The following is a 57080-nucleotide window of genomic DNA, read 5'->3' on the forward strand; positions in this document are numbered from 1 at the left end:
CGAACCACCCGGCGCGTCGCACTGACCGTCGAGGGTGCGACCTACTACGAGCGCTGCACGCGGTTGCTCGCCGATCTCGACGACGCCGAGACGCTGTTCGAAGAAGCCGGCGCGGCGCAGCGCGGCCTGATCCGCGTCGACCTGCCCGAGCGCTTCGCGCTGAACGAAGTGATTCCGGCGCTGCCGGATTTCCACGCACGCTATCCCGACCTGCGCGTCGTGCTGAGCACGTCCGACCGCTTCGTCGATCTCGTCGCCGACGGGATCGACTGCGCGGTGCGGGTCGGCGTGCTGTCCGACACGTCGCTCGTCGCGCGGCGCATCGGCGAGATGGCGCAGATCAATTGCGCGTCGCCCGGCTATCTCGCGCAATACGGCACGCCGCGCTCGCCGGACGATTTGCCCGACCACCTCGCGGTCGGCTATTTCTCGAACCGCACGGGCCGCGAGCTGGACTGGGAATATGCGGATATGGATTCGGGCGAGCTGCATAAGGTGAAGATGCGCAGCGTCGTCTCGGTCAACAGCTCGCAAGCGTATCTCGCATGCTGCGTCGCGGGCCTCGGGCTGATCCAGGCGCCGCGCGACGGGCTCGCGCCGCTCATCGAAGACGGTTCGCTGGTCGAGGTGCTGCCGGAATGGCATGCCCCGCCGCTGCCGGTGTCGGTCGTGTTTCCGCACGGCCGACATCTGGCGCCACGCGTGCGGACCTTCGTCGACTGGCTCGCGCAAACGCTCGGCGGCCCGCACCGGGCGGCATGACGACCGCCGCCGGGGCGATCAGGCCCCGGCCCGGTATCGCGCACTCAGAACTTGTGGCGGATCGCGGCGCGCACCGCGAACTGGTTCGACGACGACGACGGGCCGTCGGTGCCGACGACGTAACCGCCGTCGGCCGCGGTGCCCGTCTTGTCGCCGGCAACCTTCTGCCATGCGCCCTGCAGGTACACGTCGGTGCGCTTGGACAGGCTGTAGTCGGCCATCAGGCCGACCGTATGGTATTTCGGGCTGAGCGCGCCGGACGCCGCGTCGAACTTGCCGTCCGTGTACACGTACTGCGCGCCGAGGTAGAAATCGGGCGTGAGCTGGTACTTGCCGTTGATTTCGAAGTTCTGGAATTTCGTCGCGGTGAGCCCAAGGCCGGCGAACGTCGCCGCCGGCAGGTAAACGGTCGACACCGGGTTCTTCATATCGGCCTTCGTATACACGAAGCCGACCGTCGCCGGCCCGAACGTGTAGTTGATGCCGCCGCCGAAGATGCGCAGGCGGTCGGCGACGAAGTTCGCGTCGTCCGCCGCGATCGCGCCCGCGCTGCCGACGCCCGGGCTGTTCGCCTGCAGATACGCGGCCGCGACCTGCAACCCGGCCAGCGAATACTGCGCGCCGACGCTGTACTGCCGATTGGTCGAGAAGCCGGTGCTGTTGCTGAAGCTGTAGGTGCCGCCGAAGGTCAGCCCGTTCCAGTCGGGGCTCGCGTACTTGACCGTGTTGTTGACGCGGAACGAGTTGTCCGTGTTGTCGTTGTCGAACGGATGCGAGAACAGCGTGCCGCCCCAGTTGCCGTTCGCGGTCAGCGGCGCGAGATAGTCGACGACGGAGTCGTACTGGCGGCCAAACGTCAGCGTGCCGAAGCGCGACGCGCTCAACCCGACGAACGCCTGACGGCCGAACATCCGGCCGCCCTGGTTGAACCGGCCGTTGTTCACGTCGAAGCCGCTTTCCAGCGTGAAGATCGCCTTCAGCCCGCCGCCCAGGTCCTCGCTGCCTTTCAGGCCCCAGCGGCTGCCCTGCGCATAGCCGCTCGCAAGCTGGTAATCCGCTTTTCCGACCCCGTTCACGTTCACGTTGTTCGTGTAGTTGAAGCCTTCGTCGATCAGGCCGTACAGCGTGACGCTGTCCTGCGCGAAGGCCGGCGCGGCGAACGCTGCCAGCGCGGCGGCAAAAATGGCGTGCTTCTTCATGACGGATCTCCGGAGCCGGGTGCCGGGCAGGCCTTGCGCCCGGCGAATCGTTTGTCTGTTTATATGTAACTGGCCCGCAGGGCGGACAACGCGGTGTGCGGCCGCGAGGACAAAATGGTGTCACGTCGCAAACCAGCCGTCCATCGGGGACGTAGAGCCGGCATGCAAAGCGTTGCGCTCGTCCAACTGCCCGGCCCGCCTGCCTGCCCGACCGAGCTTGCCGGCCGCGGCTGACCGGCCCGCCATCCGCATAAACCCGGGCGATGTCGCATCGATGGCACAATGCGCATCCGTTCGTCATTTCTCCACGAAGTCATGCTTCACCCCGATTCACGCGCGGCAGCTGCCAGCCGCGCACGCGGCGCACGCCGGGAGGCGGCCCGATGACCGCCGCCGCCCGGCCCGGCCGCTACGCCGAGCTCGATTTCTTCCGCGGACTCGTGCTGCTCGTGATCGTCGTCGACCACATCGGCGGCAGCATCCTGTCGCGCGTGACGCTGCATGCGTACGCTCTGTGCGATGCGGCCGAGGTGTTCGTGTTCCTCGGCGGCTTCGCCACCGCCATCGCGTACAACGCGCTCGCCGAGCGCCACGACGAGGCCGCCGCGCGCCAGCGCTTCATCCGGCGCGCGTTCGAGATCTATCGCGCGTTTCTGGTGACGGCCGGCCTGATGCTGTTGATCACGGCCGTGCTAAACGCATTCTCGATCGACGGCCCGAACATGCCGACCAACGATCTCGACGGCCTGCTCCACAAGCCGCTCGCGGCGCTGCGCGACATCCTGCTGTTCCGCCGCCAGCCGTATCTCGCATCGGTGCTGCCGATGTACGCGTTCTTCGCGCTGCTCGTCCCGCTCGCGCTGCCGCTCGCGCGCACGCAACCGTGGTTGCTGCTCGCGTTCAGCGGATCGCTGTGGTACGCGGCGCCGCATGTCGCGCGCTTCCTGCCGACAGTCGAAGGCATGCCGTGGGACTTCAATCCGTTCGCGTGGCAATTCCTGTTCGTGTTCGGTGTGATCGCGCGCTGCCAGCCGGTGTACCAGACGCTCGCGCCGAAACCGCAGGGCTGGCTGCTCACGGCCGCGGCGCTCGCGATCGTCGCGGCTGGCGCGTACTACCGGCTGCGCGTCGAGCCGTTCCCGACCGATCCGTCGATCAAGCAGAACCTCGGCGCGCTGCGGCTCGGAAACTTCCTCGCGATCGCATGGCTCGCGGCCAAGCTCGTGCACCTCGGGTGGATGAAGAAAGTCGCACACGCGATGCCGTGGATCGGCACGATCGGCCGGCAGGGGCTGCTGTGCTTCGTCGCCGGCACCTGCATCTCGCTCGCGGTCGATTCGCTGCTGTACCAGGCGACCGAAGGCTATCTCGACGTGCCGCTCGGCCTGACCGCCGACGTCGTCGCGATCGGCTTGCTGTATCTCGTCGCGAAGCTCTATGCGCCGTTCGTGTCGCGACTGCCGTTCCCGCTCCGTTCGCGGCGATGACGCACCGCGCCATCACCCACCGCTGCTACGATAGCGGGCGCCCTACCTGAAACAATTCGCCATGCGCCGACTTGCCCTTCCGTTCGCCGTCGCCCTGCTCGCCAGCTCCGTCGCCACCGCCCATGCCACCCAGGGCGCGACCGCGACAACGCCTGCCTCGCCGTCGACGGTCCAGGCCGCCCCGTCGGTGCCGGCCGCGCAGGAAGCACCGGTCAATCCCGGCAGCAGCATCGTGCTGCGCTCGTTTCGTTCGGCGTCGCTGAAGCGCGACTGGTCCTATACGGTCTACCTGCCGCCCGGCTACAACCCGGAGGGCGCGCGCTATCCGGTGATGTACCTGCTGCACGGCAATGCCGGCAACGCGAACGACTGGATCACGCAGGGCCGGCTACAGGCCACGACCGACACGCTGATCGAACGCCACGAGATTCCGCCCGTCGTGATCGTGATGCCGCAAGGCGGCACCGACTGGTACGTCGATCGCAAGGAGAAGATGCAGAGTGCGTTTCTCAACGACCTGCTGCCGGAAGTCGAAGCGCACTTCGCGGTATCGAACCAGCGCGCGGGCCGCGCGATCGGCGGCGTGTCGATGGGCGGTTTCGGCGCGCTGCGTTTCTCGCTGCTCGAGCCGGGCCTGTTCTGCGGCGCGATGCTGCTCAGTCCCGCGATCTACGCGAACGAGCCGCCGCTCAATTCCGCCGCGCGCTACGTCGGCGTATTCGGCGACCGGCAGTTCGATCCGCGCGTGTGGCACGAGCTCAACTACCCGACGCTGATGCGCGGCTATTTCGCGCGCAACTGGCGCGTGCCGATGTTCATCGCGGCCGGTGACGACGACCTGACGATCCAGGCGGAATCGAGCGTGCTGTACACGCACCTGCGGCGCGCGCAGAACGCGGCCGAGTTGCGCATCGTCGGCGGCGGGCATACATGGGAAGTGTGGCGCGGATTGCTCGGCCAGGGCCTGAAATACGCGCTCGAATGCGTGAAGTGACGAAGCCCGGTCGCGCGCCTGACGCGTCACCCTTCACGTCATCCCGAGCTGCACTGCGCCGCGTCCTCCGGCGCGATGTGTGTGGCGGCGCACCGCCTGGTGCAACGCTCAGTTCCACGCATGGCGCGCCGGACGCACGCCATTCAGGTAGTAGTTGCCGACGAGGTGATATTTCCAGCGCACCGGATCGTGCAGCGTATGCGTGCGCGCGTTGCGCCAGTGGCGATCGAGATTGTGTTCGGCCAGCGTCGACTGCGTGCCTGCCAGCTCGAACAGCTTCTCGCCCGCGAGCAGCGCGATTTCCGTCGTCAGCACTTTCGCTTCGCCGACGGCGACCGATGCGCGCGCAACGTCGTCGTCCGTCACCGTGCCGCGTGCCCCGATCTCGTCCAGCGTGCGCGCCGCGCGTTCGAGCAGCGCTTCCGCCGCATGAAGCTGGATGTGCAGCCGGCCGATTTCGCGCACGATCAGCGGATCGTCGGTGGCCCGCTCAACACCGCTGTCGACCCACGGACGCGTGCGGGTGCGCACGAACGCCTCGGTATCGGCGATGGCCGCCTTCGCGATTCCTGCATCGATCGCCGCCTGGATGATCTGCGACAGCGGGCCGTTGAGCGTCGGCTCGTCCGATACGCGCTGTGCGGGCAGCACATGCGACGCCGGCACACGCACGCGATCGAGCACGACCGTGCCGCTCGCGGTCGTGCGCTGGCCGAAGCCCGACCAGTCGTCGATCACGGTGAGCCCGGGCGTCGGCTGCGGCACGTATGCGAGCCACGCCTGCTGCGCATCGTCGAGGCCGAGCACCGGCACGTAGTGCGCGAACAGCGCGCCCGTCGAATAGAACTTCGTGCCGTCGACGACATGGTCGTCGCCGTCACGGCGCACGCGCGTCTTCAGGTCGAGCACGTGCTTCGTACCCTTCTCCGAAAAGCCGTTGCCGAACCGCTTGCCGCTCAGGATCTCCGCGAAGAAATGACGCTTCTGCGCATCGGTGCCGACCAGCGCGATCACGTCGACCAGCCCGAAATGATTTTGCGGCAACTGCCCGAGCGACCCGTCGGCCGCTGCGACGATCTTGATCACCTCGGTAAGCGTCACATGCGACACGCCCGCGCCGCCGTAAGCCTTCGGCACCGTGATCGCCCACAACCCCGACTGCGAGAACCACTCGATCTCGTCGCGCGGCAACCGGCGCTCGCGATCGCGGGCGGACGCGCCTTGCGCGAGCCGCTGCGCCAGCGCATGCGCGGCCGCGATCGCCTGTGCGTCGTCGGCGATCACGCGGGCGACCTGCGGTTTCGCGTCGGCCGGCTGCTCGTGAATCGTGGCGTTCGTATCGGACATCGGGCTCTCCTGATGGATGACGAAAGCACTGAATCTAGCAGTGCATCGCGGGCCGGCAAACCGAGCGATTCTCGTAACGTTATTCCTTCGGATAACAAACGACACGATGCGGCACGGCGCTCGATTCCACGCCTCGACGTCGCAATCGACGCGTTGACGTCGAGACTTCCGCGCAGCCGCGCGTGTAATGCGTATCGACGATAACGATCTGCGAATCCGTTATTGGAACGCTCGCGTCACGCTTCCTATACTGGCTCTCCCGGTGCAAACGGCCCCGCCCTTCGAGGAACACGCATGACTTCGTCGCACGCAGACATCGATCTTTCCACCGGCACCGACTACGACGCACTCGCGAGCCGCTTCAGGCCGATCTTCGAGCGCATCGCCGACGGCACCGCCGAGCGCGACCGCCGCCGCGAACTGCCGCACGACGCGATCGGCTGGCTGAAGGACGCCGGCTTCGGCGCGATACGGCTGCCGGTGCGCAACGGCGGCGACGGCGCGTCGCTGCCGCAACTGTTCCAGCTGCTGACCGAGCTCGCCACGGCCGATTCCAATCTGCCGCAGGCGCTGCGCGGCCACTTTGCGTTCGTCGAGGACTGGCTGAACGCGCCGCCCGGGCCGCAGCGCAGCGCCTGGTTCGACCGTTTCGCGAACGGCCAGCTGGTCGGCAACGCGTGGTCGGAGGCCGGCGACGTTCCGCTCGGCCAGACCATCACGAAGGTGTCCGAGCAAAACGGCCGGCTCGTGCTGAACGGCCGCAAGTTCTACAGCACGGGCAGCCTGTTCGCCGACTGGATCGACGTATTCGCGCAGCGCGCGCACGACGGCAGCGACGTGATCGTCGCCGTCGCCACGGCACAGCCAGGCGTGATCCGCGAAGACGACTGGGACGGCTTCGGCCAGACCACGACCGGCAGCGGCACGACGCGCTTCGAGGATGCGGCGGTCGACGCCGACAACGTGATCGACTTCGCACGCCGCTTCAAGTATCAGACCGCGTTCTACCAGTTGTTCCACGTCGCGACGCTGGCCGGCATCGGCCATGCGATCGTGCGCGACGCCGGCGAACTCGTGCGCGGCCGCACGCGCGTGTACAGCCACGGCAACGCGGCGCGCGCCGGCGACGACGCGCAGCTCCAGCAGGTGATCGGCGAAATCGCATCGTGGGCGTATGCGGCCGACGCGCTCGCACAGCGCGCCGCGCAGCCGCTGCAACGCGCGTACGTCGCACGCTTCGGCGGCGACGACGAAGCCGAGCACGACGCGAACGTCGCGGCCGAAATCGAATCCGCGCAGAGCCAGCTCGTCGTGTCGGAACTCGTGCTGCGCGCGGCGACACGGCTGTTCGATGCGCTCGGCGCATCCGCGACGCGCAGCACGACCGCGCTCGACCGCCACTGGCGCAATGCGCGCACGGTATCGTCGCACAATCCGCTCGTCTACAAGGCGCGGATCGTCGGCGACTGGATCGTCAACGGACGCACGCCGCCGTTCGTCTGGCGCGTCGGCAACGGTGCAGGCGCCGGCACCGAAACGGGAGCGACCCGATGAGCAAGACCATTCGCTTCAACGCATTCGAGATGAATTGCGTCGGTCATCAGTCGCCGGGGCTGTGGGCGCATCCGCGCGACCGCTCGTGGCAGTACAAGGACCTCGACTACTGGACCGATCTCGCCCGCGTGCTCGAGCGCGGCATCTTCGACGCGATCTTCATCGCGGACGTGATCGGCTATTACGACGTCTACCGCGGCAGCAACTATCACGCGCTGCATCAAGCCGCGCAGATTCCGGTCAACGACCCGCTGCAACTCGCCGCGCCGATCTCGATGGCGACCGAACATCTCGGCATCGGCATCACCGCGTCGACGACGTTCGAGCACCCGTACACCTTCGCGCGCCGCCTGTCGACGGCCGACCATCACACCAAGGGCCGGCTCGCATGGAACATCGTCACGTCGTACCTGGAAAGCGGCGCGAGGAACGTCGGCGACGACGGACTGCGCACACATGACGATCGCTATGCGGTCGCGGCCGAATATGTCGAGGTGCTGTACAAGCTGTTCGAGGGGAGCTGGGAAGACGGCGCGGTCGTGCGCGATCGCGACGGCCGCGTCTTCACGCATCCCGAGAAGGTGCACGACATCGGCCACAAGGGCCGGTTCTTCGACGTGCCCGGCTATCACCTGTGCGAGCCGTCGCCGCAGCGCACGCCGGTGCTGTTCCAGGCCGGCGCGTCCGGCCCCGGCAAGGCGTTCGCCGCGCAGCACGCCGAATGCGTGTTCGTTGCCGCGCCCACCCGTGCGCAACTCGCGCGCCATGTCGCCGACGTGCGCGCACAGGCTGCGGCCGCGGGGCGCGACCCGCGCGACGTGCTGATCTACAACCTCGTGACGGTGATCGTCGACGAGACCGACGAGAAGGCACAGGCAAAGTTCGACGAATATCGCCGCTACGTGTCGTACGACGGTTCGCTCGTGTTCATGTCCGGCTGGACCGGCATCGACTTCGGCCAGTACGCGCCGACCGATCCCGTCAGGCGCGTCGAAACGAATGCGATCGTGTCGGCAGTCGAGCATCTGGCCGGTGGCGACACCGCGTGGACGATCGAGGAACTGGCCGCGTGGGGCGGTATCGGCGGGATGGGCCCCGTGTTCGTCGGCTCCGCGCAGACGGTCGCGGACATCCTGCAGGAATGGGTCGCCGAAACCGACGTCGACGGCTTCAATCTCGCGTACGCCGTGGCGCACGAAACGTTCGAGGACATCGTGCGTCACCTCGTGCCAGAGTTGCAGCGGCGCGGCGTCTACCCGACCGAATACGCGCCCGGCACGCTGCGCGAGAAGCTGTTCGGCGGCGCCGCGCGGTTGCCGGACGCTCATCCGGCCGCACGGTTTCGCGACATCGAGCAGGTCAAGCGCGGCGCCAAACAGGAGGCCGACTACGCATGAGCGCCATGCGGCCGCGTCGGTAACAAACGCTCGCGCGCGCCGGGCCAAGCGCGCAATGCGCGGCCCGTCAAAGCCACGTACCGCCCTGCCGCTCGTTCGGCTCGTCGGCGAGCGCGTCGAAATCGTGGATCCAGTCCAGGTGACGCAGCACGCTGTCGCGTTCGCCGAGCCGGGCATTGCGCGCCTGCGCGGCCGGCCCGTCGGGCAGATGCAGCACGTCGGCGGCCGTGATCGATGCGTACTGCACCTTGCGCGTGCGACCGCGCCGCAGCCGCTCGTACGCTTCCTGCGCCTCGCGCCAGTTGCCCGGTCCGGCCTTCGCCAGTTGCCCGGCCAGCACCACCGCATCCTCGATCGACTGGTTCGCGCCCTGCCCGTGATGCGGCACCAGCGCATGCGCGGCGTCGCCGATCAGCGTCACGCGCCCGCGGCTCCAGCGGCCGAGCGGCGGCCGGTGGAACAGCCCCCAGCGCTGGCTGATCGGCACCGCGGTGATCATCTGCACCACCGCCGGATGCCAGTCCTTGAACAGGCGCAACTGGTCGCCCTCTTCGGCCGGCATGACCCACTCGCGCGACGGCCACGGCGACGGATGACGCTCGACCAGCAGGAAATTCTGGTCGCCGTTGTCGCCGATCGGATAGTGCAGCAGGTGGCCGTGCGGTCCGATCCAGAACTGGATCGTCTCGGGGTCGGGCAGCAAGTCCATCCGCTCGGCCGGCACCACGCCGCGAAAGCCCGAGCAGCCCGAATACAGCACGTCGTCGTAGCCGAGCATCCAGCGCCGCGTGATTGAACGCGCGCCATCCGCGCCGATCACGAGATCGGCATCGGCACGCTTGCCATTGTCGAACGTCAGCGTCACGCGATCCGGATGCTGCACGAGATCGACCAGCCGATGGCCCAGATGAATCTGCTCGACACCGACGGCCTGCGACAGGATCGCCTGCAGATCCGCACGATGCACGCCCCAGTATGACCCGCCGAATTGCCGGCGGTAGTCGGGTTCGCCGCGATGATGACCGATGACCGCCCCGCTGCGCCCGTCGCGATAGACGAGCGCCGGGATTTCCGCGCATACCGCGTCGAAAGCCGAACGCAATCCCATTCGTTCGTAGAAGCGCGTCGCATTCGCCGACAGCGCAACGGCCGCCCCGACCTCGCGCAGCACGTCGGTCTGCTCGTACAGTTGCGCGTCGATGCCGCGCTCGCGCAACGCAAGCGCCAGGGTCAGGCCGCCGATGCCGGCGCCGACGATCGCGATGTTCAGATTGGTCTGCATGATGAAGGTGTCTCCGGGATTCAGATATTCAGTTATCGGGGCCGCAGCGCGCGTGACCTGTTCGGCGCGCCTGTCGAACACATGCGCCGTATCGGTATTTTCAGCAGCGGACTCTTATCCCGCAATAAAATGAAGGGAATCTTCTTCATCACTGAACGGAATGATCTGGAGCGCTGCGTCACCATGGAACTGAGCGAGATCGACCTCAATCTGCTGCTGCTTTTTCAGCGGCTGATGCAGGAGCGGCGCGTGTCGAGCGTCGCCGAGCAGATGAACATGAGCCAGCCGGGCGTGAGCAATGCGCTCGCGAAGCTGCGCCGCCGGCTCGGCGATCCGCTGTTCGTGCGCGGGCCCGGCGGCGTGGTCCCGACGCCGTTCGCGTTGCGCCTGGCCGAGCCGGTTGCGCAGGCGCTGTCGACGCTGCATGCGGCGCTCAATCCGGAGACGGGATTCGATCCGTTGCGCGCGTCGCGCACGATGACGATCGGGATGACCGATATCGGCGAAGTCGTGTTCCTGCCCGCGTTGCTCGAACATCTGTCGAAAGCGGCGCCGGGCATCGCGCTCAATACGGTGCGCAACACGAGCGTGAACCTCGGCGACGAAATGGCCGACGGTCGCGTCGATCTCGCGATCGGGCTGCTGCCGCAACTGCAAGGCGGGTTCTATCAGCGCCGGCTGTTCGATCAGCGGTACGTGTGCTTGTTCCGCCGCGGGCATCCGCTCGCGGACGCGCCATTGACGGTCGACGCATGGCGGGAAGCCGAGCATCTGGTCGTGGTGTCGGCCTGCACCGGCCACGGGCAGGTCGACGAATGGCTGAAGCGGCGGCGCGTCAAGCGCCGCGTGCGGCTCACGGTGCCGCATTTCATGAGCGTCGGCTATATCCTGCAACGCACCGACCTGATCGCGACCGTGCCCGAGCATCTCGCGCTGCAACTCGCCGCGCCGTTTTCGCTGAGCTGGCGAGCGTTGCCCGTCACACTGCCGGGTGCGCCGATTCATATGCTGTGGCATACGCGCGTGAATCAGGACGAAGGCAACCGGTGGTTGCGCGATGTCGTGGTCAGCCTGTTCTCGGAAGCCGAAACACGCGGACGAAAGCCTGCGCCGGCGCGCAGGCAATAGCGGCCCCCGCCGCGAACCCGCGGTGCGCGGTACGATGTCGCTTCAACCGGCGCGCGGCGATGCCATCGCACCCTTGCCGCCTCTTTCGTCACCCAACCCGCAGGGAATCAAGTCATGTCTGTTTCGCAGAAATTCGCAGCCGTCACGGGCGCCGGATCCGGCATCGGTCGTGCTGCGGCGATCGCACTCGCCGGCGCGGGATTTACCGTCGCGCTGATCGGACGCCGCGAAGAATCGTTGCGTGAAACGAAAGAGGCGATCGTCGCCGCTCACGGCGATGCGCACGTATTTCCGGCCGACGTCACCGACGAAGCATCGGTCGATCACGCGTTCGCGCAGATCGCGCAGCAGTTCGGCCGGCTCGACGTGCTCTTCAACAACGCCGGCCGCAACGCACCGGCCGTTGCACTCGACGAATACGCATTCGACGTGTGGAACGCCGTCGTCGCTACGAACCTGACGGGCGTCTTCCTGTGCGCACGGGCTGCGTGGCGCGTGATGAAAGCGCAAATACCGCAGGGTGGCCGGATCATCAACAACGGTTCGATCTCGGCCTATACACCGCGCCCGAACACGATCGCGTACACGGCCACCAAGCACGCGGTAGCCGGCATCACCAAGTCGCTCGCACTCGACGGCCGCGCATACAACATCGCGTGTGGCCAGATCGACATCGGCAACGCGGCGACGTCGCTGACGGACCGGATGACGGACGGCGTGCTGCAGGCCGACGGACGCATGGCGCCCGAGGCACGGATGGACGTCACGCACGTGGCAAACGCGGTCGTTCAAATGGCGAATCTTCCGCTGGACACGAACATCCTGAACATGACGATCATGGCGACGACGATGCCGTTCGTCGGGCGTGGATAAGCGGGACCCCGGGAATTCGACCGGGCGGTGCCGGGCGCCGCATGTTCCGTCACGCCCTCTTCGTCTTCTTGCCCATCGACGGCGGCTTGACGATGACGAACTGACGGCGCTCCTTGCCCCGGATCCAGAGCGGCGCGTTACCGCGCCCGCTCCACTTCCGGCGCTCGCCGGATCGCGATGGCGCGCCGGCAGGACTTCGACCGGCTCCGCGATGGAGCCGGATCGCGCGTGAAGCAACGGCAAGCCCGTGACGCCACACATCGCACGATGTCCCCGGCGGCTTGCCCGAATGACACGCGCCCTTGATGGCCGCTACTCAGCGTTCGTGGTAGATCGCGAGCCATACGGTCGGCTCCTCCGGATGCGTCCACGCGACGCGATGCCGGCAATGCGGTTCGATCAGCACGTAGTCGCCGGGACGCATGTCGTACAGCGCCTGATCGCCTTCGAATTCGAGCGCGGCCGCGCCGGACAGCAACGCAACCCATTCGGCGCGCGGGTCGTCGTACCAGAACCCGTCGGGACTCGCATGCCCCATCGACACGATTCGCTCGATGTTCAGGCGCGCGCCGGCCACGAGTACGTCGACCTGCTCGTCGTCGCTTCGGGTCCGTTCGATGCTGAACAGGTTGCCGGTTTGAAGCTGCATGATTCGACCTCGCATCGCCCTTCGCGTGAAGGCGGTTGACGTCCACTCCAACGCGGCGGCCGTCGCCGGGGTGAGCGTGTTTTGCGGGTATCGGCTTGGCGCGCACGCAAAGACCGGCCATCGAAACGTCCGACGAAACGTGGCTGACAACCAAACCGCCTTGACAAGTTGCGCATCGCAACTAATATTGCTTGCGGGCCGCAACTTTTCCGGGCTGATCATGGACCTCATCGATATTCCCGCCAAGACCCGCGACGCAACAATCCTGGAGCTTCGCGATTTTTCCCGAAAACTGGTCCGTGAACTGGGCTTCATGCGCACGACATTGGCCGACAGCGACCTCGCGCCGTCGGCCGTTCACGCCGTGCTCGAAATCGGAATGGCGCCCGGCATCAGCGCAAAGGATCTCGGCAATATCCTGCGGCTCGACAAATCGAATACGAGCCGACAGCTTGCCCGGCTGGAGGCGGCCGGCTTCGTGACGCGCCGCATCTCGCCCGACGATGCGCGCGCGACCGAGTTGTACCTGAGCGCCGACGGGCAAAAGCTCCGGGAGAAAATCGACCGGTTTGCGACCCGCCAGGTGTCGAATGCGCTGCGTCGCATGGTGCCGGCGGACCAGCAAAACCTGATCCGCTCGCTCGCGCTTTATAGCGACGCGCTGGCGCAGGACAACGTAGCCAAGCCGTCCGTCGCGAAGCAAAACGCCGTGCAGATCCTCGACGGCTATCAGCCCGGCTGCATCGGCGACATAGCGAGCCTTCACGCGCGGTTCTATTCGGAACACTGGGGATTCGGCGCGTTCTTCGAAAAGAAGGTTGCGACCGAACTCGCCGAATTTGCGGGCGCGCTTCCGGCCGAGGGCAAGGCGCTCTGGCTCTGCACGGAAAATGGCCGCACGCTCGCCTCTCTCGCCATCGACGGAGACAAGGTATCGGGCATCGCGCACTTGCGCTGGTTCATCGTCGACGATGCGTTGCGCGGCGCCGGCATCGGGCGGCAGCTCATGACGCTTGCCATGCAGTTCGTCGACGATCGGCAGTTCGACGAGACGTATCTCTGGACATTCAAGGGACTCGATTCGGCACGTCACCTGTATGAATCGTTCGGCTTTGCGCTGACCAGCGAATCGGCAGGCTCGCAATGGGGAACCGAGGTCGTCGAGCAACGCTTCAGCCGGCGAAAATCCGGCGGCTAGCGTTCGGCCCCGCACTGCCCTTCAACGGCAACCCGCCCACCTCGAATGAACCCGCCTGCCACGATGCCACTCCCGCTCGTCTTCCTGCCGGCCATGCCATGCGACGCACGGATGTATGCCGCGCAGGTCGACGGGCTGTGCGATCTTGTGTCGCCGTCGGTGCACGTGCTTTCGTACCCGACCTTCGCGGAAAGCGCCGAGCACCTGCTGTCTGTCACGGAAGGGCCGTTGATCCTCGCAGGCACCGCGTATGGCGGCTGCCTGGCACTCGAAGTGCTCGCCAGGATGCCCGATCGCGTTCGCGGCCTCTGGTTGATGAATTGTCAGCCCGGCGCCCATCCGGATCCGGCGTCGGCGCGCGCCACGAGTCGCAGAATCCGTTCCGGCGAGCATGAACGCGTTCTCGCCGAATTCGCCGAGAACGCCATCCCCGCAGACGACATCGCGGCAAGAACAGCATTCGTGCAGATGGCGCGCGATGCCGGCGCCGACGTGTTCGCACGGCAATCCGACGCAACGTCGACACGCATGGATCGCTGGCCTACGCTCGCATCGACCCGGATCCCGACGTTACTCGTCTGGGGCAGCGCCGACCGTTTCGTTCCCGTCGACGTGGGCCGCCACATCGCCGCATCGATGCCGCATGCCCGTTTCGAACCGATCGACGGGTGCGGCCATTTTCCGACCCTGGAGCGCCCGTTGCCATGCACTACGATCGCGCGCCAATGGTTGATCGAATCCGGCCTGACGCCCTTCTCCACGCGTTGACGCATCGATCCGCGCACGCCGCCGCTCTGCTCGCGGGCACGACGACGCGCCGACCGCGAGCGCTTTCTGCCGCGCTCATGCCGCCTGTCACGCCGCCGCCTCGTCGTCGATGTCGCGCGCCGTCGGTTCATGACGCACGATCAGCAGAAACACGATCGGCGTGACCGCGCTGATCGCCACGACCCAGAACATGTCCGTGCCGAGCCGGGCCTGCAGGATCGGCAGCACGAACAGCGCAAGCGCCTGCCCGATACCGCACAGCGAACGCCCGAAGCCGACCCCGGTGCCGCGGATCGCCGCCGGGTACGACAGCGTCGGATAGATCATCATCTGCGCGCCCGGTCCGAAGCCTTCGGCAAACAACCACGTGCCGAGCATCAGCAGCACGACGCCGATCGCGACCGCGCCGTGCGGATGTCCGGCCAGCGCGAGTGCAACGAGCGCGACGAACTGCAGCGCGAACCCCGCGATCGCGACGTGGCGCGACGGATAGCGATACGCAAGACGCATGCCGAGCAAGCCCCCGGTAAACGCGAACAGGACGTTCAGCGCGAGCGACGCGGCGATCGTCTCGAACACGCCCGCGCCGAGAAACTGCGACAGGATCGACGGCAGGAAGAACGCGATCGCCGTGTATTCGAACGGAATGCACAGGTTCATCACGCTGGCGACGATCGTGCGGCCCAGATACGGACGCTGGAACAGCACGCGAATCCGTACGGGCGGCTGGCTCGGCGCGCGCGGCGCATCGTCTGCTTCGTGTGCGTGAATCCCGTACGACTCGCGAAGGATGCGCGCCGCATTGGCGAGGTCGCCCTGATTCGCCGCCCACAGCGGCGATTCGTTCATGAAGCGATTGCGCACCAGGATGATGACCAGTGCGGGCACCGCGCCAAAGATCAGCGACGCGCGCCACAGCCAGCCCGCATGCTCGGCCGGCAGCAGGAAATACAGCCCGAAGATCAGCAGGAAACAGACCGACGACGCCACGTACCACATAGGGCACCACGCAGCGAGCCGCGACGCCTTGTTGCCGCGGCCGTTGAACTTCGAGAATTCCGCGAGAAACGCCATCGCAACCGGCAGGTCGATGCCGACGCCGAGCCCCATCACGAAGCGCGCACCGATCAGCACCCACACGTTCGGCGCGAGTCCGGCCGCGATCGCCGCGATCACGAAAAACAGCATGTCGGCCATGAACACCTGATAGCGGCCGATCTTGTCGGTGAGCCAGCCGCCGATCAGGCTGCCGAAGATCGTGCCAATCATGATCGCCGCCCCGACCAGCCCGGTCAGTGCGGGCGTCAGGCCGAACTCGCGCGCGACGTCGTCGATGCCGTAGGACAGCGTCGTCAGGTCGTATGCATCGAGAAACACGCCGCCGAGCGCGAGCAGCACGATCATTCGCGCATGGCTGACGGAGCTGTCCGTCGTATTGATCAGGCGCGCCACGTCGCTCGCGGAGCGGATGGGCGCGGAAACCGGCGTGATAGCGGCATTCAGATCGATCGAACTCATCGCATTCCCTTGTTTCGCCGGATACCCGGCGATGTCCACATGGAGACAGGAACCCGACACGCACGCGTCGCCGGGTTCCGGAAGCGAAGATTCTGTTCTTGCGATCCGGTTATCCCAACCGATATAAATCGATAAATTATTCGGTGTACGTCATAACGTTGCTGCCCGCGCGCGTCGACCGGTCACGCACATGTGCGTCGCGACCTGCGTCACGCCACTGCGCGAAAGGCGGCCACCCTGTTCCGCCCGTTCGCCTTCGCGTAGTACAGCGCCTCATCGGCGGCCTTGATCACGGCTTCGGCTTGCGCATCGTGCTCGGGCGTCCAGCTCGCGAGGCCGATACTGGCGGTGACGTGCCCATATTCGCTGCCGGCGTGCTCGAGCGGCAACCCGTCGATCGCAGCGCGAATCCGCTCGGCAATCTGGGCGGCGCCCGTCTCGGAGGTATCCGGGAGCAGCACGACGAATTCCTCGCCGCCGTAGCGGGCCGCGGTATCGGCCGGCCGGCGGATGTTGTCGCCGATACAGCGTGCGACCGCTGCCAGCGCGTCGTCGCCCGCCTGGTGGCCGTAGGTATCGTTATAGGCCTTGAAGCGGTCGACATCGACGAACAGCAACGAGAAAACCGACCGCGCCCGCCGCGCACGACGCCATTCGCGCTCCAGCACTTCCGCGAAGCTGCGGCGATTGTTCAGGCCGGTGAGGCCATCGGTGCGCGCGAGCAGCACGAGTTCCGACTCGGCACGCATGCGGCGCCGCAATTGCGTGCCGAGCATGACGGACACCGCGATGAACGCGGCGCCGAACGTCGCCACCAGCGCGCCGATCGTGGTGGCCCGGTGCCGCCACGCCGCATAGATATCCGGCTCCGCTTCCGCGACCATGATCATCAGCGGCAGCTTCGACAAGTGCCTGAAGTAGTAGAGGCGACGCACACCGTCGAGCGACGAGGTTTCCGAAAACACCCCCTCCCGCGCGGCCCGGAACCGCTGGAAAGTCGCGGCCTGGCTGATGTCGCGGCCGATGGTGTGGACGTCGTACGGCTGGCGCATCACCATCACGCCGTCGTTGCCGATCAGCGAGATCGAGCCGTGCTGTCCGAGCGACAGGCCGGCAAACAGTTGATGGAAATATTCGAGATTGACCGTGATGAGCACGATGCCGGCAAACGAGCCGTCCGGGCTCGAGATCCGCCGCGTGAGCCCGACGCTGAGCGCGCCCCCTCGCAGGCGCGACGGGAACGGGTCGCTGACGTAGAGGCCGACATTCGGATCGTCGCGGTGGACGGTGAAGTACTTGCGATCGGAGAAATTGCCTCGGCGCGGCACGTCGTTGGCCGAATCGAGGACGATGTTGCCACCGGCATCGAGTACCAGCACCGAGCCGAGAAATTGCGCGGTCATCGCGTTGTCGAACAGCACGGCGCGCCGCAAGCCTGGCGGCGCATTCATCACGTCGGGGCGTCGCAGCCCCCCGATGACCGCCTGCAACGACAGGTCGTAGAGTTCGAAGTTGCGCTGGATGTCCCGCTCGGCGATCAGGCCGAGATTGCGGGAGGTTTCTCTCGCCCGCTCGAGCGCGTCGTTGCGGCTCTGGAACAGTTGCAGCACGCACAGACCCATCAGCGCACACGCAACCACGATGCCGACCACGACGATGGTATAAGGAGCCGCCGACCTGGATTGCATGTGTCTCCTCGATGACCAAGCTTGTATGCAGCCGCACGACGCGATTACTGCATACTAAAAAACGGATGGTGGCATATCAAGCGGGAGCAACGCGCCGGTCATGGCACGACATGGGTGTGACGATGCCGGGTCGGTTCACCTCCAGCCGTCAAATATCCGCATCCGGAATCCTCGCCGACTGAATTACGACCAGCGTATCCCCCGCCTCGATCCGGCACGGCGGATCCTCATAAAACGAAAGAATCTTCCCGCAACGATCGAGCCCGACCACGATCGCGCCCGGCACGACGTTCGTCATGCAGCCGATCTCGTGCGGTAATGCCTCGCGCTCAAGCAGCGTCGCGCGCCCGCGCGTCGACAGCATGTCGTTCACGAACGGCACGATGTACCGGCTATGCACCGCGTCCGCGAGCAGCAGCGCGCCGATCTTCGTCGACGATACGATCACGTCGGCGCCGGCCTGGCGCAATTGCCGCTGATACAGGTTCTCCTGGATGCGCACGACGATCTTCGTCTCGGGCGCGATGCTGCGCACCGACAGCGTCAGCAGGATCGCGGTCGGATCGTCGGTCACCGAGATGATCACGGCCTTCGCCGCGCGCACCTGTGCCTGCTGCAGCAGATCCTCGTGCGCCGGATCGCCGAGCAGCCCGGTCACGCCGAGCGACGTCGCGGCCTCGAGTGCCTGCTGCTGCGCATCGATCACGATGATCGTCGACGGATCGACGCCGCTTTCGAGCAGCTCGCGCACGGCGATCGATCCCGACAGGCCGTAACCGCACACGACGATGTGATCGGACAGTTGCTTCTGCAAGCGTTTCATGCGTAATTCCTCGACGACGCGCTGGATCACGAACTGATAGGCCGTGCCCAGGAAGATGAACCAGATGCCGATACGGATCGGCACGATGAAGAACGCGTCGAGCAGACGCGCGCGCGCCGTGACCGGCACGATGTCGCCGTAACCCACCGTCGCGACCGTGACCATCGTGAAGTACACGAGATCGGCGACGTTCATCGGCGTGCTCTTGGTGGAATCGCGCAGGCCGTCGCGATCGAGATACAGCACGAGGAACGCGAGCATGCACAGCAGCACCACCGCGCCGAGGCGGAACAGCAGCGTACGCCGCGGCGACGTCGCGGGACGGGTGAACAGCGTGCGCGTGCGCGGCGCCTGCCACGGGTCACGGGCACGACGCAGACGCAAGCGCAACGAGCGGCGCTGGGAAGGCGTTGCCAACGAGGATTCTCCTGAACGATGCGGGCTCGATTCTACGACGGGAACATGCGGGCGCTGGCGTTACAGCATGCTGCGCGGCCGCACCATCGTGCCGTCGACGAATCGCTGCGCACGGAACGCCGACAGGTCGAGCGACGGTGCGCCGGTATCGACCCATTCGGCCAGCAGCCGGCCGACGATCGGCCCCATCGCGAAGCCATGTCCGCAGAAGCCGGTCGCGATCGCGAGCCCGGACGGCGTGCCGGGCGCATCGATCACCGGAATGCCGTCGGGCAGCACGTCGATCAGGCCGGCCCACGCCTCGACGATCTGCGCATCCTTCAGCGCGGGGAAGATCGCCTTGAGTTTCGCGAGCGCGCGCGGCGCATGCGCGCGATTCGGCTGAGGCTGCGGATCGCGCGGCTCGATCGGGTCGACCCGGCCGCCGATGCGCGCGCAGACATCACGCCATGCCGCCGCATTCAGATGCAGCCGGAATTTCTCGCGCTGCGACCAGAACGCCGGCCAGAACAGGCTCAATCCGCGTAAGTGGCCAAGCGTCATGTCGACGTCGACCTGCATATCGTCGGCGAGATTGATCGCGCCGTTCTTGCGTTGCCGGATGCCGAGGCCATGCCCCCAGATCGTCGACGCGGACACGTCGGGCAGCACGTTGGTGCGCATGCAGGTGCCGCGCACGGCCTGCTGCGGCAGGCGGATGCCGACGCCGTCGAGCAGCCGGAAGCTGGTCGCGCCGGCCGCGCAGATCACCCGCCGCGTGCGGATCGTGCCGCGCTCGGTCACGACGCCGACGACCGCGCCGCCGGCCGTCTCGATCGCGGTCACGCCGCAGCCTTCGAAGAAACGCGCGCCGGCTTCGGTCGCGCGCGCCGCGAACGCGGCGGCCACGCGACGCGGCTCGGCCTGCCCGTCGGTCGCGGTGTACAGCCCGCCAAGCGTGCGCGCCTGCGTCGACAGGCCGTTCACGCGTGCGTCGATTTCCGCACGCGTGAGCGTACGCGTGTCGAGCCCGTGCTCGCGCGCGACGGCGAGCCATGCCTGGAACGATGACCAGTCGTCTTCGTTGTCGGCCATATACAGGCAGCCGCCCTGCCGCCATTCGAGGTCGAAGCCGAGCGCCTGCTCGAGCCCTTCCCAGATCCGCATGCCGGCCATCATCAGCGGCACTTCGGCGGACTCGCGGCCCTGCTGGCGCACGAAACCCCATGCGCGGGTCGATTGCTGGCCGGCGATGCGCGACTTGTCGAGCACGACGGCCTTCAGGCCACGCAGCCCGAGGTAGTACGCGGCCGCGCAGCCCATGATGCCGGCCCCGGCGATCACGATGTCGGCTTCGGCCGGAAACGCCGTATCGGCGTGGCTCAATGCATCATGCAGCGGATAGGTTGTCGTCATTGTTTTCTGTTGGCGTCGATACGCCCGGCGCATGCATCGACATATGCGATGACGGGCGCCGGGTGATGCTGTTCTGCCCCGGATTTTCGCGGAAAACGTCCGAACGGGTCGGCGAGCGATCGAGTCCGCGCTGTCGCGCCCCCGGCACCCGCATGCGACGGCGTCATTCTTGCCAGCCGGCCGTCCCCATTTTTTCGCCTTGACGGGACTATCTTACCGCGCGACAAACTGTACATCCATACAGTATCGCTGCAGTAGAAATGGGCCTCCCCTCATTCGCTCCCCCCGACGCTGAACGACCCGACCGAATGGCGAACGACGTGCGGCACCTGTGCCCGGCGCCACGGCAATTGACGTCCCGCGTCCCCGATGGATCGCGCCGGATCCGCGTGCTCGCCCCGGACATGCCCGTGCACGGCTCCGAGCTTTGACGGCTCGGCTATCTGCTCGAAAAGAAGATCGAGCGTGCGCTGCCCGAGCCTGCGGAACCGGGCACGCTGCCGTGCGTGATTCCGGAATAATCGAATCGGCGAATGCCGGCGGCAATGCCGCGCGTTTCCCCGCACACGCTTTCGCCATCGTCACGATGCTTACGAGACGATTCCTGAATCGCGCCCGCCCTCGACGACACGCATCGACACCCAAATCGGTACATGCATCGGTTCGTTATCCGATACATCTGAACGTCATCGGAACGTAACTCTCACCGACATACCATCGCTGTCGATTCGAGCGACGCATGCGATTTCTTTTGTCGCGCTCGGGAACGGATCGTGCTCCCTGAACGAAGAATTGGAACTCATTTATTTTCTTTGACGGATTGCATATTACCGGTGCATATTCGCGTCGATCTATTGGCCAGTACTTCTAAAAATATAAAAAACAGGCTGTTCGCCATGTAACGATGACCTTACGTTGCCTCGCCAACCGATACTTGATCGAAGGGGTAGAAATGATGCCGTTGTCCCAGGATGTGAGCATCAAAAAAACAGTTGCCGTATCGAAAGCATCCACGCCGTCACCCGTTTTCTGGAAGTCGGACCCGCTGGTCGCGACACCGCCGCCGGAACCGAAGTCGGCAACGCCCGATCTGCGCGACTTCTTCGCCGCGGCTGCGCTGCAGGGGTTGCTGTCACGCGACGCCGGCCGCAACGTGTCGACGATCGCCGACTACGAATCCAAACGCGCGGTCAGCGCCTATCGATTCGCCGACGAAATGTTGAAGGCGCGATGAACGGGCATGCCCGCCGGACCGGATCGGTCCACGCTGGCTCGTCGTCCCCCGGCTTTCGTCATCGCAAGCACCGCCCGCGCGAGGCGCAGGCGAAGCGGCAGAAGCAGCGAGGGGCGAGAAAACGGCGGGCGCAGGTCTGCGCCGGGACTCCCCCGGTACGGCCGCAATCAATCAGTATGAGTAACGCGTATGCGTGCCGGCCGCGCGATCGAACGGTTGCAGCCTCGCAAGCCGTTCGACCGACATCGTGACGACTTCGAGAACATGCCGGGCGATTTCGTCGTGCCCCATGCCGGCATGAATGTACTGCTCGATGCTCATCGTGCGGGGCGGATAGTTGCCCGCTTCGTCGTCGACGATGTGAATCCTGGCTGATCGACTCTCGAGCGACAACACGACCTGGACAGTTTTACCGTGAACGACGGTCTGCATGCACAAGGTGGACATTCGCAGTCTCCAGTTGCGTTACCTCGAAACGATCGGCACCTCACAACGTGAGGCATCAATCTACAAATTTCTCTCGGCATTGGCAACTCTTGCGCATGAATTTGGATCGGCCGCCTGCCATTACCGGCTGGACGCGCCATCTTTCACGCCGCAAGCCATCGGCCGGGAAACCGGTATCGCCGCATCACGCAGGCGCGAACGCACGCGACCGCCACGCCACGCGCTGGCGCGTCGGTCGTTTCGCTTGCTTCAGATGAATGGGGACGCCAGCGGATCAACGGACGCCGTCTCGCCGGTCGATCCGGCACCCGCATTGCGCGGGTATCCGGTGCGCTACGCGTAGCGGCTCAGCCACTCTTCGGAGAATTTTTGCGCATAGGTGACGGCTTCGGCTTCAGTGTCGAATTCGCCCAGATTGCGGAACGCCGCCTCGCGGCTGAAACCCAGCTTCGTGACCTCGACCTGGGCGGCGTACTTGCCGTCCGCCGTCACGCGCGGTTCGCAGTTCATCTCGTAGCCGCGCATCACAAATTTCTTCTGCATCGGTTCAACGCATCTTTTTTAAGACAGGCAATCGTAGCATGTGAGCGCCGTAGGTTCGGGTTCGCCGATAAATGTATCTACGCCGGTTTCACTAGAGGAAACCATCCACTCCGCCGAATGTCCTGTGCAGAATTGTCGACTGCGAGGGTCACGATGCCGCCATCGTGTCGCGACGACACGCCCACGTCTGGTGCATCGCGTCCCCGCCGCGGTGCATTACGCGCCAAGCCACGTGGAATATGCGCGCGGCAAGCCGGGATCCGCGCTTGCAGGTTTTCAACGTCTCTTTTGCGCTCGCGCAACAACCGCGATCAAGCGTAACGTCAAGACACACCTTTCACACAAACGCACTTTTCACCGCATGGAATAACCGCCGTTTTGCGGTAAAGTTATCTTTTCCGCGCGTGGCCGGTCGGCTCGCCACTGGACGTCGTCAAGACTGTCCGCCGAGACTGCCGCAAGGCGTCATTCTGAGTGTCACGATCCGTTCCCGTAGCATGACCACTGAAGCAATCACCACGGATTCCCTCGCGGTTGCCGAGCGCGTGCGCGAGCTGATGAGCCGTAACGGCATCGGCAAGCGCCAGCAGACGACCGAGCTGTGCCGCATCCTCGACCTGAGCTTTTCGCAGGGCCACCGCAAGCTGCGTGGCAGCAGTCCCTGGACCCTCGCGCAGATCAAGAAAGTCGCCGAAGCTTACGGCGAGCCCGCCGCCCAACTGTTCGGCGCACAGGCGCTCGACCCCGGCATGGTCGGCGCCTATTCGCAGGAGGCGGTCCTGTATGCCGGCGTCGCCGAAATTCCGTGCACCGCATGGATCGGCGCACCGCTCGAAGCCGGTGCACGCCCCGAATTCGTCGCGTACGAACAGAACGGCCGCTGGCGCGTGCTGCGCCATACCGGCGTGCTGTACCAGAACGCGTACGACGTGCACAAGATCGAGATCTATCCGCGCCGCGCCGAGAGCGACAAGCTCGTCGTCGCAGTGATCGATCCCGATCGCGTCAGCTCGACCGAGCTGTGCCGTTATCTCGAACGGCAGGGTTTCGCGACCGCCGCGTTCGACGGCCTCGCGCCGTTCGTCGACGCACTGCAGGGCCAGGCATTTGACGCCGTCGTCACCGAATGGCTGTTCGACGACAGCACCGCCGCGACCGCGATCAAGGCCGTGCGCGCGTCCGACAATCCGGGCGCACCGATCTTCGTACTGACGGGCGACCTGCTGACAGGCCGTGCGAGCGAAGCCGACATCAGCGAAGTGATCCGCGCATTCGACGTCGTCTGCTACGAAAAACCCGCACGCATGGCAATCCTCAGCGCCGATCTCGCAAAACGGCTCGCGCGCGGATAGTTCGCGGCCTTCCGCTGCAACCGTCCCTCTTCCGAACGGCCAACGTCCGTGCTGCGCGGCGGTCGTGAACAGGTTCCTCAGTACAATAGCCGAACCTGTTCACGCCCTTATCGGCATCCGCCGCCCGAGCTCATGGCCCGCCTCATTCCCGACGACTGGAAAAGCCTCGCCGCCACCGGCGCGGCCGAACGCGAGCGCGAAACGCTCGCGGCCCTCGAACACGCGCTGCCGGACAGCTACACCGTCTATCACGGCGTGCACTGGACGCGTGCGGATCAGGGCTTTTCGGTGTTCGGCGAAGCGGCGTTCGTCGTCGTGAGCCCGGCCGGCCGCGTGCTGCTGATCGAGCAGAAGGCCGGTTTCCTGCGCGAAACGCCGAAGGGGCTCGTGAAGGTCTACCTGCAGAAGGAGCGCAACGTCCCGATCCAGCTCGCGCGGACGCAGGAAACGCTGCACCGGCGCCTGACCGCCGCGCTCGGCGCGGGCGTCTATGGCGTCGAGGCGCTGCTGTACTGCCCCGACTACTCGATCCGTGAAACGGCAATCGCCGGCGTCGCGGCCGACCGCATCGTCGACGCGTCGCGCAAGGCGCAGCTCGCGCAGGTGATCCTGCAGATCCTGCCGGAACACGACGCGCCGTTGCCGAACGCATCGAAGCTGCATCATTTCCTCGCCGACGAGCTGGCGCTCACGCCCGACACCAGCGCGCTCGTCGGGCAGGCCGGCACGCTCGTCACGCGACTGTCCGGCGGGCTTGCCGCATGGGCGCGCCAGCTCGAATTCACGCCGTTCCGGCTGCGCGTGACGGGCACCGCGGGTTCAGGCAAGACGCAGCTTGCGGTGCAGGCGATGCGCGACGCGGTCGCTGCCGACAAGCGGGTGCTCTATGTGTGTTTCAACCGGCCGCTCGCCGACTACATCGCACGCATCGCGCCGGCCGGCGCGAAGATCGCGAACTACCATCAGCTGTGCGACTGGGTCGCGCGCGACGGCGGCTATACGCCCGACTTCACCGTGCCCGGCGCGTTCGAGCGACTCGAGGCGCGCTTCGCGGAAGCACCGATTCCGGAACACTGGCGCTTCGACGTCCTGATCGTCGACGAGGGGCAGGATTTCCATGCGCCGTGGGCAGCCGCACTGGAGCGCCTGCTCACGCCGGACGGCGCATGGTGGTGGCTCGAAGATCCGCTGCAGAACCTCTACCTGCGCGAGCCCGTCGCGCTGCCCGGCTGGGTCACGCTGAAGGCGCTGACGAACTATCGCAGCCCGCGCGATCTGCTCGAATTCGTACGCGACGTCGTCGGCCGCGTCGAGCCGCTTGCGGCCGAACTGCACTCGGGCAGCCCGTTCGACGGTTCCGATCCGTCGGTTTCGTCATACGGGGAAGATGGCGCATCGGGCAACGCGCTCGCCGAAGCCTGCATCGACGCGACCAAGCGCGCGATCACTCATGCGCTGTCGCTCGGTTTTCGCAAGCAGGACATCGCGGTGCTGTCGTATCGCGGCCGCGAAAGCTCGGTGCTCGCGTCGCTCGACCAGCTTGGCCCGCACCGGATCAAGCACTTCACGGGCAAGTACGACCTGTTCGGCAACCCCGAATATCGCGAAGGCGACGTGCTGCTCGATTCGATCTACCGCTTCAAGGGACAGTCCGCGCCGTGCGTGATCCTCACCGAGATCGACTTCGAAACGCTCGATGCGCGTGCGGCTCGCAAGCTGTTCGTCGGTGCGACACGCGCGACGATGAAACTGCTGCTCGTCGCGTCGTCGCGGGCGGCCGTGCAGCTCGCGGCGAGCTGATACCGCCATCGGTGGGCCGCCGGCACGCGTTGCACTGGCCGCACCGCCCTTCGCGTGACGCGAAACGCGAAACGCGCCACTACCCGACTCAGCCCGTCGGCACAGTTGTCGATATTGTTTTCCGGCCCGCGCCCTTGAAGTTCCGCTCATTGCCGTCCGCTCCACACATCAGCGGGTTTGCTCACTTACGATCTGCCATCAGGATGCCACCGTGTGCCAGTCTTCTCACCCGGATCATCCAGGACAACATGGACTGAATTCCACCGTGAAATGAGTCGGGCGACGAGTCGGGCGACGCCCCCGAACAACCACGCTGCCGCCCGCCCCGCCATCACTCAAGCCACCTGAAACGCCCCCACCGCCCGACGCAGCCCGTCCGCCTGTTCCTCGAGCGACGCCGCAGCCGCTGCCGCCTGCTCGACCAGCGCTGCGTTCTGCTGCGACACCTGATCCATCTGCGACACCGCGCGGTTCACCTGTTCGATCCCGTCGCGCTGCTCGTTCGACGCGGCGGCGATCTCGGTCATGATGCCCGTCACGCGGCCGATCGCCTGCTGGATGTCCTGCATCGTGTCACCGGCCACGCCGACGAGCCGCGAGCCCATCGCCACGCGCTCCACCGATTCGCCGATCAGCGTGCGGATTTCCTTCGCCGCGGATGCCGAACGCTGCGCAAGCGTGCGCACCTCGCCCGCGACCACCGCGAAGCCGCGGCCCTGCTCGCCCGCACGCGCGGCTTCAACCGCCGCATTCAGCGCGAGGATATTGGTCTGGAATGCGATGCCCTCGATCGTGCCGATGATGTCGGCAACCTTCTGCGAACTCCGGTCGATCTCGTTCATCGTGCCGATCACTTCGCCGACGACCGTCGCGCCGCGCGTCGCGATCTCGCTCGCGTCGTCCGCGCAGGCCTGCGCTTCGACCGCATGATCGGCGTTCTGCTTCACGGTCGCCGTCAGTTGCTCCATGCTCGCGGCCGTTTCCTGCAGTGCCGCGGCCTGTTCCTCGGTGCGCTGCGACAGATCGGTGTTGCCCGCCGCGATCTGGTGCGTCGCGGTCGAAATGGCCTCGGAGCCCTGGGTCACCTGACGCACGGTATCGGCGAGGCTGCGCTGCATGCCGGTCACGCCCCTGACCAGCTCGGCCATTTCGTCGCGCGACGACCAGCGCACTTCCGACGTCAGATCGCCTTCCGACAGGCGGCGGAAATGCGACAGCAGCCGGTTCACCGGCTGCGTTATCGCGAAGTGCAGGCCGACCGCGCAACCCAGGCACGCGGCAAGGCCGAACGCGATGCCGGCGATCGCACCCGCGCGCATCCAGCCGTAATACATCTGCGCGGTGTCGTAGACCTCCTTGCCGCGCTCGGCCTGATACGCATCGAGCGCGTCGGTTGCCTGCGTAAGCGCGACCGACAGCGACGGCGCGACCGTCATCAACAAGCGGTCTGCCTCGTCACGCCGCCCGTCGCGGATCGCGTCGATCAGCGGCTTCAACGCCTGCCCGATCAGCGCCTGGCGCGCGGTATCGAGCCGGCCGGCAAGCGCCCCCTCGTCGCCCTCGTGCGGCAGCGCCGCGTATGTGCGCCACGCGGCGTCGGCCTTCCCGAGATAGCTCTCGGCCTTCTTGACGAGATCGGGCACTTCCGGCGCGTCCGGATGCAGCAGCACGCGATCGAGCGTCGTACGCACGATCGTCAGGTTCAGGCTCGCGGCCGACAGCGCGGTCTTCGCGGCCAGTTGCTGCGTATAGGCCTTGTCGAGCGCGCGGTTCGAACTCTGCATGCCGACGAGGCCGATCAGCCCCGACACGACGAGCAGCACGGCGACGAGACCGAGCGTGGAGAAAATCCGCGTACGGATGGAGAAACGGGAAAACAGGGCGTTCAGGTTCATGACGGCACGTGAGCGATAAAAAAGAGGGCGGCAATCGGTCCGCGGCACTCTGGATTACGGTTTGCCTGCAAAAAACTTGAGTCCGCTCCCCTCTCCTCGTGATCCCGATCAAATTTCCTCGCGGCAACCTTCTGTTACCGATGCAACAAATTAAGCTCCGGCAGAAATTGACCAGTCAATGATTTCTCTCTATATTTCGGTCAATTCCCTGCCATGGCAGATATTTCGATGAGAACCAATACCCTTGTTGCTCCGCCGGCCGCCGAAGCGGCCCGCCACGACGCGCCGACCGGGCTGATCATCGCCGCGCTGCTGCTCGTGATGCTGCTGTCCGCGCTCGACCAGACGATCGTGTCGACCGCGCTGCCGACGATCGTCGGCGAGCTCGGCGGCCTCGATCAGTTGTCGTGGGTCGTCACCGCCTACCTGCTTGCGTCGACGATCGTGCTGCCGCCGTACGGCAAGCTCGGCGACCTGTACGGCCGCAAGATCGTCTTGCAGGCCGCCATCGTCCTGTTTCTCGCGGGCTCCGCGCTGTGCGGCATCGCGCAGGACATGACGCAGCTGATCGTGCTGCGCGCGCTGCAGGGGCTCGGCGGCGGCGGGCTGATGGTGGTCACGATGGCCGCGATCGGCGACCTGGTGCCGCCCGATCGCCGCGCGCGCTATCAGGGGATGTTCGGCGGCGTGTACGGCCTTGCTACGATCATCGGGCCGCTGCTCGGCGGCTTCCTGGTCGAACACCTGTCGTGGCGCTGGATCTTCACGATCAATCTGCCGCTCGGCTTTCTCGCGCTCGCGGTGATCGGCATCGCATTCCGGCCGCACACGGCGCACGTGAAGCACCGGATCGACTACATGGGCGCCGCGTTCCTCGCCACCGCGCTCACCTGCGTGATCCTGTTCACGAGCGAAGGCGGTTCGCTGCTGCCGTGGTCGTCTCCGCAACTGTGGATGACGCTGGTGCTCGGCCTGGTCGCGGTCGGCGGCTTCATCTATGAGGAACGCCTCGCGGCCGAGCCGATCATGCCGCTCGATCTGTTCCGTCAGCGCACATTCGTGCTGATGGGCCTGATCGGTTTCGTGGTCGGCATCGCGCTGTTCGGCTCGGTCACGTTCATTCCGCTGTATCTGCAGGTCGTGAAGGGCTCGACGCCGTCGCAGGCCGGGATGCAACTGCTACCGATGATGGGCGGGATGCTCGCGATGTCGGTGATCAGCGGCCGGCTGATCTCGCGGCTCGGCACGTATCGCCCGTTTCCGATCGCGGGGACGCTGCTCGGCGGCGTCGCGATGGCGCTGCTGTCGACGCTGTCGCTCGATACGCCGCTGCACACGATGTACGCATACATGGCGCTGCTCGGAATCGGGCTCGGCATGGTGATGCCGGTGCTGACGCTCGCCGTGCAGAACACGGTCGAATTCCGCCACATGGGCGTCGCGACGTCGGGCGTCACGCTGTTCCGCTCGATCGGCGGCTCGATCGGCGTCGCCGCATTCGGCGCGCTGTTCTCGCACGGGCTCGAGTCGCGGGTGATGCAGGCGCTGCCGGCCGGCACGGAGCTGCCGCCCGCGCTCGGCCCGGCCGCCGTGCACCAGTTGCCGGATGCCGTGCGCGATGCGTACCTGCAGGCGTTCGCCGGGTCGCTGCACGTGGTGTATCTCGCGGCGGCAGCCGTGATAGCGATCGCGTTCGTGCTCGCGTGGTTCGTCGAAAGCGCGCCGCTGCGCACGCATCATTGATGCGGCGTGGAGGCTGCGTCGCCGCGGCCTCCATCGAAACCGCGACGCGCGGCGCCCGCCGCGCCACCCGCCGTCACGGCACCAGCACCACCGCCCCCGTCGTCTCGCGCGACGCCAGCATCCGATGCGCATCGGCTGCCTGCTCCAACGGCAGCCGCACGCCGATCTCCACGTGCATCCCGCCCGCGAGCCGTTCGAGCGTCGCGCGTGCCGCTTCCCGATACCCCGCAACGTCGCGCGCGATGAAGCCGAGCACGCTCGGCCGCGCGAGCGCGATCGAGCGGGCCGGACCGAGTTCGTCGAGATCGATCGTCTGCCGCGCGCCGATCGCGGCAACCTGCCCGATGCTCGCGACCATTCCGAATGGCCGCACCGCGCCAAGCGTGCGCGTCAGCACATCGCCGCCAATCCCGTCGATCGCATAGTCGACGCCCGCGCCGCCGCCGAACGCGCGCGCCGCCGCGACGAAATCCTCCTCGCGATAGTCGATCACCGCGTCGGCGCCATGCGCGCGCACCAGCGCCGCCTTCGCGGCCGAACCGACCGTGCCGATCACCCGTGCGCCAAGCGAGCGCACCCACTGCGTCGCCAGCAACCCGACGCCGCCGGCCGCCGCATGCACGAGCACGGTATCGCCGGCGCCGACCTGCCGCACACGGTGCAGCAGCATGTAGACGGTGATCCCTTTCAGCAGCGCGGCGGCGGCCGCGTCGTCGCTCACGCCGTCGGGCACGGCTACCGCGCGTTCGGCAGGCAGCGTGCGCACGCTCGCGTAGCTGCCGGTCGGCAATCCCGCATACGCGACCCGCTGCCCCGCAACGAGGTCCGTCACGCCGGGCCCGACCGCGTCGACCACGCCGGCCGCTTCGACACCGAGCGCATCCGGCAGCGCCGGCAGTGGGTGCGCGCCCTCCCGGAAATAGATGTCGACGAAATTCACGCCGACGGCGGTCTGGCGAATCCGGACCTCGCCGGCGCCCGGCAACCCCACGGGTGCATCGACGCGGCGCAGGACGCCGGCATCGCCATAGCGGTCGATCCCGATCCGGGTGGCAGTAACAGTCTGGGTCATGACGTTCCTCGCAATCGAATGAAGTGACACGATCATCCCATCGTGCATAATCGATCGGAATTCCCGTTTCACGCCCATCTACCGTGCAAAATTCGACCGATCCAGATCCCGTTGCGGCATCTCCATTGCCGATGAGCTGGGACGACTTGCGCTATTTCCTCGCGGTGATGCGCGGCGGCAGCCTGTCAGCCGCCGCGCGGGCGCTGCAGGTCCAGCACTCGACGGTCGCCCGGCGCATCGACGCGCTGGAGTCCGCGCTCGACATCCGGCTGTTCGACCGATTGCCGCGCGGCTGGCCGCCGACCGACGAAGGACTGCATCTCGCCGAGCATGCCGCGCGCGTCGAAACCGACGTGCATGCGTTCGCGCGCGCCGCGCAGGGCGCGGCGACGCTCGACGGCGTCGTGCGCGTGTCGGCGTCGCCGGTGTTCGCGAGTCACTTCCTCGCACCGCGGCTCGCCCGTGCGCAGCGTGCATGGCCGGCGCTGCGGATCGACCTGATGGGCGAGATGCACGCGGCGAACCTGTACGCGCGCGAAGCGGACCTCGCGGTGCGCCTGTCGCGGCCAAGCGAGCCAGGGCTGGCCGCTCGCCGGCTCGGCACGATGCGCTTCGCGCTGTGTGCATCGCCTGAATGGGCAGCCGCACCGCCCGACACATGGGCGTTTCTCGGCTACGACGATGCGCTCGCGCAAATGCCGCAGCAGCAGTGGCTCGAACGCTTCGCGGCTGGCCGCCGATTCGCGTTCATCGCGAACGATCTGGCCGCGTTGCATCGCGCGTGCATGGCCGGCGCGGGCATCGCGTTGCTGCCGCGGTTTCTCGTCGACGATCCGCCGATGCAGACCGCAGCGGATGCGGATACGAACATGGGCGCACCGGCCGCCCCCGCTGCGTCAGCGTCGGTGCCCGCTCCGCTCGTCGAGCTGACCGTCGCGCCGCGCTGTGACGTCGAGCGCGAGATCTGGCTGGTCGTCCACACGGACGTACGCCGGTCGCCGCGCGTGCAACGCGTCGCCGACGCGATCGCGGATGCGGTTCGCACGGCGGACGGCCATTTGTAACCTGCAGGCGGCCCGCCACCTTTACCGCTCGGCCCGGCGACCGGCATAGTAGCGGTTTCGTCCGCCCGCTCCGTCACCATGTCCGCCACCATGTCCGCCGCCCCTGCTCCCGCCTGCGTCGTCCGCGACGCGACCGATGCCGATCTCGACACCATTCACGCGATCTACGCGCACCACGTACGCCACAGCGTCGCGTCGTTCGAGGAGATCCCGCCCGGCGTCGACGAATTGCGCGCACGCCGCGACGCGGTGCTGCGTCACGGGCTGCCGTATCTCGTCGCCGAATGCGACGGCCGCGTGGCCGGCTACGCGTATGCGACGCCGTACCGCCCGCGCAGCGCATACCGTTACACGATCGAGGATTCGATCTACATCGACGATACGATGCGCGGGCGCGGCGTCGGCCGCGCGCTGCTCGCGGCGCTGATCGCGCGTTGCGAGGCCGGCCCGTGGCGGCAGATGATCGCGGTGATCGCCGACGGCGGCACCGGCGGCTCGACGTCGCTGCACCGCGCGTTCGGTTTCGAGCCGGCAGGCGTGCTGAAGGCGGTCGGTTTCAAGCACGGCCGCTGGATCGATTCCGCGCTGATGCAGCGCACGCTCGGCGACGGCTCGCGGTCGCTCCCCGCCTCGCCCGAGCCTGTCGCGTCGCGCTAGAATGGGCCGCATGTCAAAACAGACTCCAACCCATACCGACGAGGCCGCTGCGGATGCCCGCAACGAGTACACGGTCGACGAGCTCGCGCGCGTGTCCGACACGACCGTGCGCAACGTCCGTGCCTACCAGGATCGCGGGCTGCTCGCGCCGCCGGAAAAGCGCGGGCGCGTCGGCATCTACGACGACACGCACGTCGCTCGGCTGAAGCTGATCAACCATCTGCTCGCGCGCGGCTACACGCTGTCGAACATCCAGGATCTGATCATGGCGATCGACGAGGGTCACGACCTGCGTTCGATCCTCGGCCTGGAAAACGCGATCGGCGGCCGCTGGTCGCACGAGTTGCCGAAAACCTATTCGCTCGCCGCGCTCGCGCAGATGTTCGGCCCGCAGACGGCATCGCAACTGTCGCGCGTGACCGAGCTCGGGCTGCTCGAACGCCGCGGCCTGTCGTTCGTCGCGAAGAGCCCCGCGCTGCTCGAAGCGGCGGCCGCGATGACGAAGGAAGGCATCCCGCCACGCGAACTGCTCGACGTGATCAGCCTCGCGCGGCCGCACTTCGACGCGATCGCGCGCCTGCTCGTCGATCTCGTCGTGAAGCGGCTCGACCGCTATGACGAAGGCACGCTGCCGCCGGTCAATGACGTGCCCGCACTCGTCGATGCGATCTGGCGGCTGCGCCCGCTCGCGGCCGTGTTCGTCGAAGGCGAGACGAACCGTGCGCTCGAAACTGCGGCAAGCGCTTATCTCGGTGGCCGTGTCGCGACGATTCTCGACAAGAAGCTGAGCGACGAGGCCGCGCGACAGTCCGGCACGCCTTCGCCGAAAGACGGCGAAGGCTGAACGCGGGCAGGCCACACCGCGTTCGCGAGCGCCGCGAAGTCAAGCACGCGCAGCGCTCGGGGAAACAGCCGGCGGCATGCCATGCCCGCCGGCTGTTTCATTTTTCGATCCCGCCGCGCACTAGAAGGGTTCGCCGGTTTTCACCCGCCCGTTGTTCCGGATAATGGCCTGCAGCCGCGCCCGCGACGGCGCATCCGTCCACCGCAGACAACAACAAACCGGAGACACCCGCCTTGATCGCCACGCTTCCCGCCACCTATCGCCGGCTCTGGCCGCTCGCCGTCGCCGCCGCGTTGCTGTACGGACTGTCGCTCGCGGCCGCCCCCTATCCCGGCCAGGCGGCCGCGAAGGCGGCAATGGGCATCCTGCTGCTCGCGGCCGGCGGCACCTGCGCCGCACCGCGCGAACGCACGTGGCTGTGCGCGGCGCTCGCGACGGCCGTGCTCGGCGACGTGCTGCTCGCGCTGCCCGACTGGCCGCTGTCGTTCGTGCTCGGTCTCGGCGCCTTCCTGCTCACGCATCTGTGCTACTGCGCGATCTTCCTGCGCTGGCGCGCGCGGCCGCACGGCTGGCGCGTCGTCGCGCTGATCGCGCTGTGGATCGCCGCGCCGGCGTTCTACGCCGCGTTCCTGCCGCACCTGGGCGAACTGCTCGCGCCGGTCGCCGTCTACATGCTCGTGCTGTGCGCGATGGCAAGCTTCGCGTTCGCGGCCCGCACGCGCGGCCCGCTGGTCGCTGTCGGCAGCCTGATCTTCGTCGGTTCCGACACGCTGATCGGCGTCGGCCGCTTCCTCGGCGGCTTTCCCGGCATCGACTACCTGGTCTGGGGGCTCTACGCGCTCGCGCAGGTCACGATCGTGGCAGGGGTTTTCCATGAGACGGCCGCCCGCTCGATCCGTCCCTGATTGTGTTTCAAACAGGCCGCCGCATGCAGGCGGCCTCGTCCACTTCGTCACACGCCCTGCCGACGGCCATTTCCGCGCATCCCGCGATGCGGAAACCGAACCGTTCCAAACCCCGCTCAGCTTTTTCCCGCGCGGCTTCCGGCCCTTAGAGCGCCGCTTCTAGCCTCTTGCGGTTTCCAGGCTCACCCACTATCGTTACATCAAACAATGTAACATTCAGAAATGAGCCAAATCGGAGACACCCGGATGAATGCTCGCACGTTGCCTTTCGGCCCGCCCGGCCATGACGGCCCGGACGAAACCACCGACATCGCCATCATCGGCACCGGCTTCGCCGGTCTCGGAATGGCCATTCGCCTGCGGCAAACAGGCGTCACCGACTTTGTCGTCCTCGAAAAGGCGGCGTCGGTCGGCGGCACCTGGCGCGACAATCATTACCCCGGGTGTGCATGCGACGTGCAATCGCACGTCTATTCGTTCTCGTTCGCGCCGAACCCGCGCTGGACGCGCATGTTCGCGCCGCAGCCGGAAATCCGCGCGTATCTGGAAGACTGCGTGCAGCGCTTCGGCGTCGGCCCGCACCTGCGCCTGAATCACGAGCTGCAGCGCGCCGAATACGACGAAGCTGCGCAGCGCTGGCGCCTCACGTTCGCGAACGGCAAGCGGCTGTCGGCGCGCGTGCTGGTGTCGGGGATGGGCGGCCTGTCGCGCGCCGCGCTGCCGGCGATTCCCGGCGTCGAAACCTTCCAGGGCCGCGCGTTCCATTCGCAGCAGTGGGATCACGACTACGCGCTCGAAGGCAAGCGCGTCGCGGTGATCGGCACCGGCGCGAGCGCGATCCAGTTCGTGCCGCAGATCGCGCCGCGCGTGAAGGAGCTCGCGCTGTTCCAGCGCACGCCGCCGTGGATCATGCCGAAACCCGACCGCAACCTGAGCGCCTTCGAGAAGTGGCTGTTCCGTACGCTGCCGTTCACGCAGAAGGCCGTGCGCAGCGGCATCTACTGGATGCTCGAATCGCGCGTGCTCGGCTTCGCGATCCATCCGGGGCTGATGAAGAACGTGCAGAAGCTCGCGCTGCGCCACATCCGCAAGCAGATTCCCGATCCGGAGCTGCGCCAGGCCGTCACGCCGGACTACACGCTCGGCTGCAAGCGCGTGCTGATCTCGAACGACTACTACCCGGCGCTGTCGCGCAAGAACGTCGACGTGATCACGACCGGCATCGACCACATCGAAGCCGATGCGGTCGTGACGACCGACGGCAAGCGCCATGAAGTCGACTGCCTGATCTACGGCACGGGCTTCCAGGTCGCCGACCCGTACCCGCGCGGCGCGATCATCGGCCGCGGCGGCCTCGACATCGTCGATGCGTGGCGCGACGGCGCGCACGCGTATCTCGGCACGACGCTGCCGGGCTACCCGAACTTCTTCATGATCGTCGGCCCGAACACGGGCCTCGGCCACAACTCGATGGTGTTCATGATCGAGTCGCAGATCGAATACATCCTCGGCGCGCTGCAGGCGATGCGCCGCGAGCGCGCGGATGCGATCGAGGTGCGCCCGCTCGTCGAGGCGCAGTTCAACAGCGATCTGCAAGGCAAGCTGAAGAAGGCGATCTGGTCGACCGGCGGCTGCAAGAGCTGGTATCTCGATCCGCGCACCGGCAAGAACACGACGCTGTGGCCCGGCTTCACCTGGCGCTTCCGCCAGGCGACAGCGCACTTCTCGATCGCCGATTACCACGCGTATCGCGCGCCGCAAAACGACACGAGCGCGCGGCCCGTCGCCACGCCCGCCGCTTCCGCTTCCATCGAAGCGGCCTGAGTCAGACAAGGAGCCACCGACATGAGAGATTTCGCCAACAAGGTCGCTGCGATCACGGGCGGGGGCTCGGGCATGGGCCGCTCGCTCGCGGTCCAACTCGCGCAGGCCGGCTGCCACGTGTCGCTCGCCGACAAGAACGGCGTAGGCCTCGCCGAAACCGAGCGGATCGTCCGCGCGATCGCACCGAAGGTGCGCGTCTCGACGCGCGTGCTCGACGTCGGCGACCGCGACGCGATGTTCGCGTGGGCCGACGAAACCGCGAAGGAACACGGCAAGGTCAACCTCGTGTTCAACAACGCGGGCGTCGCGCTGTCGAGCACGATCGACGGCATGGAATACAGCGATCTCGAGTGGATCATGAACATCAACTTCTGGGGCGTCGTGCACGGCACGAAAGCATTCCTGCCGCACCTGAAGGCGACCGGCGACGGCCACGTGATCAACACGTCGAGCATCTTCGGGATCTTCGCGCAGCCGGGGATGAGCGGCTACAACGCGACCAAGTACGCGGTGCGCGGCTTCACCGAATCGCTGCGCCAGGAGCTCGACATGCAGCGCTGCGGCGTGTCGGCCACCTGCGTGCATCCGGGCGGCATCCGCACCAACATCGCGCAGTCGAGCCGCATCGCGAAGAACATGATCGGCTTCATGATCGAGAGCGAGCAGCAAGGCAAGGACGACTTCGAAAAGTTCTTCATCACGACGCCGGACGACGCGGCGCGCACGATCCTCGCCGGCGTGCGCAGGAACAAGCGCCGCGTGCTGATCGGCCGCGACGCGAAGGCCGCCGACTGGATGGTGCGCGTGCTGCCGGCCGCGTATCAGGCGCTCGTCGTGCTGAAGTCGCGCCGCGAAGCCGCGAAGGCCCGCCGCGCGGCCGCCCGCTACGGCGTGCCGGCGGCCGCCCCGCTTCACGCCACCTACAACAACGCAGGCAATCAGGGAGGAGAACAATCATGACGACACCGCACATGATGCCCGTGCGACGCGACATCCGGTTCGCGCTGCCGCCCGAACACGCAAAGGACTGGCACGTCCAGGGCGTGCCGGTCACGCACTTCATGAACGCGCTGTCGCTGCTGTTCCCGGCCGGCGAGCGCTTCTTCATGGACTCGGTGCGCAACTATCGCGACCGCATCGAGGATCCGGAACTGAAGAAGCAGGTGCTCGGCTTCATCGGTCAGGAAGCGATGCACACGCGCGAGCACATCGAGTACAACGACCTGCTGCAATCGTCCGGCCTGCCCGCGCACAAACTCGACAAGCGGCTGTGGACGATCCTCGGCTTCTTCAAGAAGGTGCTGCCGCACTCGATGCAGCTCGCGATCACGATCGCGCTCGAGCACTACACCGCGATTCTCGCGAACCAGCTGCTGTCGGGCCACGAGCACCGGATCGACGGGTCGGTCGAAGGCTATCAGCAGATGTGGATGTGGCACGCGATGGAGGAAACCGAGCACAAGGCGGTGTCGTATGACGTATGGAACGCCGTGATGAAGCCGGGCATCGGCAGCTACCTGCTGCGCACCACCACGATGCTGCTGACCACCGTGATGTTCTGGACGATCGTGTTCGACTTCCACGTGCGCCTGATGCTGTCGCATCGTCGCAGGCACGGCAGGTTCGGCGGCATGTGGCGTCTCGTGAAGTACCTGTACAGCCCGAAGACCGGCGTGTTCCCGAGCATCGCGGGCGAATGGCTCGACTATTTCCGTCCGGGCTTCCATCCGTGGGACCACGACAACCACCAGTATCTGCAGGGCCTCGACACGCTGCTCGCGAACATCGATGCAACCAATGCGCGCTATGCGGCGCAGGCCGCACCGCGTCGCGTGCCGCTGCATCCGGTTCCGCAGGCATGACGCCATGGCGCGCGCACACGAGATGCTGACCGTCCGCTCGGGCGACGTGAAACTCGCCGTCTACGTCAGCGGCCCGCGTCGCGCGCCGCCGCTGATCCTGGTGCACGGCTACCCCGATTCGGCGGCCGTGTGGGCGCCGATCCGCGCACGGCTCGCGAAGCGCTATCGCGTGATCGCGTACGACGTGCGCGGCGCCGGTGCGTCCGATGCGCCGCGCCGCCGGGCGGACTACGCGCTCGCCCGGCTCGCGGACGACCTGCGAGCCGTCGCCGACGCGACCTGCGGCGGCCGGCCGTTCCATCTGGTCGGCCACGACTGGGGCTCGATCCAGTGCTGGGAGGCCGTGACCGACCCGGCGTTTCGCGGCCGGATCGCGTCGTACACGTCGATCTCCGGCCCGTGCCTCGATCACGTGTTCCGCGCGAAGATGCGGCTCAAGCAGAGTCTGAAATCGTGGTACATCGCGTTCTTTCATCTGCCGGTCGTGCCGTCGCTGGTCTGGCGGCTCGGCGGCGCCGCGCTGTGGCCGCGCTGGCTGCAGCTCACCGAACGCGTGCGGCCCGAGCGCGATCCTTCACAGCTGAAAAATGCGCTGAACGGGCTGAAACTCTATCGCGCGAACTTCCTCGCGCGGGCAAGCAAGCCGCGCGAACGGCATGCGCAAGCGCCCGTGCAGATTCTCGTGCCGGTGCGCGATCGCTATGTGACACCGGAGATGTCGCTCAATCTCGATCGCTGGCTCGGTGAGCATGTGCGCGAGGAAATCGACGGTGCGCACTGGATCGTGCTGCGCAATCCCGATCTGATCGCGTCGCGGATCGATCGGTTCGCGGCGGCGCAGGAAAGGCCGGCGGCCGCGACGACAGCGGCCGCGACGGTTCAGCGCACCGTCGGCAGGCGCTTGAACAGCGTTTCGTAGTCGATCACGAGCCCGTCGGCGTCGATGTCCATTTCCGCGGTGAAATCCCGGAAGATCCCTTCATAGCGATAGCGCCGGCCGGGCTCGATGCACGCATAGGCCTGCTTGACCGGCTTCACGGCCAGGTCCGGCGTCGAGATGTATGCGACGTCGATCGGCCGCCGCTCGCCGCGCGCGAGGCCGAGGCGGCCGATCGGCAGCGAATTCGTGAACGGCGTGGCCGCGATGTCGATGTCGACGCAGCCGTCCAGTTCCGGCAGCGCACGGCCTGCGCCGTCGCGCCAGCGCCCCGCCCCGTCGCCGCGCAGTTCGAGCGTGCCGCCGCCCATCACCCTGAGCACCGCGTAAGTCACCCGCCACCGCGGATCGCACTCGACCCGGTACGCCAGCCCGTACGCGCGGCCGTACCGCTGGCCGACCACCGCGCTTTCGACGACGATGCCGCCGTCGCTCCGCTCGAACGTCAGGTGTTCGATCCCGTCGCCCTCGAGCGACGCCCAGCGCACTTCCCGCATCGTTCCGTCTCCTGGTTACCGCACGTCCGGGCATCGTCACACAAATCCTGGCTATCCGGAATGCCACCGTCGACGAGTCCAGCACGCGTCATTTGTGTTCGACATCGATGTCCGGCCCCTCAAACGCCGGTCGGATAGGCTCCGTGCCAGCGGCTCGGCGCCTCGCGTCGCTGCCTCGAATTCGCCAGGCCCCGCCAGCATCGGCGTCACATCCTCGAACGCCGGGGCAATGTAATGCACGATGTTTTCGCGCATCGTAGCCTGCCCCACGAAGACAGGTGAACGCCGCACCCCAAGCCAAACGCATCGTGGCCCAGAATGCCTGGCTTGCAGCGTATGCAGGCTTGACGCGCTTAGTGGAGCGTCAATACGGCCGCGGTATTGCGCGATGACGTACGCAAACCACTGGATGCGGTCCGCCTGATCCACCTCTTTCTCGATGAGAAAGCTGGCACGCGACTCCTTGAAGGTCAGCCAACTGGCTGTCCGCATCAGGATGTATGACCCGAAGGCGCGATCCGACTCGCTCAATGCCGCGCTCAAATCAAAGTCCGGTCCAACGACGGCAAACAGGCGGGCAAAAAACTCGAAGTGAAGCTCTTCATACTTCAGTCCGAACTCAAAATGCCCCACTTCAGGGCGCCCGCCGCAAATCCCGACTATCCAGAATTCCCTATTCCGGTGCATGGGATTGTGTCCTATGCTCGCGGCTCGTCCTGTTCCGCCGCCACCATGCCTACCGCCCGCTCCGCTTCGCCGTCGATCGATCTGCGCATCCTGCTGCGCAGCATCGGACAGATCGTACTGCAGGCGAACGCGTTCACGGGCGCGATGCTGATCGCCGCCCTCGCGCTGACCGACTTGCGGCTCGCCTGCGCGGCACTGGTCGGCGCGGCTGCCGCGAACCTGGTCGCGGTGCTGACCGGCGCACCGCGCCGCGACGTCGAACAGGGGCTGCACGGCTTCAACGGCGCGCTGGCCGCGCTGGTGGTCGCGCTATTCGCCCCGGCCTCGCTCGCGACACTCGCGCTGGTGCCGCTCGCCGCGATCGGCGCCGGGCTCGTGCAGCGCGCGATCCGCACGCCGCTCGCGAAATGGCGGCAATGTCCGTATTCGAGCCCGTGCCTCGTCGCCACCGCGCTGTGGCTGCCGTTTGTCGCGGCGCAGCATGCGGGCGCGGTGCCTGCCGCTACCGCTCCGACGCTCGAATCGTTCGCCTCCGCACTGCTGTCGGGCGTCGCACAAACCACGTTTGCGCAAGGCGCATGGGCCGGCGCCCTGATCGCCGCCGGCATCGCCGCCGCATCGCGACGCGCGGCCGCGCTCGCACTGGCCGGCGCGATCGTGTCGACCGTGCTGCTGGTCGCGCTCGGCGCGAGCGGCGCCACGTTCGCCGACGGCCTGCTAGGCTTCAACGGCGCGCTCGCCGCACTCGCGCTGATGTCGCGCGGCACCCGCGCGGCGCTGGCGGCCGCCGCGCTGGCCGCGCTGATCCAGTGGTTCGCGATGCAGGCTGGCATCGTCGCGCTCACCGCGCCGTTCGCGCTCGCGTCGTGGATCACGGTGGCCGTCGCGCGCCGCTTTACCCTCGGAGAACCCGATGTCGTCATTCGCACACCGTCCTGATGCCGTGAAACCCGGCGGTCCGATCTCGGACGCCGAGCGCCGGCTGCGCGTCGATCTCGCCGCCGCCTATCGCCTCGTCGCGCTGAACGGCTGGGACGACCTGATCTACACGCACCTTTCCGCGACGGTGCCGGGCGAGCCCGGCCATTTCCTGATCAACCCGTTCGGTCTCACGTTCGACGAAGTGTGTGCGTCGAATCTCGTGAAGATCGACCTGGCGGGCAACCGGATCGGCGACAGCGAACACGCGGTCAACGTGACGGGCTTCGCGCTGCACGCGGCCGTGCACGCCGCGCGGCCGGACGCCGTCTGCGTGATGCATCTGCACAATACCGCCGGCATCGCGGTATCGATCCAGCGCGACGGGCTACTGCCCGCGTCGCAGCACGCGCTGAGGTTTCATGGCGACCTCGCGTACCACGACTACGAAGCGCTCGCGTTCTCGCCGGCCGAAGGCGCGCGACTGACCGCGAGCCTCGGCGCGAAATCCGCGATGCTGCTGCGCAATCACGGTACGCTGACGGTCGGCCGCACGGTCGCCGAGGCTTACGTGCTGATGGATACGCTGATCAAGGCCTGCGACATCCAGGTGCGTGCGCAGGCAGGCGGCGGGCCGCTGGTGCTGCCCGAACCCGCTGTCGCCGACCGCACGGCCGAGCAGTTGCGCGACGGCGGCGCGATCGAAGGCGCACTGGAATGGCCTGCGCTGCTGCGCCGTCTCGACCGGATCGACCGGTCGTATCGCGACTGACCGGCCGCCGTCGCCACTATCCCGACGAATCGTTCACCCCCAACCATCGGAGCATTCAGTCATGCCGACTTTCAATATCCAGTTGTTCGAAGGCCGCACGGTCGAGCAGAAGCGCGCATTCGTCGAAGCGATCACGCGCGTCACGTGCGAGACGCTCGGCTGCGACCCGGGCTCGGTCGACATCATTCTTGCCGACGTGAAGAAGGAGAACTGGGCGACGGCCGGGAAGCTGTGGAGCAACGAGCGCTGATACCGATAGCAAGCGAATGACGGTCGGGCAATCGTCAAGCGGTGTGCGCCCGACCGTCGAGTTGTGGTGAGTGCGCCGGCGCTCCAGCCCTCATCTTCTCGCAACACATACTGCAACTGCTTGATATCTCAATATATTGGCATTGTCAGCCATTCTTTCATCAATTAGTTTTCCTGATCGTAACGACATCGACTACCACCTCTTTTCAAAAAATAAACCCACGTCACGAAAACAGCTACCTCAGCTTCCGACAAAATCTAGCCAGCGAGTCGCCGTCTTTTGGTGTCAATGCCAGCGATGAAACCCGGCAAGCAGGACCATGCCGACATTCAACTTATCATCGCAGGTGAAAACCATGGCGTTCAGAAGCTGCTTTTCCGCTCTGTTGCTTTCGTTGATGTCCCTCTCGCACGCCAGTCTCGGCAGCCCGTTGCAGGCGGGATCCGGCACGGCAACCAACCCTCCTTCCAGCCAGGTGTGGGAAGCCGTTGAAAACGGCACTGACTACAAAATCATTAAGGTTTCAGACGAGCGTTTTTTAATCGCCTACGGAAACAATAACAATATTTCAGGATACATCTCCTACGACCAGCGTAACGGCCCGATCGGTACGGAGTATGTGCCGTGGGCGTCAATTTCGTCCGACGTCACGATCGGAATTCAAGGGACAAGCAGTCAATCAATCGGTGTCATGCTAAGCATCGACGGCGAAACCACGAGCTTTGTCGCGAGGCCCTACCGGCCCCGTCATAAGGTAAGAGACCGAATCCGCCCAGGGAAATGGTCCGCAATAGTTTCCGGTACTTCGATGCAAATCCTGATCGCTCCAAACCTCGTGGACGTGTCCATCGATATTGGCAAATGCAGGCTGAACGGAAAGATAAAGTCGTCCACTCAGGATAAGACCACTCGTTTGACGTTATCACCGGCAACGATGTCCTGCCCGACGACGATCGGACATGCATTTGACGCCGCGTTGCTATTTTCGGAAGATCTTGCTGTCGTCTACACGACGGAACGAGAGTCGATAAACTTCATCTTCGTCGGTCCCGAGGCCGGCGAGAACGACCTCAACACGACACCACAGCCCCGGCATACCTCCTCCTGCACACACTGGCGAGCAATGTGCCGGGAAAAATGTTCTGCAACGCCTTTGCCCACCGGCAACTTCGGATTCAAGTTCTGGAACTGCGTCAACAGTTGCAACGCGTTGGCGGGATGCTAAAAGGGCGACCCAATGATCTCTGACAAACAAATCGCAAGTGCCCTGAACGACATGGTCTTGCAAATGGGAGCCGAACTGGATCGCTCCCTGCTGACCGTCAAGGCGTCGTGTCCGGATTCGGAATTCGTCGCCTATCGCGAATTCGTGTCGCAGGTGTTGGCCACGATGCTGATCGACTTCATGAACCCGCTCTATGCGCGGCACCCCGACCTGAAGCCGCCGGGTCTGGCTTAATATCCTCCCGCGCAACGCCGCGAACAGGCGTTGCGCCCAGCGCTTCCCTCTACTCCATTGTGCGCCCGCACATCTCGCCGTCACGCCGTCGCGTGCATGGCGCCGAACAGACGCAACGCCAGACTCAACGTCATCCCGCCCGACTATCGCCCGCGCCTGACGACCAACCCGACCGACGTGCCCACATACTTCTCGTACGCCAGCTTCAGATGCGGGATGTTCTTGTAAGGCGGCGCGTCGACGTGAAAATCGAGCGGGTGCGCATCCGGCGCGACGACGAACGGCCGGACCTCGTGCCCGCGGCTTCTCAGCCGCTCGACCAGTTCCAGCATGTCGCGGCGGCGATACAGCACGGTTTGCCCGCTGTCGAGCGTGTCGTCGTCGGAGGTCAGGTTGAATTCGGTCGTATGGACCGCGACACCGCCGACCCGCAGGCACTTTTCGACCGCATTGACGACGAACTGCTTGCCGGCCTCGAGATCGCCGAGATGCTCGAAGCAGCACGACGACCAATTGAAGTCGAAATCGCGCAGATGATCCGGGATGTGGTTCATGTCGCACGCTTCGTACGACACGCGCTCGTCGAACAGGCGTCCGTCGACGATGTCCTCGTAGCGAATCTGCGACGACGCCGCGCTGTGCTGGCCGGTGGCTTTCCAGCCGTTCGCTTCGCCGATTTCCTCCGGTGCGTCGGTCGCGACGATCCGCGCGCCCAGCTTCGCGAACAGCGCCGGTAATCGCTCGCTGCCCACACCGAATACCAGCCCGCGCGCGCCCGGTTTCACCTCGCCCGACTGCAGCAGATGGTGGATCACGAAAACCCATTCCCACAATTTGCGGTGAAACACGAAGTGGTGATTCAGCATCCCGCAGATTTCGAGGAAGCGCGGATGGTAGAAATCCGCGACGCTGCAGGTTGAATACCGCGCGAACTCCCCAGGTTGCGAGGTGGCGGTAAACGGCGGAGACGGCACGAACGGCCGTTCGACGACGCGCGGCGGCTGCCTGACCATGTCGGTCAATTCCCTGCACGTGGATTCCAGCTGCGCAATTCGCGCGTTGAGCGCTTCGATATCGCCGAGGTGACGATCGCTTCTGGTTTGCGCGGACACGGCGAACTGCGACAGCGAATTCTGAATATCCAGCACCGCGTGATACATGCGGGTCATTTGACGAAACGGGGTCATGCGCGTGATGTTCATCTATCAAATTTCTCCGAAGATGGCTTACCGCGTACTTGCTGTCAGATACCGTCGAATGTGGGCTCGCACCCCGGGGACCGGCCGGAACGGGTACGACATCATGCAATAAATCGTAACCTGCCGCCATCATGCGGGCTTGCACCGGCGCCGCGGCTGGCCCATGCATGCCCCTTCGTTGTGCGCCCGCACATCGTGCCGTCACGCAATCGGCGCATAATGCCGGACAGACGCAGCAGCCAATGGCCACCCGACAGGAGACCGCCATGGAAGCGAAGAACGAGGAAGTCGTCGCACACCTGCTCTCCGACGTCGCCGAGTTCGCGCGCGGGCGGCTGCCCGAAGCGACGTTCCGGATCGTCGAACCGTTCTTGCGTCACTACTACGATTTCGTAGACGCCGACGATCTGCAGAATCGCAGCATCGCCGATCTGTATGGCGCCGCAATGGCGCACTGGCAAACCGCCCGGAAATATGTGCCCGGCAGCGAGCGGCTGCGCGTGTACAACCCGATCCTCGAACAGCACGGCTGGCACTCGGACCACACGGTGATCGAGATCGTCAACGACGACATGCCGTTTCTCGTCGACTCGGTGACGATGGCGGTCAACCGCCTGGGGCTCGCACTGCACTCCGCGCTGCATCCGGTGTTCCGCATCTGGCGCGGCAGCAACGGCAGCATCGAGCGCGTCGACGCCGGCGGCGCAACATCCGACGACAACCGGTCGCAACTCGCATCGTTCATCCATTTCGAAGTCGACCGCTGCGGCGACGCCGCCCTGCTCGACACGCTGCGCGACGACATCGCCCGCGTGCTCGGCGACGTGCGCGCGTCGGTCGAGGACTGGCCGAAGATCGTCGACATCGCGCGCGCGACGATCAAGGACATGAAATCCCGCGAATCGACCGCGGAAGACATCGAAGCGCGCGCGTTCCTCGAATGGATGGTGGCCGACCACTTCACCTTCCTCGGCCAGCGCGATTACGCGCTGGTGTCCGACGGGCCGGGCTTCGGCCTGCGCGGGATGGAAAGGTCAGGCCTCGGGCTGCTGCGCGACGCGCTGCGCCCGTCCGGCGCGCCGGACGTGACGCCGCTGCCGCAGGCCGCCGCCGAGATCATCACCGGCCCCTGGCCGATCTTCGTGACCAAGGCGAATTCGCGCTCGACCGTGCACCGGCCCGGCTATCTCGACTACGTCGGCGTGAAGCTCGTCGGCCCCGACGGGAAGGTGGCGGGCGAGCGACGCTTCATCGGGCTCTATACGTCGACCGCCTATTTCGGCTCGTACACCGAGATCCCGATCGTGCGCCGCAAATGCGCGAACATCGTGCAGCGCGCGGGCTTCTTGCCGAAAGGACATCTCGGCAAGTCGCTGGTGACAGTGCTCGAAACCTATCCGCGCGACGAACTGTTCCAGGCCGACGAAGACCAGCTATACGACATCGCGCTCGGCATCCTGCGGCTGCAGGAACATCAGCGCACGCGCCTGTTCGTGCGGCGCGACCGCTTCGACCGCTTCGTGTCGTGCCTCGCGTTCGTGCCGCGCGACAAGTACAACACCGACCTGCGCCGGCGCATCGCGAAGCTGCTCGTCGACGCGTACAACGGCGTGAACGTCGAGTTCACGCCGCTGCTGTCGGAATCGGCGATCGCGCGCATTCACTTCGTCGTCCATGCCGAGCCGGGGACGATGCCCGACGTCGACACGCGCGAACTTGAAACGCGACTCGTGCAGGTCGCACGCCGCTGGCAGGACGATCTGGCCGACGCGCTGCTCGACGCATTCGGCGAGGAACAAGGCAACCGCCTGCTGCAGCGCTATGCGGAATCGTTCCCGGCCGGCTATCGCGACGACTATCCGGCGCGCACTGCCGTGCGCGACATCGAGCTGATCGAACGCGTGAAGGAATCAGGCCAGCTCGCGATGAACCTGTACCGCCCGATCGAAGCGGAGCCGCGCGCGTTCCGCTTCAAGGTGTATCGCGCGGGCGACCCGATCGCGCTGTCGCGCAGCCTGCCGATGCTCGAACATCTCGGCGTGCGCGTCGACGAGGAGCGGCCGTACCGGATCCAGACGCAGGATGCCGCGCACGCGTGGGTGCACGACTTCGGGCTCGAACTTGCCGACGATACCGAGTTCGACATCGAGCGCGTGAAGGACCTGTTCGAAGACGCGTTCGATCGCATCTGGAGCGGCCGGATCGAGAACGACGATTTCAACCGCCTCGTGCTGCGCGCCCACCTGAGCGCGCGCGAGGTCACGATTCTGCGTGCGTATGCGAAATACCTGCGGCAAGTCGGCTCGACGTTCAGCGACGCGTACATCGAGCGCGCGCTGACCGGCAATCCGGCGATCGCGCGACAGCTCGTCGAACTCTTCCTGCTGCGCTTCGACCCGGCCACCGGCGACACGGGCGGCACGCGCGACGTGCAGGCCGAACGCTTGCTGAAGGCGATCGAGACGGCCCTCGACCAGGTGCCGAACCTCGACGAGGACCGGATCCTGCGCCAGTTCCTCGGCGTGATCAACGCAACCGAGCGCACCAACTATTTCCTGCGCGACGCGGACGGTGAACCGAAGCCGTACCTGTCGTTCAAGTTCGACCCGGCGAGGGTGCCGGGCCTGCCCGAACCGAAGCCGATGTTCGAGATCTGGGTGTACTCGCCGCGCGTCGAGGGCGTGCACCTGCGCGGCGGGCGCGTAGCACGCGGCGGCCTGCGCTGGTCCGATCGTCGCGAGGATTTCCGCACCGAAGTGCTCGGGCTGATGAAGGCGCAGATGGTGAAGAACGTCGTGATCGTGCCGGTCGGCTCGAAAGGCGGCTTCGTCGTGAAAAACCCGCCGCCGCCGAGCGATCGCGAAGCGTGGATGCGCGAAGGCATCGCGTGCTACCAGACCTTCCTGCGCGGGCTGCTCGACCTGACCGACAACCTCGCCGGCAACGCGATCGTGCCGCCGCCCGGCGTGGTGCGGCACGATCCCGACGATCCGTATCTCGTCGTCGCCGCCGACAAGGGCACGGCCACCTTCTCCGACTACGCGAATGCGATCTCGCACGAATACGGCTTCTGGCTCGACGACGCGTTCGCGTCCGGCGGCTCGGTCGGCTACGACCACAAGAAAATGGCGATCACCGCGCGCGGCGCATGGGAATCGGTGAAGCGGCACTTCCGCGAGATGGGCATCGATACGCAGGCTACCGACTTCACCGTGGTCGGCGTCGGCGACATGTCGGGCGACGTGTTCGGCAACGGGATGCTGCTGTCTCCGCATATCCGGCTCGTCGCGGCCTTCGATCACCGGCACGTGTTCCTCGACCCGAACCCCGATCCGGCGACGAGCTTCGCGGAGCGCCAGCGGATATTCGCGCTCGAACGCTCGAGCTGGGCCGATTACGATACGGCCGCGATCTCGTCGGGCGGCGGCGTCTATCCGCGCACCGCGAAGACGATCCCGCTGTCGCCGGCCGTGCAGGCCGCGCTCGGCATCGACGCGCACGCGCTGCCGCCGACCGAGCTGATCCGCGCGATCCTGCAGGCGCCGGTCGACCTGCTGTACAACGGCGGCATCGGCACCTATGTGAAGGCCACGCACGAAACCCACCAGCAGGTCGGCGATCGTGCGAACGACGCTGTACGCGTGAACGGCGCGGACCTGCGCTGCAAGGTCGTCGGCGAAGGCGGCAACCTGGGCTGCACGCAGTTCGGCCGCATCGAGTTCGCGCAGCGCGGCGGGCGCATCAACACCGACGCGATCGACAACTCGGCCGGCGTCGACTGTTCCGATCACGAAGTCAACATCAAGATCCTGCTCGGGCTCGTCGTCACCGACGGCGAGATGACCGAGAAGCAGCGCAACGCCCTGCTCGCGGAAATGACCGACGAAGTCGGCCTGCTCGTGCTGCGCGACAACTACTACCAGACGCAGGCGCTGTCGATCGCCGGCCGCTACAGCGTCGAGTTGCTCGATGCCGAAGCGCGCCTGATGCGCTGGCTCGAACGCGCGGGCCGCCTGAACCGCGTGATCGAATTCCTGCCGACCGACGACGAGATCGCCGAACGGCAGGCCGCGAAACAGGGCCTCACGTCGCCGGAGCGCGCGGTGCTGCTCGCGTACAGCAAGATGTGGCTCTACGACGCGCTGCTCGAAACCGACGTGCCCGAGGATCCGCTCGTCGCCGCGATGCTCGTCGACTATTTCCCGAAGCCGCTGCAACAGCGCTTCGGCGAACCGATGCACCGCCATCCGCTGCGCCGCGAGATTCTGGCGACGCACCTGACCAACGCGCTCGTCAACCGCGTCGGCTGCACGTTCGTGCACCGGCTGATGGAGGAAACCGACGCGAAGCCGGGCGACATCGTGCGCGCATGCATCATGGCGCGCGACGTGTTCGATCTCGATGCTGTGTGGCGCGACATCGATGCGCTCGACAACCGGGTCGCCGACGACGTGCAGGCGCGCATGTTCGTCGACGTCGCACGGCTGCTGGAGCGCGCGGCGCTGTGGTTCCTGCGGCATCTGCAGTCGGGCGCGGCGGCCGACGGCGGTGTCACCGGGGTGATCGCGCGCTGCCGCGATGCGGTACAGCGCATCGCGCCGCAACTGCCGTCGCTGCTGCCGGCCGACGTGCTCGACGCGCTGTCCGAGCGGCAGCGCGTGCTGGTCGAAGCCGGCGTCGACGGCGCACTGGCGGTGCGCGTCGCGAGCGGCGACATCTCGGCCGCGCTGCTCGACATCGCCGAAGTGGCCGCAACCTGCAACCGCAGCCTCGAACTCGTCGCGGGCGTCTACTTCTCGCTCGGCACGCTGCTCAACTATGGATGGATCGGCGAGCGAGCGGCGGCACTCCCGACCCCGACGCACTGGGACATGCTGGCGCGCGCGGCGGCGCTCGCGGAAGTCGCGCGGCTCAAGCGCGCGCTGGCGAGCAGCGCACTCTCGGAATCGTCGGATTCGACGGCGCCCGAGACGATCGTCCACACGTGGCGCGAACGCCGCGAGGCCGCGCTGCAGCGCTACGAGCACCTGCTTGCCGACCTGCGCGCATCGGGCGGCGCGAGCCTCGCGGTGCTGCTCGTGGTGGTGCGCGAGATGGCCGTGCTGGAACGCGCGTGACCGGCAGTCGCGGCGCTACGCCGTCGCGACAAGCAGTTCTTCCGCGTTGTTCGGCGGATGCAGGCCATCGGTGCGCTCGGCGAAGTAGCGGCGTGTGAGCGCCGCGGCCGATACGTGTTCGGCGTGCGCGAAGCCGGCTTGCGTCGCGAGCGCGCGGATTTCCGACGGCATGAAGAAACTGATGAACGGCGTGCCGCTTGCGCGCGCGCCCTTCGCAGCCATTTCGAGGCCCGGGCGCACATCCGGATCGGCATGCTCGAGCGGCAGCAGGAACGTCATCGCGAACGTCGAGCCCGGCGCGAGCGACGCGACTTCGCGCATCGCCGCCGCGTTCGCTTCGCGCGTCAGGTACATGCTCACGCCGGTGGACACCACGACCGCCGGCTTGCCCGCATCGAAGCCCGCGCGCACGAGCGCGTCGCGCCAAGATTGCCTCGCTTCGAAATCGACCGGCACGAACCGCAGCCAGTCCGGCACGCCGAAACCGGTCTCGGTCAGGCGGCGGCGCTTCCATGCCTGCGGCGCCGGCGGATCGACTTCGAATACGGTGACGCGCGATGCCATCTCGGGCCGGCGCTGCACGAAACTGTCGAGACCCGCGCCGAGGATCACATACTGACTCACGCCCCGCGCGGCCTGCTCGACGACGAGATCCTCGATGAAGCGCGCCCGCGCGACGATCGACGCGCGAAACGGCCGCGTGAACTGCGGGTCCATGTCGCCGCGCTGCTGCCAGCCCGGCCCCGGCGCGAGCAGGCGCAGGCCGACTTCGTCGGCGAGCACGTGCGGCGGCGCATCGAGTTCGACGTGCAGCGCACGCCACAGCGCGACCCGCGCGGCGGTGCTGTCGGGGGCATCCGGCGCGTCGTGATGCTTATCGGTCATCGCCGTGACCTCACGCGTGCGGCTTGCCCGGCGCCTGCAGGCGCCAGACGCGGCCGTCCGGATCGCGCACGGTCATGTCGCGCGTGCCCCAGTGCGTGTCCTCGAACGGCGTGACCACGTCGACGATCGGCTGCGGGCGAACCGCCTCTTCGGCGGACACCTTCAGCACGACCTGCATGTCGGGAGCCTCGCTCGGCGGCACTTCGGCGATGAACAGATACGGGCCGTCGCCGCTTCTCAGCTGGCCCGAATGGTGATCGGTTTCGAATTCCAGCGTGAAGCCCAGCGCCTGGAAGAACTTTGCCGACTTGCCCCAGTTGTGCGTCGTCAGGAACACGGCTTCGATTCGCTCGGATGACATGTCACTCCTCCTCGGTGGACGGCCCGGCCCCCGGCTGTGCGGCAGCCAGATACGCGCGCAATGCGTCGGCCACCAGCGCGGACAGCGACTGCTCCGTTTCAATGGCGCGATGCTTGACCTGCCGGATCAGGCTCAGCGGCAGGTACACGTTGAATTGCTTCACTTCTTCGTCGGTCATTGGACTAGTATGCTAGCAATCTAGCAAATGTCAAACCCGGAATCGGGCACCCGCCACCGCAACGGCACGACGGACGACGCGCAGCCCGGCGCCGGCGCCACACCGCCGGGCGCTCACATGCTGGTTGCGCGTGCCGCCAGCCGTGCGAACAGCGCGTCGAGATCGAAGCCGGCGGTATCGATGCCGATCGTGTCGCGCAGGCACGCGCCCCACCCGGCCGCATCGTCGAACGTCGTCGTGCGTCCCGCGCCCGCCGCATCGCGCACCGTCAGCGTGGTGTTGAACAGCGCCGCGCGGCCGTCCGGCAGCACGCGACACGCGATCAGGTCGTTTACGAAGATCGATTCGGGATACGTCGACGTGAACCAGTTCGCGGCTTCGTAATCGATCCACTCGGCCGGTTTCAGCGAAAAGCGGTAGGTGGTCTGCCAGCCGTCGGGGATCTCGAACTGCATGTCGAACTCACCGTCGATCGGCGCGTCGACGACGCGGAACGCACCGTGCGGCGTCGACTGCCGCTCGCCCGGCACGAAGCGCAGCGGCGCGGTCAGCGTCGCGCTGCCGAAGCCGATGTCCGCGAGCCAGGTCGCGCCGTCGAGATCGATGCGCAGCAGCATGTGCGTCTGCGCGGTGACGGCCTCCGGCGGCCGCATCCAGCGCACGCGCGCGATCAGCGGCGTCACGCGAAAGCCAAGCGTCGTGAGCGCGGTATGGAACAGCTTGTTGAGTTCGAAGCAATAGCCGCCGCGGCGGTGCCGGACCACCTTGTCGACGATCGCGGGCAGGTCCAGCGCGACGCGCGTACCGGTCAGCGGATTGAGGTTTTCGAACGGAATCGCCTGCGGGTGCAGCAGATGCAATCGGCGCAGCACGTCGAGCGACGGCTCGGCCGGGCCGTCGTAGCCGATGCGGGCGAAGTAGCGCGGGAGGTCGAACGAGTCAGTCATGAACCGGCACCGATAACAGGGGACACGCCACGATAGCATCGAGCGAAACCCCCATGTTACGCGGGGCCATCCTGGCGAGCCGCGCGCGACGCCGGCACCGCGTCGCGCACGGTATGCGGTGCCGTTACGGCAGCAGCTTCAGCGCGGACGATGCGACCGGCGGCACCGCAATGCCCTGGCTCGTCGCGAACTGCACGGCCTGGCTGAGCGTCGAGGTGAGCGACTGCAGTTGGCCCGGCGCGCTTTGCGCGATATACGACGCGGCCTGCATGTTCTGCGGGTTCAGGCCCGACTGCAGCAGCGACGCGGCGCTCGTCGAACCGAGATTGCCGAGCCCGGACTGCAGTTGCGAATACTGCGTGAGGCCCTGGCCGAGCGACGCGAGGCCGCTGCTGAAAGCCTGCTTGTCGACCGGGCCTTGCGTCGCGCCACCGCTCGCGAAGGCCTGCCCGAGCGCCTGCGAGACCGACTGCTGCGCGCCGCCCATCCGCGACAGCGCGGCCGGCGTCAATGCGTTGCCGTCGCCCAGCAGGCCGGCAGCCTGCTGCGCCTGCCCGGCCGCGCCGGTCAGCCCCATCGCCGATGCGAGCGACGACTGGCCGGCCAGCACCTGCCGGTTCGCGCCGACGTACGCCTGCATCAATTGCGCGACGCCGCCCTGCGCGGGCGCGGCCTGTTGCTGCCCGCCACCGAGCAGCGACGATCCGATCGACTGCAGGTCGAGTTGCGCATGCGCGGTGCCGTTCACGCCAAGCAGGATGCCGAATGCGATGCCCGCCGCTGCCAGGCGCTTGCCCGTCGCGCGAATGTGCTCCATGTGTTTCCCTCGTGCCGGAATGATTGAGGCCGACATTTTCGAAGCGCGTCGCGCACCGCCGCAACGACTGAAACACATCGAAACGAAATCGCCTGTCGATGCCGCTTGCAATTCCGCCGTCTCATTACCTCGCGTCGCGCATTCATCCGGACCGGCTGCGCGATATCAAGCACACATCGAAATTCGTTCCTTTTCCGCATCAATATCGTTTATTTCGGGTTCCGGCAATTGACGACGGGATGCGTGTTTCTTACGATTCGCTCCGCTTCCGCTTTCAATTTCCCGCGCGCTGCCGCGCGACGCGCTCATCGCCTTACCCGCAAGGAATTTCATGTCGCCTGTTTCGCTGCCCGGTCCCGCGCCCGTCGTCGTGGCCGACCGCTCGTCACGCCGCGCGTCGCACCGCATTTCCCGTCGCACGCCCCGCCGCCTGTCCGTCGTCGCGCTCGCGTGCGCCGCCCAGCTGATCGCCGGCGCGGCCTTCGCGCAAGAGGCGCCGAAGACGGCGTCCGCACCACAACCCGAAGCGGACGCGCCCGCCTCCGACAGCCTGTGGACGCGCGACACGCTGCTCGGCGACATGGGCGGCATTCGCCCGTGGCTCGGCAAGTACGGCGTCACGTTCGCGCTGACCGAAACGAGCGAGTTGCTGGGCAACCTGCGCGGCGGCCTCGAGCGCGGCGTCGCGTACCACGGCGTGACGACGATGACGCTCGGCGTCGATACCGACAAGGCATTCGGCTGGAAAGGCGGCAATTTCAGCGTCAGCGCACTGCAGATCCACGGCCGCCAATTCAGCCCGAACTATCTCGGCACGCTGAACACGGCGAGCGGCATCGAAGCCGACGACGCCACGCGACTGTGGGAACTCTGGTATCAGCAGGCGCTGCTCGACGACCGCGTCGACGTGCGGGTCGGCCAGCAGGCCGTCGACCAGGAATTCCTGACCAGCGAGTACTCGTCGCTCTTCCTCAACACGATGTTCGGCTGGCCCGCGCTGCCGTCGTACGACCTGCCGAGCGGCGGCCCCGCGTATCCGCTGTCCGCGCTCGGCGTGCGGGTGCGCGCGAAGCTCACGCCGTCGCTGACGGCGCTCGCCGGCGTGTTCGACGGCGACCCGGTCGGCAACAACCCGAACAATCGCAGCGGCACGAACTTCAACCTGCACGACGGCGCGTTCTTCATCGGCGAGCTGCAATACGCGATCAACCAGGCAGGCGCCGCTGGCGGCACGAAAACGCCGGCCGGGCTGCCCGGCACCTACAAGCTCGGCGTCTGGTATCACAGCGGCAGCTTCGCGGACCAGCGCGACGACACGACGGGCCGCTCGCTCGCGAGCGCCGATTCGAGCGCGATCGGCCGGCCGCATCGCGGCGACTACAGCGTATATGCGGTGGCCGATCAGATGGTGTGGCGCGCCGGCCCCGACAGCCCGCGCAGCCTCGGCGTGTTCGCGCGCGTGATGGGCGCGCCGGGCGACCGCAATCTCGTCAGCGCGGCGGCCAACGTCGGCGTCGTGCTGAAGGCGCCGTTCGCCGGCCGCGACAACGACTCGGCGGGCCTCGCGCTCACCTACATCAAGGTCGGCCGTCACGCGCGCGCGCTCGACCGGGATGCGCTCGCATTCGACGGCGCGCCGTATGGCGTGCGCGGCAGCGAGACCGCACTGGAAGCCACCTACAACTATCAGGTCGCGCCGTGGTGGCAGATCCAGGCCGACGCGCAGTACACGTTCAATGCGGGCGCCGGCCAGAATCCGTCGGATCCGCGTGCGTCGCTGCGCAATACGTTCGTGCTCGGCCTGCGGACCAACATTGCGTTCTAATGTGCACGGCGGCGAGCGTGCATCGGCATGCGCGCCCGCCGCTCTTTGTCGACCACCCCGGCGCGGCGCGCGTCAGGCAGCCATCCAGTCAGGCACGCGCTGGCCGACCCAGTCGGCCGCCCGTTCGTAGCCACGCGCGAGTTGCAGCACCGCGAGATCCGCGCGCGGCCGGCCGATCAGCTGCATCCCCATCGGCAGCCCCGCGTCGTTGAAACCGACCGGCACGCTGATCACCGGGCAGCCGGCCAGCGTCCACGGCACGACCGTTTCCATCCAGCGATGGTACGTATCCATGGCACGGCCCGCGATCTCCGTCGGCCAGCGCTGCTCGACGTCGAACGGGAACACCTGCGCCGTCGGCGCGGCGATGAAGTCGTAGCGATCGAAGAAACTCAACACGGCCTGGTGCCACGCGGTGCGCTCGATGCTCGCATCGAACACCGCCGCACCCTGCATCGCGAGCAACCCTTCGACCTCGTAGATCGCCTCAGGCTTCAACAGCGCGCGCCGCGCCGGGTCGCGATAGTGCGCGAGCAGTCCGCCGCCCGACAGCAGGTGACGATGCGCGAGCCACAGGCGCCAGATCCGGTCGGGCGCAAACGCCGGCAGCGCGGCATCGACGTCGCAGCCGATCTCGCGCAGCGTCGCCAAGCCCTTTTCGCACTGTGCGAGCACACCGGGTTCGGTTGCCAGATAGCCGTTCCAGTCTCCGACCCATGCGATGCGTTCGCCGCGCAGATCCTTGTCGAGCGGCTTCGCGAACACGGCCGGATCCTCCGCGAGCGACAGCGGATCGTTCGGATCGTAGCCGGCCTGGATCGACAGCAGTTGCGCGACGTCGCCGACCGTGCGGCCCATCGGCCCTTCGATGCCGAGCTGCTGCATGTACACGTCGACGCCCGGCCAGCGCGGCACGCGACCCTGCGACGGGCGGAAACCGTAGATGTTGCAGAACGCGGCCGGATTGCGCAGCGAGCCGCCAAAGTCACTGCCATCCGCGACCGGCAACATCCGCGCTGCCAACGCCGCCGCCGTGCCGCCGCTGCTGCCGCCGGCACTCTTCGTCAGGTCGTACGGATTGCGCGTCGCGCCGTGGATTTCGTTGAACGTATGCGAGCCGAGACCGAACTCCGGCGTATTGGTCTTGCCGATGAAGATGGCGCCGGCCGCACGCATCCGTCCGACGCCGACCGAATCCGCCTGCGGCACGTTATCGCGAAAGATCGGCGAGCCGTAGGTCGTGCGCAGCCCCTTCGTCATCGCGAGATCCTTCGGCGCCTGCGGCATCCCGTGCAGCCAGCCCTGATACTCGCCGCGTGCGAGCGCGGCATCCTTTTCGGCGGCTTCGGCGAGCAATGTGTCGCGATCGCGCAGCGAAACCAGCGCATTCACCGCGCCGTTCACGCGCTCGACGTGATCGAGATACGCGCGCATCGTCTCGACGCAGGACACCGTCTTGCTGCGGATCGCCGATGCGAGCTCGCCGGCCGACAGGCGCACGATCGGGTCGACGGTGATGGATGCGGGGGCGAGAAGCTGCGGGGCGCCGTGCGGCATGCGGGGTCTCCTGAAACCGGAATGGTAGGCGGGCCGCGTGACGGCAGCAGTCCGCCCCGGCGGCCGGAACGGGCCGCGCCGCGGCCGATGATGCTCTACTCTACGCGACGCCGGACGGGCGACCTTCGATATTTTCCGTCGCGATTCATTGAGGATCCGACTAAATCGATGTGGCGCTCCGCTGGATCGGATTACCCCATCGCGCGGCCGTTCGCGCCGGGCCTGCCGATAAAAATGTTTATGCGCATAAACTTAAATTTCTTATATTTCTAATAGGCGCCGCCCGACGCAGCGGGACGTTAACGACATTTTTACGCGGCCGCCCGATCTCTTTAGATTGCGCGATCCTGCGCCCCGCTACGCTGGAAACATCTCGATTTCGGGGCATTCTCCATGCTCAAGCTGCTGGTTCCGGTCGGTCACTCACCCCGCTCGCTTCAGGCGGTCCGCCATGCGACGTTCCTGTACCGCGAACGCTGCGCGTCGGAGATCGTGCTGATCAACGTACAGGCCCCGCTCGAGGCGACGCGGCTCGAGGCCTTTCACCCGCTGTCGCGGCTGCGCTCGATCGAGGAGAAATTCGCGTGCGACGATCTGGCGATGGCCGAGCAGATTCTGCGGGAAGCCGGCGTGCGCTACAGCGTCGTGAAGAAGGTCGGGCCGGTGGCCGATACGATCGCGACCGTTGCGGCCGAAACCGGATGCGACGAAATCGTCGTCGTCGCACCGCGGCACGATCCCCTTCACTCGCTGCTGTCGATGTTCGGGCGCAGCATGATGGCGCGGCTCGTGCGGATCTCGAATGTGCCGGTGACCGCGGTGCAATAAGCGGTGCGCCCGCTTCGCGTCGCGGGTTTCGTCGCGGCGCGCACTGCGCGGCATCGCGACTGAAACGCTGCCGAAGCGCCGATGTGCCGGCCCGAACGGACACGGGATCGAAGCGCGCAACAGCA

General features: G+C 66.6%; 52 protein-coding genes (1 of these 52 running past the window's edge). 30 read left to right on the forward strand and 22 right to left on the reverse strand.

Going from position 1 to position 57080, the window contains the following annotated elements; translation table 11 throughout:
- Positions 1-762, forward strand: partial view of a LysR family transcriptional regulator gene (locus tag DIE13_RS17315; protein ID WP_124828308.1) — the 3' portion only. Its footprint begins 150 nt before the window's first position; the window shows 762 of its 912 coding nt (coding positions 151-912); its start codon lies off the left edge, out of view; the stop codon is at positions 760-762.
- Positions 763-806: 44 nt separating this feature from the next.
- Here the strand turns inward: DIE13_RS17315 and DIE13_RS17320 are convergent, their stop codons facing one another.
- Positions 807-1961 (reverse strand): porin, encoded by a 1155-nt coding sequence (locus tag DIE13_RS17320; RefSeq protein ID WP_124828309.1) that lies wholly within the window; start codon positions 1959-1961, stop codon positions 807-809.
- A gap of 383 nt (positions 1962-2344) precedes the next feature.
- On the opposite strand from DIE13_RS17320, the gene DIE13_RS17325 reads away from it, so the two are divergent.
- Together DIE13_RS17325 and DIE13_RS17330 are read left to right on the forward strand one after the other, a co-directional pair.
- Positions 2345-3448 (forward strand): OpgC domain-containing protein, encoded by a 1104-nt coding sequence (locus DIE13_RS17325; RefSeq protein ID WP_124828310.1) that lies wholly within the window; start codon positions 2345-2347, stop codon positions 3446-3448.
- A 61-nt stretch (positions 3449-3509) separates the two neighbouring features.
- Positions 3510-4442, forward strand: a complete 933-nt coding sequence (locus DIE13_RS17330; RefSeq protein ID WP_124828311.1) for an esterase family protein — start codon at positions 3510-3512, stop codon at positions 4440-4442.
- A gap of 108 nt (positions 4443-4550) precedes the next feature.
- On the opposite strand, the gene DIE13_RS17335 is transcribed toward DIE13_RS17330, so the two are convergent.
- Positions 4551-5789 (reverse strand): SfnB family sulfur acquisition oxidoreductase, encoded by a 1239-nt coding sequence (locus tag DIE13_RS17335; protein WP_124828312.1) that lies wholly within the window; start codon positions 5787-5789, stop codon positions 4551-4553.
- Between the two features lie 294 nt (positions 5790-6083).
- On the opposite strand from DIE13_RS17335, the gene DIE13_RS17340 reads away from it, so the two are divergent.
- Both DIE13_RS17340 and DIE13_RS17345 read left to right on the forward strand, forming a co-directional pair.
- The gene (locus DIE13_RS17340) at positions 6084-7343 is read left to right on the forward strand and encodes an acyl-CoA dehydrogenase family protein (protein WP_124828313.1); all 1260 of its coding nucleotides are present in this window, start codon (positions 6084-6086) and stop codon (positions 7341-7343) included.
- Positions 7340-8740, forward strand: coding sequence for an LLM class flavin-dependent oxidoreductase (locus DIE13_RS17345; RefSeq protein ID WP_124828314.1), 1401 nt, complete (start codon positions 7340-7342; stop codon positions 8738-8740). The genes DIE13_RS17340 and DIE13_RS17345 overlap by 4 nt, the downstream gene beginning before the upstream one ends.
- A gap of 67 nt (positions 8741-8807) precedes the next feature.
- Here the strand turns inward: DIE13_RS17345 and DIE13_RS17350 are convergent, their stop codons facing one another.
- Positions 8808-10022 carry an NAD(P)/FAD-dependent oxidoreductase gene (locus DIE13_RS17350; protein ID WP_124828315.1) on the reverse strand — a complete coding sequence of 405 codons (1215 nt, stop codon included), beginning with the start codon at positions 10020-10022 and terminating at the stop codon, positions 8808-8810.
- A 183-nt stretch (positions 10023-10205) separates the two neighbouring features.
- Here DIE13_RS17350 and DIE13_RS17355 point away from each other — a divergent pair, with 183 nt between their 5' ends.
- Together DIE13_RS17355 and DIE13_RS17360 are read left to right on the forward strand one after the other, a co-directional pair.
- Positions 10206-11150 carry a LysR family transcriptional regulator gene (locus DIE13_RS17355; protein WP_124828316.1) on the forward strand — a complete coding sequence of 315 codons (945 nt, stop codon included), beginning with the start codon at positions 10206-10208 and terminating at the stop codon, positions 11148-11150.
- Between the two features lie 114 nt (positions 11151-11264).
- Positions 11265-12023, forward strand: coding sequence for an SDR family oxidoreductase (locus tag DIE13_RS17360; protein ID WP_124828317.1), 759 nt, complete (start codon positions 11265-11267; stop codon positions 12021-12023).
- Positions 12024-12339: 316 nt separating this feature from the next.
- On the opposite strand, the gene DIE13_RS17370 is transcribed toward DIE13_RS17360, so the two are convergent.
- Positions 12340-12672 carry a cupin domain-containing protein gene (locus tag DIE13_RS17370; RefSeq protein ID WP_124828318.1) on the reverse strand — a complete coding sequence of 111 codons (333 nt, stop codon included), beginning with the start codon at positions 12670-12672 and terminating at the stop codon, positions 12340-12342.
- A gap of 220 nt (positions 12673-12892) precedes the next feature.
- Between DIE13_RS17370 and DIE13_RS17375 the strand changes: the two genes are divergently transcribed.
- Complete coding sequence (locus DIE13_RS17375) at positions 12893-13870, forward strand: helix-turn-helix domain-containing GNAT family N-acetyltransferase (RefSeq protein WP_124828418.1); 978 nt, start codon at positions 12893-12895, stop codon at positions 13868-13870.
- Positions 13871-13933: 63 nt separating this feature from the next.
- Complete coding sequence (locus tag DIE13_RS17380; protein ID WP_124828319.1) at positions 13934-14638, forward strand: alpha/beta fold hydrolase; 705 nt, start codon at positions 13934-13936, stop codon at positions 14636-14638.
- Between the two features lie 87 nt (positions 14639-14725).
- Here the strand turns inward: DIE13_RS17380 and DIE13_RS17385 are convergent, their stop codons facing one another.
- The 4 genes from DIE13_RS17385 to DIE13_RS17400 form a co-directional block, all read right to left on the reverse strand.
- A complete protein-coding gene (locus tag DIE13_RS17385; protein WP_124828320.1) occupies positions 14726-16156 on the reverse strand; it encodes an MFS transporter in 1431 nt (476 codons plus the stop codon).
- Between the two features lie 209 nt (positions 16157-16365).
- Positions 16366-17844: a sensor domain-containing diguanylate cyclase gene (locus DIE13_RS17390; RefSeq protein WP_124828321.1), complete on the reverse strand. Its 1479-nt coding sequence runs from the start codon at positions 17842-17844 to the stop codon at positions 16366-16368.
- A 148-nt stretch (positions 17845-17992) separates the two neighbouring features.
- A complete protein-coding gene (locus DIE13_RS17395; RefSeq protein WP_124828322.1) occupies positions 17993-19084 on the reverse strand; it encodes a potassium channel family protein in 1092 nt (363 codons plus the stop codon).
- Positions 19085-19144: 60 nt separating this feature from the next.
- Positions 19145-20479: an FAD-binding oxidoreductase gene (locus DIE13_RS17400; RefSeq protein ID WP_124828323.1), complete on the reverse strand. Its 1335-nt coding sequence runs from the start codon at positions 20477-20479 to the stop codon at positions 19145-19147.
- Between the two features lie 952 nt (positions 20480-21431).
- Between DIE13_RS17400 and DIE13_RS17405 the strand changes: the two genes are divergently transcribed.
- Positions 21432-21713 (forward strand): hypothetical protein, encoded by a 282-nt coding sequence (locus tag DIE13_RS17405; protein WP_124828419.1) that lies wholly within the window; start codon positions 21432-21434, stop codon positions 21711-21713.
- Positions 21714-21884: 171 nt separating this feature from the next.
- On the opposite strand, the gene DIE13_RS17410 is transcribed toward DIE13_RS17405, so the two are convergent.
- On the reverse strand, positions 21885-22160 hold the full coding sequence (locus tag DIE13_RS17410; RefSeq protein WP_124828324.1) for a hypothetical protein: 276 nt from the start codon (positions 22158-22160) through the stop codon (positions 21885-21887).
- On the opposite strand from DIE13_RS17410, the gene DIE13_RS17415 reads away from it, so the two are divergent.
- Positions 22144-22503: a hypothetical protein gene (locus tag DIE13_RS17415; protein WP_124828325.1), complete on the forward strand. Its 360-nt coding sequence runs from the start codon at positions 22144-22146 to the stop codon at positions 22501-22503. The two genes, DIE13_RS17410 and DIE13_RS17415, sit on opposite strands and share 17 nt — an antisense overlap.
- Here DIE13_RS17415 and DIE13_RS17420 read toward each other — a convergent pair.
- Complete coding sequence (locus DIE13_RS17420; protein ID WP_124828326.1) at positions 22494-22703, reverse strand: hypothetical protein; 210 nt, start codon at positions 22701-22703, stop codon at positions 22494-22496. The genes DIE13_RS17415 and DIE13_RS17420 overlap by 10 nt on opposite strands.
- Before the next feature lie 497 nt (positions 22704-23200).
- Here DIE13_RS17420 and DIE13_RS17425 point away from each other — a divergent pair, with 497 nt between their 5' ends.
- A complete protein-coding gene (locus DIE13_RS17425; RefSeq protein ID WP_124828327.1) occupies positions 23201-24055 on the forward strand; it encodes a helix-turn-helix domain-containing protein in 855 nt (284 codons plus the stop codon).
- Between the two features lie 132 nt (positions 24056-24187).
- A complete protein-coding gene (locus tag DIE13_RS17430; RefSeq protein ID WP_124828328.1) occupies positions 24188-25855 on the forward strand; it encodes an ATP-dependent helicase in 1668 nt (555 codons plus the stop codon).
- A 335-nt stretch (positions 25856-26190) separates the two neighbouring features.
- On the opposite strand, the gene DIE13_RS17435 is transcribed toward DIE13_RS17430, so the two are convergent.
- Positions 26191-27750 (reverse strand): methyl-accepting chemotaxis protein, encoded by a 1560-nt coding sequence (locus DIE13_RS17435; protein WP_124828329.1) that lies wholly within the window; start codon positions 27748-27750, stop codon positions 26191-26193.
- A gap of 228 nt (positions 27751-27978) precedes the next feature.
- Between DIE13_RS17435 and DIE13_RS17440 the strand changes: the two genes are divergently transcribed.
- Positions 27979-29493, forward strand: coding sequence for an MDR family MFS transporter (locus DIE13_RS17440; protein WP_124828330.1), 1515 nt, complete (start codon positions 27979-27981; stop codon positions 29491-29493).
- Positions 29494-29566: 73 nt separating this feature from the next.
- Here DIE13_RS17440 and DIE13_RS17445 read toward each other — a convergent pair whose 3' ends face one another.
- On the reverse strand, positions 29567-30565 hold the full coding sequence (locus DIE13_RS17445) for a quinone oxidoreductase family protein (protein ID WP_124828331.1): 999 nt from the start codon (positions 30563-30565) through the stop codon (positions 29567-29569).
- Between the two features lie 131 nt (positions 30566-30696).
- Between DIE13_RS17445 and DIE13_RS17450 the strand changes: the two genes are divergently transcribed.
- From DIE13_RS17450 to DIE13_RS17485, 8 genes are all read left to right on the forward strand, one after another.
- Positions 30697-31629, forward strand: coding sequence for a LysR family transcriptional regulator (locus tag DIE13_RS17450; protein ID WP_124828332.1), 933 nt, complete (start codon positions 30697-30699; stop codon positions 31627-31629).
- A gap of 90 nt (positions 31630-31719) precedes the next feature.
- Positions 31720-32286: a GNAT family N-acetyltransferase gene (locus DIE13_RS17455; RefSeq protein WP_124828420.1), complete on the forward strand. Its 567-nt coding sequence runs from the start codon at positions 31720-31722 to the stop codon at positions 32284-32286.
- A 10-nt stretch (positions 32287-32296) separates the two neighbouring features.
- Complete coding sequence (locus tag DIE13_RS17460; RefSeq protein ID WP_124828333.1) at positions 32297-33130, forward strand: MerR family transcriptional regulator; 834 nt, start codon at positions 32297-32299, stop codon at positions 33128-33130.
- A 233-nt stretch (positions 33131-33363) separates the two neighbouring features.
- Entirely contained in the window at positions 33364-34035 is a 672-nt protein-coding gene (locus DIE13_RS17465; RefSeq protein ID WP_124828334.1) for a lysoplasmalogenase, read from the forward strand.
- A gap of 246 nt (positions 34036-34281) precedes the next feature.
- Positions 34282-35859 carry a flavin-containing monooxygenase gene (locus tag DIE13_RS17470; protein WP_124828335.1) on the forward strand — a complete coding sequence of 526 codons (1578 nt, stop codon included), beginning with the start codon at positions 34282-34284 and terminating at the stop codon, positions 35857-35859.
- A 21-nt stretch (positions 35860-35880) separates the two neighbouring features.
- Positions 35881-36819 carry an SDR family NAD(P)-dependent oxidoreductase gene (locus DIE13_RS17475; protein ID WP_124828336.1) on the forward strand — a complete coding sequence of 313 codons (939 nt, stop codon included), beginning with the start codon at positions 35881-35883 and terminating at the stop codon, positions 36817-36819.
- Positions 36816-37721 carry a metal-dependent hydrolase gene (locus DIE13_RS17480; protein ID WP_124828337.1) on the forward strand — a complete coding sequence of 302 codons (906 nt, stop codon included), beginning with the start codon at positions 36816-36818 and terminating at the stop codon, positions 37719-37721. Before DIE13_RS17475 ends, DIE13_RS17480 begins: the two co-directional genes overlap by 4 nt.
- A gap of 4 nt (positions 37722-37725) precedes the next feature.
- Complete coding sequence (locus DIE13_RS17485) at positions 37726-38640, forward strand: alpha/beta fold hydrolase (protein ID WP_124828338.1); 915 nt, start codon at positions 37726-37728, stop codon at positions 38638-38640.
- On the opposite strand, the gene DIE13_RS17490 is transcribed toward DIE13_RS17485, so the two are convergent.
- The gene (locus tag DIE13_RS17490; RefSeq protein WP_124828339.1) at positions 38601-39155 is read right to left on the reverse strand and encodes a putative glycolipid-binding domain-containing protein; all 555 of its coding nucleotides are present in this window, start codon (positions 39153-39155) and stop codon (positions 38601-38603) included. The two genes, DIE13_RS17485 and DIE13_RS17490, sit on opposite strands and share 40 nt — an antisense overlap.
- A 51-nt stretch (positions 39156-39206) precedes the next feature.
- Complete coding sequence (locus DIE13_RS17495; RefSeq protein WP_199568859.1) at positions 39207-39842, reverse strand: hypothetical protein; 636 nt, start codon at positions 39840-39842, stop codon at positions 39207-39209.
- Between the two features lie 45 nt (positions 39843-39887).
- Between DIE13_RS17495 and DIE13_RS17500 the strand changes: the two genes are divergently transcribed.
- The 5 genes from DIE13_RS17500 to DIE13_RS17520 all read left to right on the forward strand — a co-directional run bounded on the left by DIE13_RS17500 (position 39888) and on the right by DIE13_RS17520 (position 43241).
- Positions 39888-40781: an urea transporter gene (locus tag DIE13_RS17500; RefSeq protein ID WP_124828340.1), complete on the forward strand. Its 894-nt coding sequence runs from the start codon at positions 39888-39890 to the stop codon at positions 40779-40781.
- Entirely contained in the window at positions 40756-41532 is a 777-nt protein-coding gene (locus DIE13_RS17505) for a class II aldolase/adducin family protein (protein ID WP_124828341.1), read from the forward strand. Before DIE13_RS17500 ends, DIE13_RS17505 begins: the two co-directional genes overlap by 26 nt.
- A 61-nt stretch (positions 41533-41593) precedes the next feature.
- A complete protein-coding gene (locus DIE13_RS17510) occupies positions 41594-41782 on the forward strand; it encodes a 4-oxalocrotonate tautomerase (RefSeq protein ID WP_124828342.1) in 189 nt (62 codons plus the stop codon).
- Between the two features lie 319 nt (positions 41783-42101).
- A complete protein-coding gene (locus DIE13_RS17515; protein WP_124828343.1) occupies positions 42102-43007 on the forward strand; it encodes a hypothetical protein in 906 nt (301 codons plus the stop codon).
- A 12-nt stretch (positions 43008-43019) separates the two neighbouring features.
- Complete coding sequence (locus tag DIE13_RS17520; RefSeq protein WP_096501091.1) at positions 43020-43241, forward strand: hypothetical protein; 222 nt, start codon at positions 43020-43022, stop codon at positions 43239-43241.
- A 143-nt stretch (positions 43242-43384) separates the two neighbouring features.
- On the opposite strand, the gene DIE13_RS33425 is transcribed toward DIE13_RS17520, so the two are convergent.
- The gene (locus DIE13_RS33425) at positions 43385-44410 is read right to left on the reverse strand and encodes an SAM-dependent methyltransferase (protein ID WP_244108801.1); all 1026 of its coding nucleotides are present in this window, start codon (positions 44408-44410) and stop codon (positions 43385-43387) included.
- Between the two features lie 296 nt (positions 44411-44706).
- Between DIE13_RS33425 and DIE13_RS17530 the strand changes: the two genes are divergently transcribed.
- Positions 44707-49557: an NAD-glutamate dehydrogenase gene (locus DIE13_RS17530; protein ID WP_124828344.1), complete on the forward strand. Its 4851-nt coding sequence runs from the start codon at positions 44707-44709 to the stop codon at positions 49555-49557.
- A 15-nt stretch (positions 49558-49572) separates the two neighbouring features.
- On the opposite strand, the gene DIE13_RS17535 is transcribed toward DIE13_RS17530, so the two are convergent.
- The 6 genes from DIE13_RS17535 to DIE13_RS32950 form a co-directional block, all read right to left on the reverse strand.
- Positions 49573-50442, reverse strand: a complete 870-nt coding sequence (locus DIE13_RS17535) for a class I SAM-dependent methyltransferase (RefSeq protein ID WP_124828345.1) — start codon at positions 50440-50442, stop codon at positions 49573-49575.
- Between the two features lie 10 nt (positions 50443-50452).
- Positions 50453-50803 carry a VOC family protein gene (locus DIE13_RS17540; protein ID WP_124828346.1) on the reverse strand — a complete coding sequence of 117 codons (351 nt, stop codon included), beginning with the start codon at positions 50801-50803 and terminating at the stop codon, positions 50453-50455.
- A gap of 1 nt (position 50804) precedes the next feature.
- Entirely contained in the window at positions 50805-50981 is a 177-nt protein-coding gene (locus DIE13_RS17545; RefSeq protein ID WP_124828347.1) for a ribbon-helix-helix protein, CopG family, read from the reverse strand.
- 113 nt (positions 50982-51094) lie between these two features.
- Positions 51095-51928, reverse strand: a complete 834-nt coding sequence (locus DIE13_RS17550; protein WP_124828348.1) for an arylamine N-acetyltransferase — start codon at positions 51926-51928, stop codon at positions 51095-51097.
- Between the two features lie 124 nt (positions 51929-52052).
- Positions 52053-52745, reverse strand: a complete 693-nt coding sequence (locus DIE13_RS17555; RefSeq protein ID WP_124828349.1) for a hypothetical protein — start codon at positions 52743-52745, stop codon at positions 52053-52055.
- A gap of 165 nt (positions 52746-52910) precedes the next feature.
- The gene (locus DIE13_RS32950; protein WP_175750402.1) at positions 52911-53078 is read right to left on the reverse strand and encodes a hypothetical protein; all 168 of its coding nucleotides are present in this window, start codon (positions 53076-53078) and stop codon (positions 52911-52913) included.
- On the opposite strand from DIE13_RS32950, the gene DIE13_RS17560 reads away from it, so the two are divergent.
- Complete coding sequence (locus DIE13_RS17560; RefSeq protein WP_124828350.1) at positions 53077-54570, forward strand: carbohydrate porin; 1494 nt, start codon at positions 53077-53079, stop codon at positions 54568-54570. The two genes, DIE13_RS32950 and DIE13_RS17560, sit on opposite strands and share 2 nt — an antisense overlap.
- 72 nt (positions 54571-54642) lie before the next feature.
- On the opposite strand, the gene DIE13_RS17565 is transcribed toward DIE13_RS17560, so the two are convergent.
- On the reverse strand, positions 54643-56127 hold the full coding sequence (locus tag DIE13_RS17565; protein ID WP_124828351.1) for an amidase: 1485 nt from the start codon (positions 56125-56127) through the stop codon (positions 54643-54645).
- Positions 56128-56520: 393 nt separating this feature from the next.
- Here DIE13_RS17565 and DIE13_RS17570 point away from each other — a divergent pair, with 393 nt between their 5' ends.
- The gene (locus DIE13_RS17570) at positions 56521-56955 is read left to right on the forward strand and encodes a universal stress protein (RefSeq protein WP_124828352.1); all 435 of its coding nucleotides are present in this window, start codon (positions 56521-56523) and stop codon (positions 56953-56955) included.
- Positions 56956-57080: the final 125 nt, after the last annotated feature.

Origin of the sequence: Burkholderia sp. Bp9016, assembly GCF_003857765.1 — a bacterium.
Taxonomy (GTDB): Bacteria; Pseudomonadota; Gammaproteobacteria; order Burkholderiales; family Burkholderiaceae; genus Burkholderia.

Coding starts and splice junctions, on each gene's coding strand:
- DIE13_RS17320 (WP_124828309.1), bottom strand. CDS start 1,961: ATGAAGAAGCACGCCATTTTTGCCGCCGCGCTGGCAGCGTTCGCCGCG.
- DIE13_RS17325 (WP_124828310.1), top strand. CDS start 2,345: ATGACCGCCGCCGCCCGGCCCGGCCGCTACGCCGAGCTCGATTTCTTC.
- DIE13_RS17330 (WP_124828311.1), top strand. CDS start 3,510: ATGCGCCGACTTGCCCTTCCGTTCGCCGTCGCCCTGCTCGCCAGCTCC.
- DIE13_RS17335 (WP_124828312.1), bottom strand. CDS start 5,789: ATGTCCGATACGAACGCCACGATTCACGAGCAGCCGGCCGACGCGAAA.
- DIE13_RS17340 (WP_124828313.1), top strand. CDS start 6,084: ATGACTTCGTCGCACGCAGACATCGATCTTTCCACCGGCACCGACTAC.
- DIE13_RS17345 (WP_124828314.1), top strand. CDS start 7,340: ATGAGCAAGACCATTCGCTTCAACGCATTCGAGATGAATTGCGTCGGT.
- DIE13_RS17350 (WP_124828315.1), bottom strand. CDS start 10,022: ATGCAGACCAATCTGAACATCGCGATCGTCGGCGCCGGCATCGGCGGC.
- DIE13_RS17355 (WP_124828316.1), top strand. CDS start 10,206: ATGGAACTGAGCGAGATCGACCTCAATCTGCTGCTGCTTTTTCAGCGG.
- DIE13_RS17360 (WP_124828317.1), top strand. CDS start 11,265: ATGTCTGTTTCGCAGAAATTCGCAGCCGTCACGGGCGCCGGATCCGGC.
- DIE13_RS17370 (WP_124828318.1), bottom strand. CDS start 12,672: ATGCAGCTTCAAACCGGCAACCTGTTCAGCATCGAACGGACCCGAAGC.
- DIE13_RS17375 (WP_124828418.1), top strand. CDS start 12,893: ATGGACCTCATCGATATTCCCGCCAAGACCCGCGACGCAACAATCCTG.
- DIE13_RS17380 (WP_124828319.1), top strand. CDS start 13,934: ATGCCACTCCCGCTCGTCTTCCTGCCGGCCATGCCATGCGACGCACGG.
- DIE13_RS17385 (WP_124828320.1), bottom strand. CDS start 16,156: ATGAGTTCGATCGATCTGAATGCCGCTATCACGCCGGTTTCCGCGCCC.
- DIE13_RS17390 (WP_124828321.1), bottom strand. CDS start 17,844: ATGCAATCCAGGTCGGCGGCTCCTTATACCATCGTCGTGGTCGGCATC.
- DIE13_RS17400 (WP_124828323.1), bottom strand. CDS start 20,479: ATGACGACAACCTATCCGCTGCATGATGCATTGAGCCACGCCGATACG.
- DIE13_RS17405 (WP_124828419.1), top strand. CDS start 21,432: ATGATGCCGTTGTCCCAGGATGTGAGCATCAAAAAAACAGTTGCCGTA.
- DIE13_RS17415 (WP_124828325.1), top strand. CDS start 22,144: ATGCACAAGGTGGACATTCGCAGTCTCCAGTTGCGTTACCTCGAAACG.
- DIE13_RS17410 (WP_124828324.1), bottom strand. CDS start 22,160: ATGTCCACCTTGTGCATGCAGACCGTCGTTCACGGTAAAACTGTCCAG.
- DIE13_RS17420 (WP_124828326.1), bottom strand. CDS start 22,703: ATGCAGAAGAAATTTGTGATGCGCGGCTACGAGATGAACTGCGAACCG.
- DIE13_RS17425 (WP_124828327.1), top strand. CDS start 23,201: ATGACCACTGAAGCAATCACCACGGATTCCCTCGCGGTTGCCGAGCGC.
- DIE13_RS17430 (WP_124828328.1), top strand. CDS start 24,188: ATGGCCCGCCTCATTCCCGACGACTGGAAAAGCCTCGCCGCCACCGGC.
- DIE13_RS17435 (WP_124828329.1), bottom strand. CDS start 27,750: ATGAACCTGAACGCCCTGTTTTCCCGTTTCTCCATCCGTACGCGGATT.
- DIE13_RS17440 (WP_124828330.1), top strand. CDS start 27,979: ATGAGAACCAATACCCTTGTTGCTCCGCCGGCCGCCGAAGCGGCCCGC.
- DIE13_RS17445 (WP_124828331.1), bottom strand. CDS start 30,565: ATGACCCAGACTGTTACTGCCACCCGGATCGGGATCGACCGCTATGGC.
- DIE13_RS17450 (WP_124828332.1), top strand. CDS start 30,697: ATGAGCTGGGACGACTTGCGCTATTTCCTCGCGGTGATGCGCGGCGGC.
- DIE13_RS17455 (WP_124828420.1), top strand. CDS start 31,720: ATGTCCGCCGCCCCTGCTCCCGCCTGCGTCGTCCGCGACGCGACCGAT.
- DIE13_RS17460 (WP_124828333.1), top strand. CDS start 32,297: ATGTCAAAACAGACTCCAACCCATACCGACGAGGCCGCTGCGGATGCC.
- DIE13_RS17470 (WP_124828335.1), top strand. CDS start 34,282: ATGAATGCTCGCACGTTGCCTTTCGGCCCGCCCGGCCATGACGGCCCG.
- DIE13_RS17475 (WP_124828336.1), top strand. CDS start 35,881: ATGAGAGATTTCGCCAACAAGGTCGCTGCGATCACGGGCGGGGGCTCG.
- DIE13_RS17480 (WP_124828337.1), top strand. CDS start 36,816: ATGACGACACCGCACATGATGCCCGTGCGACGCGACATCCGGTTCGCG.
- DIE13_RS17485 (WP_124828338.1), top strand. CDS start 37,726: ATGGCGCGCGCACACGAGATGCTGACCGTCCGCTCGGGCGACGTGAAA.
- DIE13_RS17490 (WP_124828339.1), bottom strand. CDS start 39,155: ATGCGGGAAGTGCGCTGGGCGTCGCTCGAGGGCGACGGGATCGAACAC.
- DIE13_RS17495 (WP_199568859.1), bottom strand. CDS start 39,842: ATGCACCGGAATAGGGAATTCTGGATAGTCGGGATTTGCGGCGGGCGC.
- DIE13_RS17500 (WP_124828340.1), top strand. CDS start 39,888: ATGCCTACCGCCCGCTCCGCTTCGCCGTCGATCGATCTGCGCATCCTG.
- DIE13_RS17505 (WP_124828341.1), top strand. CDS start 40,756: ATGTCGTCATTCGCACACCGTCCTGATGCCGTGAAACCCGGCGGTCCG.
- DIE13_RS17510 (WP_124828342.1), top strand. CDS start 41,594: ATGCCGACTTTCAATATCCAGTTGTTCGAAGGCCGCACGGTCGAGCAG.
- DIE13_RS17515 (WP_124828343.1), top strand. CDS start 42,102: ATGCCGACATTCAACTTATCATCGCAGGTGAAAACCATGGCGTTCAGA.
- DIE13_RS17520 (WP_096501091.1), top strand. CDS start 43,020: ATGATCTCTGACAAACAAATCGCAAGTGCCCTGAACGACATGGTCTTG.
- DIE13_RS33425 (WP_244108801.1), bottom strand. CDS start 44,410: ATGACCCGCATGTATCACGCGGTGCTGGATATTCAGAATTCGCTGTCG.
- DIE13_RS17530 (WP_124828344.1), top strand. CDS start 44,707: ATGGAAGCGAAGAACGAGGAAGTCGTCGCACACCTGCTCTCCGACGTC.
- DIE13_RS17535 (WP_124828345.1), bottom strand. CDS start 50,442: ATGACCGATAAGCATCACGACGCGCCGGATGCCCCCGACAGCACCGCC.
- DIE13_RS17540 (WP_124828346.1), bottom strand. CDS start 50,803: ATGTCATCCGAGCGAATCGAAGCCGTGTTCCTGACGACGCACAACTGG.
- DIE13_RS17545 (WP_124828347.1), bottom strand. CDS start 50,981: ATGACCGACGAAGAAGTGAAGCAATTCAACGTGTACCTGCCGCTGAGC.
- DIE13_RS17550 (WP_124828348.1), bottom strand. CDS start 51,928: ATGACTGACTCGTTCGACCTCCCGCGCTACTTCGCCCGCATCGGCTAC.
- DIE13_RS17555 (WP_124828349.1), bottom strand. CDS start 52,745: ATGGAGCACATTCGCGCGACGGGCAAGCGCCTGGCAGCGGCGGGCATC.
- DIE13_RS17560 (WP_124828350.1), top strand. CDS start 53,077: ATGTCGCCTGTTTCGCTGCCCGGTCCCGCGCCCGTCGTCGTGGCCGAC.
- DIE13_RS32950 (WP_175750402.1), bottom strand. CDS start 53,078: ATGAAATTCCTTGCGGGTAAGGCGATGAGCGCGTCGCGCGGCAGCGCG.
- DIE13_RS17565 (WP_124828351.1), bottom strand. CDS start 56,127: ATGCCGCACGGCGCCCCGCAGCTTCTCGCCCCCGCATCCATCACCGTC.
- DIE13_RS17570 (WP_124828352.1), top strand. CDS start 56,521: ATGCTCAAGCTGCTGGTTCCGGTCGGTCACTCACCCCGCTCGCTTCAG.